52 protein-coding genes, 1 tRNA gene, 2 pseudogenes and 1 riboswitch (1 of these 56 running past the window's edge) are annotated in these 57,671 nt (G+C 41.4%); of the genes and pseudogenes, 31 read left to right on the top strand and 24 right to left on the bottom strand.

The annotated features are described in order from the left end of the window. The 4 genes from leuD to ACE3PQ_RS01460 all read left to right on the top strand — a co-directional run. Nucleotides 1-350, top strand: partial view of a 3-isopropylmalate dehydratase small subunit gene (gene leuD, locus ACE3PQ_RS01475; protein ID WP_374294567.1) — the 3' portion only. 295 nt of this gene lie to the left of the window's left edge; only the last 350 of its 645 coding nucleotides appear in the window; its start codon lies off the left edge, out of view; the stop codon is at nt 348-350. Between the two features lie 126 nt (nt 351-476). After that, nucleotides 477-1,055 (top strand): hypothetical protein, encoded by a 579-nt coding sequence (locus tag ACE3PQ_RS01470; RefSeq protein ID WP_374294565.1) that lies wholly within the window; start codon nt 477-479, stop codon nt 1,053-1,055. Between the two features lie 60 nt (nt 1,056-1,115). Continuing rightward, nucleotides 1,116-2,195: a 3-isopropylmalate dehydrogenase gene (gene leuB, locus ACE3PQ_RS01465; RefSeq protein WP_374294563.1), complete on the top strand. Its 1,080-nt coding sequence runs from the start codon at nt 1,116-1,118 to the stop codon at nt 2,193-2,195. Between the two features lie 215 nt (nt 2,196-2,410). After that, nucleotides 2,411-3,430 (top strand): NAD(P)-dependent alcohol dehydrogenase, encoded by a 1,020-nt coding sequence (locus ACE3PQ_RS01460; RefSeq protein WP_374294561.1) that lies wholly within the window; start codon nt 2,411-2,413, stop codon nt 3,428-3,430. A 23-nt stretch (nt 3,431-3,453) separates the two neighbouring features. Here the strand turns inward: ACE3PQ_RS01460 and ACE3PQ_RS01455 are convergent. Together ACE3PQ_RS01455 and ACE3PQ_RS01450 are read right to left on the bottom strand one after the other, a co-directional pair. Continuing rightward, nucleotides 3,454-3,546: pseudogene (locus tag ACE3PQ_RS01455) on the bottom strand (IS1595 family transposase); the annotation flags it as partial. Between the two features lie 43 nt (nt 3,547-3,589). Beyond that, a pseudogene (locus ACE3PQ_RS01450) lies at nt 3,590-3,694 on the bottom strand (hypothetical protein); the annotation flags it as partial. 216 nt (nt 3,695-3,910) lie between these two features. Between ACE3PQ_RS01450 and ACE3PQ_RS01445 the strand changes: the two are divergent. Together ACE3PQ_RS01445 and metH are read left to right on the top strand one after the other, a co-directional pair. Continuing rightward, a tRNA-Thr gene (locus ACE3PQ_RS01445) sits at nt 3,911-3,986 on the top strand. A 208-nt stretch (nt 3,987-4,194) separates the two neighbouring features. Then, a complete protein-coding gene (metH, locus tag ACE3PQ_RS01440; protein ID WP_374294559.1) occupies nt 4,195-7,905 on the top strand; it encodes a methionine synthase in 3,711 nt (1,236 codons plus the stop codon). A gap of 47 nt (nt 7,906-7,952) precedes the next feature. On the opposite strand, the gene ACE3PQ_RS01435 is transcribed toward metH, so the two are convergent. From ACE3PQ_RS01435 to ACE3PQ_RS01395, 9 genes are all read right to left on the bottom strand, one after another. Beyond that, nucleotides 7,953-10,145: a hypothetical protein gene (locus ACE3PQ_RS01435; protein ID WP_374294557.1), complete on the bottom strand. Its 2,193-nt coding sequence runs from the start codon at nt 10,143-10,145 to the stop codon at nt 7,953-7,955. A 44-nt stretch (nt 10,146-10,189) separates the two neighbouring features. Continuing rightward, the gene (locus tag ACE3PQ_RS01430) at nt 10,190-10,570 is read right to left on the bottom strand and encodes a type II toxin-antitoxin system VapC family toxin (RefSeq protein ID WP_374294555.1); all 381 of its coding nucleotides are present in this window, start codon (nt 10,568-10,570) and stop codon (nt 10,190-10,192) included. Further along, nucleotides 10,567-10,794, bottom strand: a complete 228-nt coding sequence (locus ACE3PQ_RS01425; protein ID WP_374294553.1) for a type II toxin-antitoxin system Phd/YefM family antitoxin — start codon at nt 10,792-10,794, stop codon at nt 10,567-10,569. Before ACE3PQ_RS01425 ends, ACE3PQ_RS01430 begins: the two co-directional genes overlap by 4 nt. 106 nt (nt 10,795-10,900) lie before the next feature. Further along, nucleotides 10,901-11,473: a GTP pyrophosphokinase gene (locus ACE3PQ_RS01420; protein WP_374294551.1), complete on the bottom strand. Its 573-nt coding sequence runs from the start codon at nt 11,471-11,473 to the stop codon at nt 10,901-10,903. A gap of 8 nt (nt 11,474-11,481) precedes the next feature. Beyond that, entirely contained in the window at nt 11,482-11,775 is a 294-nt protein-coding gene (locus tag ACE3PQ_RS01415) for a cold-shock protein (protein ID WP_374294549.1), read from the bottom strand. A 144-nt stretch (nt 11,776-11,919) separates the two neighbouring features. Next, nucleotides 11,920-12,450: a YaeQ family protein gene (locus ACE3PQ_RS01410; RefSeq protein ID WP_374294547.1), complete on the bottom strand. Its 531-nt coding sequence runs from the start codon at nt 12,448-12,450 to the stop codon at nt 11,920-11,922. Between the two features lie 100 nt (nt 12,451-12,550). Next, complete coding sequence (locus ACE3PQ_RS01405; protein WP_374294544.1) at nt 12,551-13,996, bottom strand: glycosyltransferase family 2 protein; 1,446 nt, start codon at nt 13,994-13,996, stop codon at nt 12,551-12,553. Between the two features lie 106 nt (nt 13,997-14,102). Continuing rightward, complete coding sequence (locus tag ACE3PQ_RS01400; RefSeq protein WP_374294542.1) at nt 14,103-15,563, bottom strand: YdiU family protein; 1,461 nt, start codon at nt 15,561-15,563, stop codon at nt 14,103-14,105. Between the two features lie 138 nt (nt 15,564-15,701). Then, a complete protein-coding gene (locus ACE3PQ_RS01395) occupies nt 15,702-16,880 on the bottom strand; it encodes an acyl-CoA desaturase (RefSeq protein ID WP_374294539.1) in 1,179 nt (392 codons plus the stop codon). Between the two features lie 210 nt (nt 16,881-17,090). Here ACE3PQ_RS01395 and ACE3PQ_RS01390 point away from each other — a divergent pair, with 210 nt between their 5' ends. Beyond that, nucleotides 17,091-17,660, top strand: coding sequence for an META domain-containing protein (locus ACE3PQ_RS01390; RefSeq protein WP_374294538.1), 570 nt, complete (start codon nt 17,091-17,093; stop codon nt 17,658-17,660). A gap of 18 nt (nt 17,661-17,678) precedes the next feature. On the opposite strand, the gene ACE3PQ_RS01385 is transcribed toward ACE3PQ_RS01390, so the two are convergent. From ACE3PQ_RS01385 to ACE3PQ_RS01375, 3 genes are all read right to left on the bottom strand, one after another. Beyond that, nucleotides 17,679-18,392 carry a glycerophosphodiester phosphodiesterase gene (locus ACE3PQ_RS01385; protein ID WP_374294536.1) on the bottom strand — a complete coding sequence of 238 codons (714 nt, stop codon included), beginning with the start codon at nt 18,390-18,392 and terminating at the stop codon, nt 17,679-17,681. Nucleotides 18,393-18,465: 73 nt separating this feature from the next. Further along, the gene (locus ACE3PQ_RS01380) at nt 18,466-19,053 is read right to left on the bottom strand and encodes a cob(I)yrinic acid a,c-diamide adenosyltransferase (protein ID WP_374294534.1); all 588 of its coding nucleotides are present in this window, start codon (nt 19,051-19,053) and stop codon (nt 18,466-18,468) included. Between the two features lie 142 nt (nt 19,054-19,195). After that, entirely contained in the window at nt 19,196-21,088 is a 1,893-nt protein-coding gene (locus tag ACE3PQ_RS01375; protein WP_374294532.1) for a TonB-dependent receptor plug domain-containing protein, read from the bottom strand. Nucleotides 21,089-21,122: 34 nt separating this feature from the next. Further along, nucleotides 21,123-21,382: riboswitch (cobalamin riboswitch) on the bottom strand. 187 nt (nt 21,383-21,569) lie between these two features. Between ACE3PQ_RS01375 and ACE3PQ_RS01370 the strand changes: the two genes are divergently transcribed. The 3 genes from ACE3PQ_RS01370 (at nt 21,570) to ACE3PQ_RS01360 (ending at nt 24,594) form a co-directional block, all read left to right on the top strand. Beyond that, nucleotides 21,570-22,235, top strand: coding sequence for a phosphoribosylanthranilate isomerase (locus ACE3PQ_RS01370; RefSeq protein WP_374294529.1), 666 nt, complete (start codon nt 21,570-21,572; stop codon nt 22,233-22,235). Further along, nucleotides 22,222-23,448: a tryptophan synthase subunit beta gene (gene trpB / locus ACE3PQ_RS01365; protein ID WP_374294626.1), complete on the top strand. Its 1,227-nt coding sequence runs from the start codon at nt 22,222-22,224 to the stop codon at nt 23,446-23,448. Before ACE3PQ_RS01370 ends, trpB begins: the two co-directional genes overlap by 14 nt. Nucleotides 23,449-23,613: 165 nt before the next feature. After that, nucleotides 23,614-24,594 carry a DUF2804 domain-containing protein gene (locus ACE3PQ_RS01360; protein WP_374294527.1) on the top strand — a complete coding sequence of 327 codons (981 nt, stop codon included), beginning with the start codon at nt 23,614-23,616 and terminating at the stop codon, nt 24,592-24,594. A 114-nt stretch (nt 24,595-24,708) separates the two neighbouring features. On the opposite strand, the gene ACE3PQ_RS01355 is transcribed toward ACE3PQ_RS01360, so the two are convergent. Continuing rightward, nucleotides 24,709-25,587 carry a metal-dependent hydrolase gene (locus ACE3PQ_RS01355; RefSeq protein WP_374294525.1) on the bottom strand — a complete coding sequence of 293 codons (879 nt, stop codon included), beginning with the start codon at nt 25,585-25,587 and terminating at the stop codon, nt 24,709-24,711. A gap of 118 nt (nt 25,588-25,705) precedes the next feature. Here ACE3PQ_RS01355 and ACE3PQ_RS01350 point away from each other — a divergent pair, with 118 nt between their 5' ends. Together ACE3PQ_RS01350 and ACE3PQ_RS01345 are read left to right on the top strand one after the other, a co-directional pair. Further along, nucleotides 25,706-26,737, top strand: coding sequence for a helix-turn-helix domain-containing protein (locus ACE3PQ_RS01350; protein WP_374294523.1), 1,032 nt, complete (start codon nt 25,706-25,708; stop codon nt 26,735-26,737). A 135-nt stretch (nt 26,738-26,872) separates the two neighbouring features. After that, a complete protein-coding gene (locus ACE3PQ_RS01345) occupies nt 26,873-27,307 on the top strand; it encodes a PaaI family thioesterase (protein ID WP_374294521.1) in 435 nt (144 codons plus the stop codon). Between the two features lie 67 nt (nt 27,308-27,374). Here the strand turns inward: ACE3PQ_RS01345 and ACE3PQ_RS01340 are convergent, their stop codons facing one another. Next, nucleotides 27,375-28,724: a Na+/H+ antiporter NhaC family protein gene (locus tag ACE3PQ_RS01340; protein ID WP_374294520.1), complete on the bottom strand. Its 1,350-nt coding sequence runs from the start codon at nt 28,722-28,724 to the stop codon at nt 27,375-27,377. A gap of 313 nt (nt 28,725-29,037) precedes the next feature. Between ACE3PQ_RS01340 and trpA the strand changes: the two genes are divergently transcribed. The 8 genes from trpA to ACE3PQ_RS01300 all read left to right on the top strand — a co-directional run bounded on the left by trpA (nt 29,038) and on the right by ACE3PQ_RS01300 (nt 39,344). Next, nucleotides 29,038-29,838, top strand: coding sequence for a tryptophan synthase subunit alpha (gene trpA / locus ACE3PQ_RS01335; RefSeq protein WP_374294518.1), 801 nt, complete (start codon nt 29,038-29,040; stop codon nt 29,836-29,838). 62 nt (nt 29,839-29,900) lie between these two features. Next, entirely contained in the window at nt 29,901-30,809 is a 909-nt protein-coding gene (gene accD / locus ACE3PQ_RS01330) for an acetyl-CoA carboxylase, carboxyltransferase subunit beta (protein WP_374294516.1), read from the top strand. Continuing rightward, nucleotides 30,806-32,140, top strand: a complete 1,335-nt coding sequence (folC, locus tag ACE3PQ_RS01325; RefSeq protein ID WP_374294513.1) for a bifunctional tetrahydrofolate synthase/dihydrofolate synthase — start codon at nt 30,806-30,808, stop codon at nt 32,138-32,140. Before accD ends, folC begins: the two co-directional genes overlap by 4 nt. Further along, nucleotides 32,127-33,170 (top strand): SPOR domain-containing protein, encoded by a 1,044-nt coding sequence (locus ACE3PQ_RS01320; RefSeq protein ID WP_374294511.1) that lies wholly within the window; start codon nt 32,127-32,129, stop codon nt 33,168-33,170. The genes folC and ACE3PQ_RS01320 overlap by 14 nt, the downstream gene beginning before the upstream one ends. A 211-nt stretch (nt 33,171-33,381) precedes the next feature. Beyond that, nucleotides 33,382-35,184, top strand: a complete 1,803-nt coding sequence (locus ACE3PQ_RS01315) for an AAA family ATPase (protein WP_298891321.1) — start codon at nt 33,382-33,384, stop codon at nt 35,182-35,184. Between the two features lie 21 nt (nt 35,185-35,205). After that, the gene (locus ACE3PQ_RS01310) at nt 35,206-36,039 is read left to right on the top strand and encodes a DNA adenine methylase (protein WP_298891319.1); all 834 of its coding nucleotides are present in this window, start codon (nt 35,206-35,208) and stop codon (nt 36,037-36,039) included. Nucleotides 36,040-36,129: 90 nt separating this feature from the next. Next, nucleotides 36,130-38,214 (top strand): methionine--tRNA ligase, encoded by a 2,085-nt coding sequence (gene metG, locus ACE3PQ_RS01305; protein WP_374294624.1) that lies wholly within the window; start codon nt 36,130-36,132, stop codon nt 38,212-38,214. A 158-nt stretch (nt 38,215-38,372) separates the two neighbouring features. After that, complete coding sequence (locus tag ACE3PQ_RS01300) at nt 38,373-39,344, top strand: hypothetical protein (RefSeq protein WP_374294508.1); 972 nt, start codon at nt 38,373-38,375, stop codon at nt 39,342-39,344. 45 nt (nt 39,345-39,389) lie between these two features. On the opposite strand, the gene gatB is transcribed toward ACE3PQ_RS01300, so the two are convergent. The 3 genes from gatB to gatC form a co-directional block, all read right to left on the bottom strand. Beyond that, nucleotides 39,390-40,871 carry an Asp-tRNA(Asn)/Glu-tRNA(Gln) amidotransferase subunit GatB gene (gene gatB, locus ACE3PQ_RS01295; protein ID WP_374294506.1) on the bottom strand — a complete coding sequence of 494 codons (1,482 nt, stop codon included), beginning with the start codon at nt 40,869-40,871 and terminating at the stop codon, nt 39,390-39,392. Next, on the bottom strand, nt 40,871-42,349 hold the full coding sequence (gene gatA, locus ACE3PQ_RS01290) for an Asp-tRNA(Asn)/Glu-tRNA(Gln) amidotransferase subunit GatA (RefSeq protein WP_374294504.1): 1,479 nt from the start codon (nt 42,347-42,349) through the stop codon (nt 40,871-40,873). Before gatA ends, gatB begins: the two co-directional genes overlap by 1 nt. Nucleotides 42,350-42,417: 68 nt before the next feature. Beyond that, complete coding sequence (gene gatC, locus ACE3PQ_RS01285) at nt 42,418-42,732, bottom strand: Asp-tRNA(Asn)/Glu-tRNA(Gln) amidotransferase subunit GatC (protein ID WP_241570853.1); 315 nt, start codon at nt 42,730-42,732, stop codon at nt 42,418-42,420. Nucleotides 42,733-42,872: 140 nt separating this feature from the next. Between gatC and ACE3PQ_RS01280 the strand changes: the two genes are divergently transcribed. The 6 genes from ACE3PQ_RS01280 (at nt 42,873) to ACE3PQ_RS01255 (ending at nt 47,707) form a co-directional block, all read left to right on the top strand. Beyond that, a complete protein-coding gene (locus ACE3PQ_RS01280) occupies nt 42,873-43,907 on the top strand; it encodes a rod shape-determining protein (protein ID WP_363317518.1) in 1,035 nt (344 codons plus the stop codon). Between the two features lie 71 nt (nt 43,908-43,978). Then, complete coding sequence (gene mreC, locus ACE3PQ_RS01275) at nt 43,979-44,833, top strand: rod shape-determining protein MreC (RefSeq protein ID WP_374294500.1); 855 nt, start codon at nt 43,979-43,981, stop codon at nt 44,831-44,833. After that, entirely contained in the window at nt 44,820-45,314 is a 495-nt protein-coding gene (mreD, locus tag ACE3PQ_RS01270) for a rod shape-determining protein MreD (RefSeq protein WP_374294498.1), read from the top strand. The genes mreC and mreD overlap by 14 nt, the downstream gene beginning before the upstream one ends. After that, nucleotides 45,299-45,868, top strand: a complete 570-nt coding sequence (locus ACE3PQ_RS01265; protein ID WP_374294496.1) for a nucleoside triphosphate pyrophosphatase — start codon at nt 45,299-45,301, stop codon at nt 45,866-45,868. Before mreD ends, ACE3PQ_RS01265 begins: the two co-directional genes overlap by 16 nt. 61 nt (nt 45,869-45,929) lie before the next feature. Beyond that, the gene (gene rng, locus ACE3PQ_RS01260) at nt 45,930-47,384 is read left to right on the top strand and encodes a ribonuclease G (protein WP_374294494.1); all 1,455 of its coding nucleotides are present in this window, start codon (nt 45,930-45,932) and stop codon (nt 47,382-47,384) included. 161 nt (nt 47,385-47,545) lie between these two features. After that, nucleotides 47,546-47,707 (top strand): PA1571 family protein, encoded by a 162-nt coding sequence (locus ACE3PQ_RS01255; protein WP_241570859.1) that lies wholly within the window; start codon nt 47,546-47,548, stop codon nt 47,705-47,707. 184 nt (nt 47,708-47,891) lie between these two features. On the opposite strand, the gene ACE3PQ_RS01250 is transcribed toward ACE3PQ_RS01255, so the two are convergent. Together ACE3PQ_RS01250 and ACE3PQ_RS01245 are read right to left on the bottom strand one after the other, a co-directional pair. After that, nucleotides 47,892-49,271 carry a wax ester/triacylglycerol synthase family O-acyltransferase gene (locus tag ACE3PQ_RS01250; protein ID WP_374294491.1) on the bottom strand — a complete coding sequence of 460 codons (1,380 nt, stop codon included), beginning with the start codon at nt 49,269-49,271 and terminating at the stop codon, nt 47,892-47,894. Between the two features lie 205 nt (nt 49,272-49,476). Continuing rightward, nucleotides 49,477-50,103, bottom strand: coding sequence for a phosphoadenosine phosphosulfate reductase family protein (locus ACE3PQ_RS01245; RefSeq protein ID WP_374294489.1), 627 nt, complete (start codon nt 50,101-50,103; stop codon nt 49,477-49,479). A 234-nt stretch (nt 50,104-50,337) separates the two neighbouring features. Between ACE3PQ_RS01245 and thrH the strand changes: the two genes are divergently transcribed. Continuing rightward, nucleotides 50,338-50,955: a bifunctional phosphoserine phosphatase/homoserine phosphotransferase ThrH gene (thrH, locus tag ACE3PQ_RS01240; RefSeq protein WP_374294487.1), complete on the top strand. Its 618-nt coding sequence runs from the start codon at nt 50,338-50,340 to the stop codon at nt 50,953-50,955. Between the two features lie 105 nt (nt 50,956-51,060). On the opposite strand, the gene ACE3PQ_RS01235 is transcribed toward thrH, so the two are convergent. From ACE3PQ_RS01235 to purM, 3 genes are all read right to left on the bottom strand, one after another. Beyond that, nucleotides 51,061-52,350, bottom strand: coding sequence for an outer membrane protein transport protein (locus ACE3PQ_RS01235; RefSeq protein ID WP_374294485.1), 1,290 nt, complete (start codon nt 52,348-52,350; stop codon nt 51,061-51,063). 307 nt (nt 52,351-52,657) lie between these two features. Then, nucleotides 52,658-53,305, bottom strand: coding sequence for a phosphoribosylglycinamide formyltransferase (purN, locus tag ACE3PQ_RS01230; RefSeq protein WP_374294483.1), 648 nt, complete (start codon nt 53,303-53,305; stop codon nt 52,658-52,660). Between the two features lie 26 nt (nt 53,306-53,331). Then, entirely contained in the window at nt 53,332-54,414 is a 1,083-nt protein-coding gene (gene purM, locus ACE3PQ_RS01225) for a phosphoribosylformylglycinamidine cyclo-ligase (RefSeq protein WP_374294481.1), read from the bottom strand. A 153-nt stretch (nt 54,415-54,567) separates the two neighbouring features. Here purM and ACE3PQ_RS01220 point away from each other — a divergent pair, with 153 nt between their 5' ends. From ACE3PQ_RS01220 to ACE3PQ_RS01205, 4 genes are all read left to right on the top strand, one after another. Continuing rightward, the gene (locus tag ACE3PQ_RS01220; protein WP_374294479.1) at nt 54,568-55,818 is read left to right on the top strand and encodes an AI-2E family transporter; all 1,251 of its coding nucleotides are present in this window, start codon (nt 54,568-54,570) and stop codon (nt 55,816-55,818) included. A gap of 32 nt (nt 55,819-55,850) precedes the next feature. Then, the gene (locus ACE3PQ_RS01215; protein ID WP_374294477.1) at nt 55,851-56,558 is read left to right on the top strand and encodes a DnaA ATPase domain-containing protein; all 708 of its coding nucleotides are present in this window, start codon (nt 55,851-55,853) and stop codon (nt 56,556-56,558) included. Nucleotides 56,559-56,929: 371 nt separating this feature from the next. Beyond that, on the top strand, nt 56,930-57,088 hold the full coding sequence (locus ACE3PQ_RS01210) for a hypothetical protein (protein ID WP_374294476.1): 159 nt from the start codon (nt 56,930-56,932) through the stop codon (nt 57,086-57,088). Continuing rightward, nucleotides 57,085-57,534 carry a hypothetical protein gene (locus ACE3PQ_RS01205; RefSeq protein WP_374294474.1) on the top strand — a complete coding sequence of 150 codons (450 nt, stop codon included), beginning with the start codon at nt 57,085-57,087 and terminating at the stop codon, nt 57,532-57,534. The genes ACE3PQ_RS01210 and ACE3PQ_RS01205 overlap by 4 nt, the downstream gene beginning before the upstream one ends. Nucleotides 57,535-57,671: the final 137 nt, after the last annotated feature.

Genomic DNA, 57,671 nt, shown 5'->3' with positions numbered 1-57,671 from the left:
TCAGTGAATATGGTTTTCGTACCGTGATTGCGCCAAGTTTTGCTGATATTTTCTTTAACAATAGTTTTAAAAATGGCATGTTGCCTGTGATTTTGACAGAGCAAGAAGTCGATCAATTGTTTAAAGAATGCGAAGCCAACGAAGGCTACCAGTTAACGGTAGATTTGGATGCGCAAGAAGTCCGTACACCGTCAGGTCAGGCGTTTAAGTTTGAAGTCGATTCATTCCGTAAGCATTGTTTGCTCAATGGGTTGGATGATATTGGTTTGACCTTGCAGGCTGAAGATGACATTCATGCTTTTGAGAATCAGATCAAACAAACTCGACCGTGGATTTTTAAGGAATTGTAACTTTTTTAAAAGAATCAATATGCTTTACAAAGCTGACTTGAAACAGCGTAGCTATCTCCGTCACATCTTGTTAAGATATTACAATTATGATCACTTTATCCATGCTGCAAAATGAATAAATTTAAAATGTCAGCTTTTTGTCGGATTTCCATATTGAGTTTGGTGATGATGGGTTTGGTTGCCTGTCAGAACTCGACGCAAATTTTGGAATCCTACATGGATAGCTATAAAATCTTGCAAAACCGTGATGATTCGAATGATGCGATGTACTTGTCATGTCAAGCAAAGCAAGGCTGTGATTTTGAGCGTGTTGATGATGTCTTAGTGATTGATGAGGAGACAAAACGTCCAACCATGGAAGCCATGGATAAGGGCATGGTTCGGTTGGAGGGTTCGGTTTTTTCAATCAATCACGACTATGCGGTATCACTACCTGCTGGCGATCATGAAGTTGCGGTGCGTTTTTATCCTGTGTCGCTAGAGCGTACCGAGCGTTTTCATTTGATTCACAACTTTCAGGCAGGGCACAACTATCAGCTTCTGATGTACCGCCAGCGAGAAAATACAGGGCAATCTTTGTTGTCTGTGGCAACGCCTGGGAAGCTATGCGTCGACTTGCTTCAAGATCAAATCGCATTACGTCGTTTCTGTCGCGATCATGATGTGATGACTGGTCTCGGTGAGTTTATCGAGCAAGATATTTAATTGATATTTTTAAAATTTTTTTCCTAATTATTTTTTAACTCAATCGTTGTGGACGATAACATGTCTAAACATATTTTAATTCTGGCTGGTGATGGTATCGGTCCAGAGATCGTTGCGTCAGCAGAACAAGTTTTAACTGCGGTCAATCAAAAATTCAATTTAGGATACACTTGGGAGCATGGTTTGCTCGGTGGTTCTGCGATTGATGCACATGGCGAGCCGTATCCTGCGGTGACCAGTGAGCAAGCGAAAAAAGCCGATGCGATTCTACTTGGCGCTGTCGGTGGTCCCAAGTGGGATAGTATTGAGCGTTCGATTCGCCCTGAACGTGGCTTACTTAAAATTCGCAGTGAATTGAATTTATTTGCGAATTTACGTCCTGCGATTTTGTATCCACAACTTGCTGATGCTTCAAGTCTAAAACCTGAAATCGTTGCAGGCTTAGATATACTCATCGTGCGTGAGTTGACTGGTGGTATCTATTTCGGTCAGCCTCGTGGTATTCGTGAACTCGAAAATGGTGAAAAGCAAGGTTACAACACTGACGTTTACGCAGAGTCAGAAATCAAACGTATTGCCAAAGTTGCCTTTGAAATGGCTGGACTGCGTGGCGGTAAAGTCTGTTCAGTAGATAAAGCCAATGTGCTTGAAGTCACAGAGCTGTGGAAGCAGACCGTGACGGATATGCAACAAGCAGACTATCCAAATATTCAGCTGTCGCATATGTATGTTGATAATGCAGCGATGCAATTGGTACGTGCGCCGAAGCAGTTTGATGTGATGGTGACAGGTAACTTATTCGGTGACATTTTGTCCGATGAAGCCGCGATGTTGACAGGTTCAATCGGTATGTTGCCATCAGCGTCGCTCGATGAAAGTGGTAAAGGTATGTACGAGCCATGTCACGGTTCTGCACCTGATATTGCAGGTCAGAATGTGGCAAATCCATTGGCAACGATTCTGTCTGTTGCAATGATGCTTCGCTATACGTTTCGTGAAGAAGCGGCTGCAAAAGCGATTGAAGATGCTGTGGGTACAGTATTGGATCAAGGCTTGCGTACCGCAGATATTATGTCAGAAGGTATGAAAAAAATTGGTACCAAAGAAATGGGCGAAGCGGTTGTAGCGACACTTGCGTGAACGCAACATCACTGATTTGAGCGCTTAAAGAAAGTCACCATTAGGTGACTTTTTTATTTATTCGAAAATATGAAAGTTCAAATCATTTTCACGATCACAACAATTTTATGCCAATTTCTAAGCACAGCATTGTTAATATAAATCTTATGTAAAAAGCATATTTTAAAAATTTGCTAAAAAATAGAATTTAATCAAAATCAATCGGAGCATCATTGATGAGTAATAATACCATTCGTGCCTATGCGGCACAGCAAGTCGGTGCAACACTTGAACGCTATGATTACGATGCAGGCGCACTGAAAAATGATGAAGTGGAAGTCAAAGTGCATTACTGCGGTATCTGCCATTCTGACCTGTCGGTGATTGATAATGAATGGGGCTTTAGTCAATATCCAGTGGTTGCAGGGCATGAAATTATCGGCGAAATCGTTGCACTCGGTGAAGATTGTAAAGGCTTAAGTATTGGGCAAATGGTTGGTGTTGGTTGGACAGCAGAATCTTGTCAACATTGTAATCCATGTATCGGCGGACATGCCAATGTTTGTGCCAAAGCGCAACCGACGATTGCAGGGCATATGGGTGGATTTGCCGACAAAGTCCGTGCGCAGTGGCAATGGGTAATTCCAATGCCAGATGGTGTAGATTTGGCGAAAGCTGGGCCTTTGCTCTGTGGTGGTATTACCGTATTTCAACCTTTGCTACAGCATGGTATTAATGCGTCACATAAAATCGGTGTGGTTGGCGTAGGTGGTCTAGGTCATATGGCATTGAGTTTTTTTAACGCATGGGGTTGTGAAGTCACTGCATTTAGCTCAAACCCTGATAAGTATGATGCGATTAAAGAGATGGGAGCGCATCATATTCTCGATTCCACTGATCCAAAAGCTTTTAAAAAAGCTATTGGTAGTTTAGATTTGATCGTTTCTACTGTGAATGTGCCACTGGATTGGAATGCATATCTTGGCTTGCTGAAACCACAAGGTAAATTGCATGTGGTCGGTGCGGTGCTCAAGCCTTTAGATATTCAGGCTTTTGCTTTGATCTCAGGGGAAAAGGGTGTAGCAGGTTCACCGACAGGCTCGCCAGTACAGCTTCGTACCATGATGGAATTTGCAGCACGTAAAGATATTTCGCCAATCGTGGAGGAGTTTGCCATGTCAGATATTAATGCAGCGATTCAGCATGTACGAGATGGTAAGGCTCGCTATCGTGTGGTACTGAAAAATGATTTTTAATTTTTATAAGGGTCTAGATAACTTTAGAGTGGATTTTCCCTTAATTCTCTAAGTAGTTTAGCATAAAGATTTTCATGTCGATGGTTAAACCTAAACTCACATTCTTTGAGGAGCAGAGTATCACTTATAGGAGTTGTTCAAATTTCCTGATCCATCTCTCACTGACCCTAATCCAATTTTCTTAAAAATTGGTACAGCAATGACAGCCGCAGCAAGCAGGACAACAGGGGAAACTAGGCTAAAAGCATGTGCTTCTGCACTCATAAGGGATTATTTCATTTCACGATTTGGCATTGGATCAAGTGTAATCTGAATAAGATCAATTGCACGATTGAAATCTAAAAATTGTTAAATTAATCACAAAATGGATGAATTTCTAAAAAATCGACTTGACCAAAATCACATAATAGATAAAATGCACGGCACAATAATGAATATATGGCGATGCTTTATTTAGAGCATAAAGACATATTTCACCATGCCGGCATAGCTCAGTTGGTAGAGCAACTGACTTGTAATCAGTAGGTCCACAGTTCGAATCCGTGTGCCGGCACCATTTCTTGATTCTCTCTTATTTTTTTAAGTCATTTTCCCAAAATTTTTTTAAAGCTATTTTTTTAAATTGCTATCCATTTTTTAAATCATTGCTTACATCTATTTTACGTTGTGTTTAGGACTGTTCCGTCAATTGCAAGTCTGCGCAAGCGGGTGATTTTCTGTTAAACTTAACGGTTTGTTACAGTTAATTATAGCGAGCGATTTGCATGTCCAATCCTGCACTACAGGCTTCACCTCAAACTGCGATTTTAAAAGAACTTCTTGCCAAGCGCATTCTGATTATTGATGGTGCAATGGGTACCATGATTCAGCGTCACAAGCTCGAAGAAGAAGACTATCGAGGTGAGCGTTTTGCAGACTGGGCATCCGATCTTAAAGGTAATAATGATTTATTAGTCCTGACCCAACCGCAGATTATCCAAGGCATTCATGAAGCGTACCTCGATGCGGGTGCCGACATTATTGAAACCAACAGCTTTAACGGTACACGTGTGTCGATGTCGGATTATCACATGGAAGATCTCGTCCCTGAGATTAACCGTGAAGCGGCTCGTCTTGCGAAAGCTGCCTGTGAAAAATATTCCACACCTGATAAGCCTCGCTTCGTTGCAGGGGTGCTTGGACCGACATCACGTACCTGTTCGATCTCGCCGAATGTCAATGATCCTGCATTTCGGAATATCACCTTTGATGAATTAAAAGAAAATTATATCGAAGCGGCGCATGCTTTAATCGAAGGCGGTGCGGATATTATCCTGATCGAAACCGTGTTCGATACTTTGAACTGTAAAGCAGCGATCTTTGCGGTCAAAGAAGTGTTTAAGCAAATCGGTCGTGAGCTCCCGATGATGATTTCGGGTACGATCACTGACGCATCTGGGCGTACTTTAACAGGTCAAACGGCGGAAGCCTTTTGGAATTCTGTACGTCATGGCGATTTACTGTCAATTGGTTTTAACTGTGCGCTCGGTGCAGATGCGATGCGTCCACACGTCAAAACCATTGCTGATGTGGCGGATACTTTTGTGTCTGCGCATCCGAATGCAGGCTTGCCGAATGCCTTTGGTGAGTATGATGAAACGCCTGAGCAGACCGCCGCATTTCTGAAAGAATTTGCTGAAAGTGGTTTGATCAATATCACAGGCGGTTGCTGTGGGACAACGCCTGATCATATCCGAGCGATTGCCAATGCGGTCAGCGGCATTGCACCTCGTCAAATCCCTGACATCAAGCCTGCGTGTCGTTTGAGTGGTTTAGAGCCATTTAATATTTATGATGATTCATTATTCGTTAATGTCGGTGAGCGAACCAACGTCACAGGCTCGAAGAAATTTTTACGTTTAATCCGTGAAGGAAATTTCGCTGAAGCACTGGAAGTTGCACAGCAACAAGTCGAAGCAGGTGCGCAGATCATCGACATCAACATGGATGAAGGCATGCTCGATTCAGAAAATGCGATGGTGCATTTTCTCAATTTAGTTGCGTCAGAACCTGAAATATCACGTGTGCCGATCATGATTGACTCCTCGAAATGGGAAATCATCGAAGCAGGTTTGAAGTGCGTACAAGGCAAAGCCGTCGTTAACTCGATCTCGTTAAAAGAAGGTTATGATGAGTTTGTCGAAAAGGCACGTCTATGTCGTCAGTACGGTGCAGCGATTATCGTCATGGCATTTGATGAAGATGGTCAGGCAGACACAGCGCAGCGCAAAAAAGAAATTTGTCAGCGTTCTTATGACGTTTTGGTCAATGAGGTGGGCTTTCCATCGGAAGATATTATCTTTGACCCGAACGTGTTCGCAGTCGCAACAGGGATTGAAGAGCATAATAATTATGCCGTGGATTTTATCGAAGCCACAGGTTGGATTAAGCAGAACCTACCGAATGCCATGATCTCTGGCGGTGTGTCAAACGTCTCGTTCTCGTTCCGTGGTAATGAGCCTGTGCGTGAAGCGATTCACTCGGTGTTTTTGTATTATGCCATTAAACAAGGCATGACCATGGGCATCGTCAATGCGGGGCAAATGGCGATTTATGACGATATTCCTGCCGAGCTGAAAGATGCGGTTGAGGATGTGATTCTCAATCAGAATCAGGGAGAGTCGGGTCAGATTGCTACTGAAAAATTACTCGAAGTTGCGGAAAAATATCGTGGACAGGGTGGTGCGACAAAAGAAGCAGAAAACCTTGAATGGCGTAATCAATCTGTAGAAAAACGTCTTGAATATGCACTGGTCAAAGGCATTACTAGCTTTATTGATGAAGATACTGAAGAAGCACGCCTGAAATCTAAGCGTCCACTCGATGTGATTGAAGGACCACTGATGGATGGCATGAATGTGGTCGGTGACCTGTTTGGCTCGGGCAAAATGTTCCTCCCGCAAGTGGTGAAATCGGCACGTGTGATGAAACAAGCGGTGGCATGGCTGAATCCCTTCATCGAAGCTGAAAAGGAAGAAGGGCAGTCCAAAGGTAAAGTGCTGATGGCGACGGTCAAAGGTGATGTGCACGATATTGGTAAAAATATCGTAGGCGTAGTCTTGGGTTGTAATGGCTATGACATCGTCGATCTTGGTGTGATGGTGCCTGCGGAGAAAATCCTACAAACGGCGATTGAAGAGAAATGTGACATCATCGGCTTGTCAGGGTTGATTACCCCAAGTTTGGATGAAATGGTTTTTGTCGCCAAAGAAATGCAACGTAAAGACTTTCATTTGCCATTACTGATCGGCGGTGCAACCACGTCTAAAGCACATACTGCAGTGAAAATCGAACCACAATATCAAAATGATGCGGTGATTTACGTGGCGGATGCCTCTCGTGCGGTCGGTGTGGCAACCACGTTATTGTCCAAAGAAATGCGTGGTGCATATATCGAGGAGCAACGTCAAGAGTACGCAAAAATCCGTGAACGCCTCGCCAACAAACAACCGAAAGCCGCCAAACTGTCTTATGCGGAATCGGTAGACAATGGCTTGAAAATTGAGTGGGATGCCTATGTACCGCCGAAGCCAAACTTCATCGGGCAGCAGACCATTACCAACTATTCATTAGAAAAATTGGTGCCGTATTTCGATTGGACACCGTTCTTTATCTCGTGGAGTCTTGCAGGAAAATTCCCGAAAATCCTTCAAGATGAAGTGGTTGGTGAAGCGGCGACGGATTTGTACAATCAAGCGCAAACCATGCTCAAAGACATTATCGAGAATCAACGCTTTGATGCACGTGCGGTATTTGGCATTCATCCTTCCAAACGTACTGGTAAAGACACCGTGTCGGTCTATGATGAAGCGGGTAATGTGACGCACAGCTTTGAACATCTGCGTCAGCAGTCGGATAAAGTGACAGGTAAACCGAACTTGTCTTTGGCGGATTTTATCAGTACATCTGACAATCAAACCGATCATTTGGGTGGCTTTACGGTGTCAGTCTTCGGTGTAGAAGAGATGGCAAATGAGTACAAAGCCAAAGGCGATGATTATTCAGCGATTTTGGCACAGTCTTTGGGTGATCGTTTTGCCGAGGCCTTTGCTGAGCATCTGCATGAATTGATTCGTAAAGAATATTGGGGCTATCAAGCGGATGAAAACCTTGATAATGAAGCCTTGATCAAAGAAAAGTATGTTGGGATTCGTCCTGCGCCAGGCTATCCTGCCTGCCCTGAGCATTCGGAAAAAGCGGTGTTGTTCGACTGGCTAGATTCGACTAATCAGATCGGCACGCAATTGACTGAACACTTCGCCATGATTCCGCCGTCGAGCGTGAGTGGATTCTATTACTCACATCCGCAAAGTGAATACTTTAACGTCGGTAAAATCTCTCAAGATCAGCTTGAAGATTATGCCGAGCGTAAAGGTTGGTCACTGGATGAGGCGAAACGGTGGTTAGGTCCGAACTTGGATGATTCTATTGTTTAAACTTAAGCAATAAGGAATCCCTTCAATTGAGGGGATTCTTTATTTTTTTAAATTGTTGGTATTTCTTGTAAGTTGCGTTTACCAAATTCCGCTAAATATAATGCGTTTTCAAATTCATGAAAAATATCCATGCTATCATAAAAAATTCGACTTACATTAAATGCCTGCTTTAAAATGTCCTCTTTTGATAATGTTAATGTATTATTTGCTTTATCCAAGATGTATAAAATATGAAAAAAATTAAAAAAATGGCAATCTGCGAACATTAATCCACGATTTTCATTACTGTAAAAACTACGTCCATCACTAAATTCTTCAGTAAAGTCATCTAATTTTTTGTTAATAGATCGTATGTCATTAGTTTTCGATGGATTATTACTAGAAATTTTTGCATTTAACATAACAGGGAGTACTGCATTCATTACATTAGACGTATGTAGTGATCCATAGTCAAATTGTGCTATAGAAACTTTAATAATTTCACGATCTTTCTTAAATAGCTCTACACCATCATTAAATTTAATATTATTAAAATTATTTAAAACACGTTTGTGACGATTTGCTTGAATCTGTGATGCTATTAAAGAATCACATAAATCTTTTAAAATGGCTATTTCATCACCACTTTTTGCTTTGTTTGTCAGAACTTTTTTCTTTGATTCCAAAAATACAACTCTATCATCAAACTCAATAACAATGTCTGTCTCAAGAGTTTTATTTTCACGTATGCCTAATACTTTAATTTGCTTGTGAGTTAAGTTATATTTACCTTCAGTATTCAAAACGTTAATACTTAACAAGGAAAGCTTATCTGTGATAATCTTCTCTTGTAATAATCCCACATGATTATCAATGTCAAATTTGCTACCATCTTCCAATTTTTTTAAATCTCTCAATATAGTCATTAAAGTTGTGTAGAAACCCATTGCAAAAAAAGTTTTATGTAATAATAGATATTTATTTACATTTTCAATGTTTACTTTAACAAATGGTTTGTGAAAATAATTTATTTTAGAAAAATTAAAAACCTGATCATAGTTTTTATTTGCAGATCCCTCATGACTTAAATCATTTAGAATGTTGTTCAGTATCATTTCGGAGTACTTGTCACACAACTTTTCGTAACTTATTGTTTTGTTAAAAACTATAATATCTTTATCTTTTAATTCTGACATACACAAATCAAAAATTTCAATAATGATATTTACTTTTGTTAGGATGTTGTTGGGAATACCTATATTTTCTATAGATTCTTTTAGCTTTTTAGATAAAAACAATACATGCAAAGGATTATATTGATCAATTTTATAAATCTGATCTAATTGAGAATATCTTCGAAGAATTCTTAAAATATCAGTTTTGTCAGAGAACGTTGTAGAAAAATCATGACCTGTATGTGATAGTTCTAGTAAGTGAGCTAGGTGTAATGAGTAGTCAAAAATATCTTGTATTTCCTTTGGTGTTTTTTTATTATCGTATTCTTTGCTGCATAGATGCTTAACCCCCAATCTAAATAACAGTCCTAAAGGGAATATTTTTTCGCTACTATTATCGTTGTAGTGAGACTTAAAGAAGTATAATCCATAATCTTTTTTATAAGATTTAATAAAATCAAAATAGTAAAATATAAAATTCATCCCTATTTTTGAGATTTTTAGATCGATGAGTTTAAATACATCATTAATCAACTCAATGCTATAAGACCCATCTTTAAATTTAACTTTAAAACCTTTTTTTCTAAAGAAAATAAGAGCTTGGTAGACCTTACTATCCATCGAATTTAGAGAAGTATCATGATCTAAAGATGCTTGAATAGCATACCTATTACTTTTTTCTAACTTTTGATAAAAAATTGTGCAAGCTATAAATTTGATCCATTGATTTTTATTATCAGTAAATTCTTCTCGTTGCTCAAATTTATTATTGTATTGATCAACTAATTTGATTCGCTGGTCAATACAGCAACATAGAACAACTACTTTATTTAAATCATCTTGTCTGCTTCCATTCCACCAATATTGCATCTTAAATCTATTTTTTAGTTCATGTATTTTTTTAATATTAATCCCTTGTCCATCCAACAAATCAAACATATATGTTTTAAATTGTTGATCTAAATTTGTATAAGTTGAATCTTTACCATCAGTTTCTATAAGTAGCTCTTCAGAAAGAAATTCTTCTTTTTTTAAATGTACGGCTTGTTGAAACAATTCTTCGAATTCTTTATATGTCCAACTCATATAGCTTTTTTCCATTAACGGTATGTGTTGAAACCCATAATAGATCATTCGGGCATAAACTTCACCACCTCAATATTAGGAATACATTTATAGTGCTTATCATTTGCGGTGAGTAGCATTTCACCAAACTGTACCGCAGTTGCACCAATCAGTGCATCAGCCATTTGCATCGAATGGCTAAGCCCATATTCTTGAACATAAAACATGGCGCGAGCAGAAATTTCTTGATCGATATGAATGACGTGAACATTCCAATAGTGCATCGCTTTTTGGAATTGAAGGCTTTCTTGCTTATTACGCATGCCTTGGAGCAGTTCCATATACGTCACCGCAGATATACTAAACGGAATATTTTCTTCCACGATGGTTTTTGCAGACTGCTTACCACGTAAATACCAAATCAATACATCGGTATCAATAATCAAAACTGTCTACCTTTACGTAGATTGCGGACGGTATCTTCTACAGATAAATCATTATCTTGATCTTGCCACATCGCAAAAATATCTGAACTTGCATCCTGTTGTTCAATCGGTACAATTTTCGCTAATGCTTTGCCACGATAAGTCACAGTCACTTCTTCTCCACGTTGAACTTGGTGAATAATTTTACCTGATTGAATGCGTAGTTCTTTGGTGGAAACCTGCATGGTATAACTCCTAAAGTGTGCACTTTAAAGTATACACATTGAGCAATGTATTGCCAATATAGATTAGATGAGTTATTGATAAGAGCGCTTATAGATCAAAAAAGGTTTACACAAACGTCCGTTTATATTTTTCATGAGTTTCAATATTACTGAGCTCATCCTTTTCATCCCACACTTGCAACTCCCACGGGAAGTAAAAATTCGATTTGTTCTTAAAGTAAATATGTAGTCCTCGATAGCCGTCTTTATCACGGAAATACCAATTTTTTAAGCCGTACTTTTCTTGCCAGTCATCTAACTGCTCGCTGATGGCATCGACTTCGGCAGTATTGACGATGATTCTTGCACCAAAAATATCGTTGAGCCAATTATTTACAGGATATTGGTCTGTATTTTCTGAAAACCGAGCAATTTTGTCATCAATGCTTTCCAGCGTTTTGACCCGATAATAATACTGTAATAAAAATCCTGTTTTATTTTTGATCAAATAGTCGTTGATACTTTCGTGTAGATTTAAACGGTATTTGGTGATGTGAGGATAAGGAACACGAGCAACAGTTTTAGATAAGTTGACCTTTTCAATACGTCCAGTATCAAAGTAATCTTGAGAGAAGTCAGCATGAATTTTATTAATGGTTTCAATCATTAATTCAACTTTTTCTAAGGTACTTTTGCTCATTCCATTCTCTACTTCTTAAAATTCGACAACAGCGCCGAAGTAATTGAGGTATTGTTTTTCACCACTCTGGTTTTTTTCGCTTTTGCCGATTGGTCTTTGACTCTTTCGATACGGATCGCGCGCAACTTATCTTCATTCTCGATCACGATAAATTTCACCCGTTCATTGCGCTTCGGTTCGCCATCTACCAAAGGAAAATCAGAAATATGAAAGAAAATATCCTGCTCAAGCCCATCAATAAAACCAAAGCCACGATCGGCATTGTATTGTTTGATGCGACCTTGATGAAATTCAGATTTCATAGCGATTTCCTTGATGGTGGGTGATTAAAGTTTAACGACGAGTTTATATGGTCTGAAAAACCGAAAGGCGACGCAAATAAACATTATAAAGCAAAGTGGTTAACTTCAAAATCAGCGGTTAATTATGAGTAGTTATTCAGCAGATTACTGCAACTGTGTCCACTCGACTACCACTTGATCATCACCGCCCATCAGCGTCCATTCACCATCCATGATGTTGAGTTGCAGTTGCATGGTGCGCTCGCAGAGTTTTTGAATCTCTGCTGTGGTATTTTCAGAGAGTTGCCACACTTCGACATTTTTTAATGTTTTCAGTTTGGCGCTGCGCTTATACCATTCTGCGACTGCACTGCCATAAGTAATCACCGCAACTTGATCACAGCGTGCACTGGCTTTTTTCACTTTATCTTCATCAGGACTACCGACTTCAATCCATTTCTGCAACTGACCTGTGAGGTCTTTTTGCCATAGCGCAGGCTCATTGGTTTCAAACAAATCTTTGGTAAATTCTAGTGCCTCGTCCGCATAACGTGCATATGCCAAAATTCGCACCATCAAACGCTCAATGGTTTCAGAGGGATGCAATGCCAATGTGAGCTGAAAATCACTGTAATTATGGATATCCATATCGGCAATGTTTAAATCTGCTTTATAAATGGTTGCTTTTAATGCCATGTGCTTATCCTCAAATTTTCGCATAGCATAGCGAATTACGATAGCGGTTGCAGAATAATTTCAAGTGATTTGTTTTAAATGAATTTTATAGCAATTTGCTTTATAGCTCTCGCTGAGCACGCCAATTTTTTTGATTAATCAGGAATACCCACCAACCCAAAGCTGCGCCCATGAGTTTGACGATTTGAAAGGTGAAAGGCGCAAAAATGGTTGCAAACAGAATTGCAGGAAAATTCTTCCATGACAAAGAAATTCGAGTCCAACGATGATAGAGCCACATGCCCCAACAATGATAAACCAAGTCCAAAGTCATCTTGCCAAGAATGATCAAAAGTATAGCGTAAAGCACAGGATTCGGTTGTGTAAAATCCACTTGAGCAATTAATATTCCAAGAATAATAAATGCACTCAATCCTAAAAATGGCTGAATTGCATCGAACATCTTCATCGGTAGCATCAAGCGTCCGACCGCACCATATTTATGATTTGCCATCATATCGAGATAGGCAAACTGCGTCTGCAAAAAACCACCAAACCAGCGCTTACGTTGATGGAAAAAAGCTTTAAAACCATTCGGTGCATCGGTTACGCCATAGGCTTGTCCTGTGATGCCGACAGTCCAGTCGAAATCGTGCTCCGATGCATAGCGATAGATACGATGATTGAGCTCATAATCTTCCACCATGCTGTCAGGATCAAAGCCACCAACTTGTTTCAATACCTCAGTACGGTAAATCGCAAATGCACCTGAAACCAAAAGTAGGGCATTGGCTTTGTACCACGCACCACGAGAAAGGAAAGAAAAGATGTATTCAAACTGCTGAAAAAATTCAAAAAAGAAATTGAATAATCTTGAAAAACGATTGGGGCGACAGACTGGTTGAAGCACACCACCTGAAGCCACAAGATTCGGATTGTTTTGAAAATCAGTGATGAAAGCTTGCAGTGCATTTGGTGCAATCACGGTATCTGCATCCAGTGTTACCATGAGATCGCTGTCAATATAGGATAACGCACTATTTAGTGCTTTCGCCTTGCCTTGAGAAGCTTGGCGAAGGATATAAAGATTTTCGTGATGAGTTGATTGGATCAAACCTTGCGATGTTACGAGCCCATAATCTTGTTCGAGCAAATGTGCAGAATGATCCGTAGAGCCATCGTCAATGATATAGATTTTCGCTTTCACATCTTGCTGTGCAAAAAGCGCTTCAATACATTTGGGTAAAATTAAACTTTCATTTCGTGCAGGAATCAGCACACTAATGGTTGGGTTATTTATGATTGTGCTGTGAGCTAGGGTTTGAATTGAATTTTGAGTTGTAATTTTAGCGAATGGGAAAATATGACGTTGTGTGGCGAGATGTCGAGTTTGAAATAGAACAAAGAAAATTAACCAAACATCATAAGCCAAATAAAACAAGCCTGCCGACCACGCCCAAATCCCATCAAGAAACCACCATGCACCTGCACTCAATACAAAGAGCATCAAGCAAAGGAGCATGATGAATGTTGAGAGTAGATTTAAGCGAGAGCGATGGAAAGCCATTCAAAGCCTAGAAATAAAATGCGGTGCTGACGTGGTAGCGATTATACACATGGCTTGAGATGAAAAGCGTTAATCTTGGTGAACCACCGTTTGAAAACGCATTAATCTACGATGAACAACTCACCATTACTTCAGGTTGATCACTTGGCAATGGCGCAAGGTCTTCGGCTCGTTCAATCTCAGCTTGCTTTTCAAACGGTTTGCTCAGCAAAGTAAATAAACGCTCAACTTCGGATAAGTCATCTTTTTCCGCCAGTTCGATTGCACGTTGCGCCATATGATTGCGCAAAATATAGATTGGATTGTGTTGTTGCATATTCAATTGCAAACTATCTTGATCGGCATCTTTACGAATCGCTTGATATATGCTCAGAAAGTCATCAAAGGCACGGGTATCAATACAATCATCTCGAAGGACAGTATAAGCGTGATCGGTCAAACGACGGAAACTGGTGGTATAGTCCAACTGCTCAGCTTGTAGAATCCGCAAAAATGCCATGCCACTATCAAAACAGCGTTCATCATCATGTGGCAAGCCCATTTTCTTCGCCAAACCTGAACGGTAATAATTCAGAAATGCAGGTTCGAAATCTTCAAGACAAGTCGCCAAATCCGCTTTGAATTGTTCTTTATCTTGTGCATTTGCTAGTTCTGTATTGGCTAAGCGAATCAAATTATTCAGCCATACCCAAAGATTCCAATGGGCAATACTTGGTTGATTTTGATAGGTATAGCGTCCTTGATTGTCCGAATGATTGTTCATCCAGTTCGGGCGGAATCGTTCCATGAAACCATACGGTCCAAAATCTAAAGTCGAGCCTGTGATATTCAAATTATCCGTGTTCATCACGCCATGCGCAAAGCCGACCAACTGCCAACCTGCGATCATGTAAGCGGTACGATCAATCACTTGTTTTGCCATAGCGAGGATAGGTGATTCAGCGTTTAAACAATCAGGATAATAATTTTCCAAGCAGTGTTGAGCAAATTCTTGCAATAGATCAGGTTGATATTGATTAATCCACTCAAAATGACCAAGACGAATATGACTATCCGAAGTACGTAGTAAAATCGCCGACGGCTCAAATTGCTCACGACGGATTTGTAATTCATGGGAATAAATAAAACCAAGCGCATTGCTTGATGGCACATGCAGATGATGTAGCGCATGTCCTGCAAGGTATTCTCGAATTACTGAGCGTAGTACAGCTCGACCATCACCCATACGAGAGTAGGGCGTAAGCCCAATACCTTTGAGATGTAAATCAGTTAATTTTTGCTGTTGATCTAAGACTTGCCCGATTAACAAGCCACGTCCATCGCCAAGCTGTCCTGCCCATTGACCAAACTGATGCCCTGCGTAGACCATTGCCAATGGGTCAGCTTCATTGGGTAAATTGGTGCCATTGATGATATTGACCCAATCGGCTTGCTCTGCTTCTGTCCATTGCAACTGCTCAGCCAAAGCATGGTTAAAATGTCCTGCCTTTGGTTTTGGTAGACTTTCTACAGGCTGTTTATGAAAAAGTTTTGGGCTGAGCGTGGCGTAGCGATTGTCAAATTGCATGGATAAGTTCCTTGAAGCAAGACGACTACTATAGCAATTTTAAAAAAGTAAGTATTGTGGGAAAGTTTTAATACGACTCGTCAGGAAATAAAAAAAGCTTTCCGAAGAAAGCTTTTAAGTGAATTGGTGGTGAGCTTATTAGATACGTTTTGCTTCTTTACGTAATGAACGAAGCATGAGCTCTACACGTTGACTTTGTTCAATCAAGTTTTGCTCAACAGCGTGGAATTCTTGTTTTAGCTTGATATCCATCTGATGAATACGCTCTGCAACAGCAACTTTTTTCGCTTGTAACTCTTGCTCTTTGAGCTTTGCCCATTCATTGAGTGTGTGCGTAAACGTTTCGTATTCATCAGCAATTTTCAGCTTCATTTGCGCAATGTCTTCATTGACGTTATGACCAAAGATTGCCAAATTTTTCTCTGCATATTTAAACTTCATGGCAAGCTCAGCACGCTTGATATTAAAGCTTGGAATACGACGCAGGTTTTTGGTCAGACCAACGGTAGATAACGACCAAATCAGCCACTTTGTTGGGTCATATTGCCACCATTTCACGCCATTACGATAGTCATATTGGAAGATATGATGGTAGTTGTGATAGCCTTCGCCCCACGTGAAAATCGCCAACCAAAAGTTATCACGTGCTGTATTTTCATCGGTATATGGACGTTTGCCCCACATATGGCACAGCGAATTGATAAAGAAAGTCACATGATGGCTTGCGATCAAACGCAATAAACCGCCAAGCAACATCACACCCCAGAAGTCACCAACAGCCCAACCCACTAACGCAGGAATACCGAGATTGGTCGCAAGCACCAGTGGAATATAGTAGTTGTGTTGGAACATGACTAACTTGTCATTGAGTAGGTCGGGAACATTTTTATAATCAGTTTGACTACTTGGATAATCACGAAGCATCCAACCAATGTGCGAATACCAAAAGCCTTTTTTCGCAGAGTATGGATCACGTTCAATATCATCGACATGACGATGATGGACACGGTGTCCAGATGACCAATACAAGATGCTGTTCTGAATCGCAAAAGTCCCTGCGATCATCAATGCAATACGCACAGGCAATGACGCTTCATAAGTGCGGTGCGCCCAAAGACGGTGATAGCCCGCAGTAATGCCTAGACTACTCATCGCTAAAAGCAACACAAAACTGACCCATGCAGCAACTGAAAAGTCGTGCGAATAGGTATAGAGAGGGATCAAGATCAATGCGGCTAAAGGTGTACCGAGTAAGACAATGGTGCCCGGCCAGTTAATCGGCGCTTTGCCTTTAGGCGTGATGTTTTCAGATGACATCTATTTGGTTTCTCCATTTCCACCAAAAAATCTGTAAAAGCTTTCGATGTCGAGTCGAGCTTTTGGTGCGAGTATCATAGCATTAGCATACAGTTGTACACTAATAAAAAATGATGAATTTGTGTCAAAACTCTACATGAAATCTTCATAATTTGGGTATATGCTGAATTCATTGATTTTTTGTCAAATTGCGAGTTTTTGGAGGATACAATGCAACCATTATCGACACTAAAAGCATCCCGCAAGCAGGGGGCGGAGGCTTCGATAATTCCTTCTACGATGCTATCAACAGTCATTTTGTCGGCAAGTGTATTACTTTTGACTGCCTGTCAGTCCACACCTCAAAAAACACAATATCAAACAAAAAATACCGCACAGAAGACAACAGGTCTAACCCGATTGGAAATCTCAAAACGCACCGTGCCGATCATCAAAAGTAAAGATGGTGTGCAAGATATTCCGTGGACGATCACTCAAGTAAAATATAAAAAAGCACTCTATTTCAACCAAATGCCAAACATTCTATTGCAATCGAATAGTCAGAGATTGGTTGGTAGCACAGGCTGTAATGCGCTGTTTGGAACATATCAAATCAATGTTCCAAATCGGACGCTTTCGATTGATGCTAGCGCAGGATATGAAAATTGCAACAATGCTTTAGCACAAGAAGCAGACTTGATGGACGCATTGAAACGTGTAGAAAAATTCGAAATCACCGCACAGGGCATTCGATTTTATGATGCAAATCGTCAAATTGTAATACAAGCTGAGCAACGCTAAAGATTGCCCTTGAATAAATTAGAGTTGTTCGAGCATCAACTTTGGAAAATCTGTAATCAGCCCATGAATGCCAAAATCTCTCAAAGCTTTGGCACGCTCAACATCATTGACCGTCCATACACTGGTTTTCAGTCCTGCTTGATGGCTTAAATTAATCAACGCTTGGGTGGCAAGCATATCTTTCCAACCGATACGATCGCAGCCAAAATTCACTGCCGTTTCAATTGCATGTATTCCAAATGGAAACTCCACCAAAAAGCCACGATCGAACGTAGATTGACGCTGTTGCAGTGCGGTTAAAATTTTCACATCAAAGCTGGTGATGGTCACATTAAGCGCATCATTCGCCAAAGCCGTTTCTAAATATTCAACCAATTGATCAGCTTGTTCTTGGGTGTCGACGGCTTTGACTTCGACTTCGATATGATTAAAGTCATGACAAATTTGCATCACTTGAGAGAGTAATGGTAAGGCTTCAGGTTGATGCCAATCAGGAATCGTATGGGCAAGGTTTAATGATTGAATCGCTTCATTCGAGGCGTTGGCAAGCATCAAATCGACTCCAGTCGTTCTGAGAAAGTGATCATCATGAATAATCACCAATTCCTGTTGCTTGGAGAGTCGTACATCAAACTCTACCGCACGAATGCCCAAGTCACGTAAATATTGAAAACCACCTAAGGTATTTTCTGGGGCTTCACCACGTGCGCCACGATGTCCAATGATTTGCATAAAGGCTCAATTTAAAGATGAATAGATTTTCAACTTATCTTAGCATTTGCACGAACGATTAATACTGCAGTACCTAGATTTGATCGTTGATATTTTTTTGCCACAGTACCTCAGTACCGCCTGATTGATGCTGTAATGTGCGAGATGCGACAAAAAACCAATCGGATAAACGATTTAGCAATTGCAAAGCAGTGGCTTGAATATTCTGATCACGCTCTGCAAGGCTAATCAACTGGCGCTCGGCACGGCGACACACTGCACGAGCTTGATGTGCATAACTACATGCAAGCGTACCACTCGGTAGGATAAAGTCTTTGAGCATTGGCAAGTTTTCATTCATCTGATCAATGTCATTTTCCAAAAAATCAATACATTTTTGCTGTAACAGTTGATAGTTGGGAATACAGACTTCACCACCAAGATCAAACAACCAGTGTTGAATAAGACTTAATTTTTTGTCCCAATCTTGGATTATTTTCGCATCATCCAATCGGCTACTTTGAATCTGAGCACGCAGTACGCCGACGACTGCATTTAACTCATCAATATCGCCTAAAGCGTGAATGCGTAGATCATCTTTAGCTGTGCGTGAGCCATCACCAAGTCCTGTGGTGCCTGTATCGCCAGTTCGGGTGTAGATTTTGCTGAGTCTGTGTCCCATGATTTTCCTCAATGATTTCGACTTTTAGTTGCTGTCGAAGTCGGTATAAAAAAATGGATAATGCTGGAGTGTCATTATCCATATAAATAGCCCTCTTTTTAGGCTGTTCTGGTTATTCTCTGCCTAAATTTGTAATTGCTGTTTAATAGCGTAGTGTTGCACCAATCGATGCTAAACGTCCGCCATTGATGTAATAACTACCACTGCCATAGGCTGTACGATATTTACTATCACCGACGTTTTGTACATTGGTGAATAGTTTTAAATGATCATTCACATTGGCATATGCATGTAAGTCAATACGTAAATGCCCTGGAATGGATACATCATCGTATTTGGAGTTGTCCGACTTACCATTTGCGGTGAGTGTACTCGAAATACCATACACTTCATCCGCCCAACCTGCGGTAAAGCTCGCACTTTGGCGTGGTCGACGGCTCAGATCATCGCTAGTTTCATCATTCTTAGCCTTAGCACGGACATAATGATAAGCGACATTAGCATAAAGATTTTTTCCTTGCCATTTTGCGTAGACCTCACCACCTTCCATCGTGGCTTGATCTTTATTTTGATTTTGGTATACGCCATAACCATAATCATCACAATCAGAAATACATTCAGAATCGATCAGGTTGTCTATCTCAGTGCGATAGAGTGAGATACCTGTTTGAATCGATGGTGCAAATTGATGGTCTAAACCAATTTCATACGAGACACTTTCTTCAGGCTTTAGCTCTGGATTGCCACCATAAGCATATAAATCATTAATACTTGGTGCACGAAAAGCACTGCCAATATTGCTGTAAATACTGGTTGCAGGTGTGAAGTGATAGCGAATAGCACCTTGCGCAACAGTATGTTCACCATATTTTTCATTATCTTCTACACGGACACCAACTTGGGTATTGAGCTTTTGACCGCTAAACTGATGCTGTAAATAATAGCCTGTGGTATCTACGCTTTCATCAATTGGCGAACCATAGCTGATGACATCTGCTTCACTGTTGCGGTGTGTTGCACCAATAAGAAGGTTTTGTGTCGTGGTGAAATCCCATTTGCCATAAAGCTCTGCTTCTTGGCTAGTACTATGGACAAAATCAGTTGAATCATTTTGATCAATATTATCTTGAAATTGCGATGCGCGAGCATGAATCGCCATGTTTTCATTGAGATTAACTCGACCTTTGAGGTTGACCGCTTCATTGCTAAAATCCTGTGATAGATTTTTAAAGCCGACAAAAGCATAAGTCGTCGGGTCGTAATCGCCTGTGACGTAGGTTGAACTGCCTTGATTTTGGTTATAATCTATGGAAGCTGCATAATTTTGCTGTTCCGTCCCAACTTTAGCGCTCAAGCCCTTTTGGTCGTAGTCCGCAGTTTTTAAATTGCTTTGTTTAAAATCGGTAACTGGTGTACCGTCGGTTTCTAAACGTTGACCACGGACTTGTGCATAAAAACCATTTTCAGCCAAATCTGCACCGATTATGGCTTTATAGGTATTATTTTCACCGTATTCACCCGTTAAGAATCCACCACTTTTTTCAGGTGTTTTACTGACGAGTTGCACCACACCACCGATCGCATCGGTACCATATAAAACCGATGCAGGGCCTTTTAAAATTTCAATTTGTTTGATGTCAGTGGTATCAATAAATCCTAATGAGGCAATACCTGCAGTGGTGCTATTGAGACGCACACCATCACGCAACACTAAAGTTTGATCGGACTCTGCACCACGAGTAAAAATAGACGCTTGTTGACCATAACCACCAAGTTGCACCATATTAATTGCTGATTCAGCTTGTAATAGATCAGGCAAAGAGGCGATTGGTGACTGTGCTAAAGTATTTTCGTCAATCACGTGAACACGTGCTGCAACGGTATTTAGGCTTTGCGCAGAACGTGTTGCGGTAACGACGATCGGATCGAGTTTTACAATGTCTTGTGAATTGCTTTGTTCAGCCAATGTCGTTGTACTTGCACAGGCAATAGTAATCGCACCAACCAATGGCGCAACAGGGAAGTTTTTAAACATATCAAGCTCCAGACATTCACCCCACGTGAATGATGGGTTAAAGGCGGTAGCAAGTAGGTATCCGGACTTCGATATATCAAAATGGTTATGGTTCATCATCTTGATTGCTATACACCTTCCCACAATATGCCAGTTGGGCTTTGCAGTGGTGTCAGTGTATCGTTTTGCATCGTCACACTGAAAAATAACAGTTTCATCGTTACCGTTGCGGGGGCAGTATTGGGCTTTCACCAATTTCCCTAAGACGAATTTCTTTTAAATATTAAAAAAAAACTTCGCAACTTGTTACAAATTGGCAACATTATAGAAGTTTAGGTGGTTTTTCTCAACAAAATTAGCGATAGATTTAAGATTCTGAAAAAATCTATTGAGATTTTGCATTACAATATGATGCGAATTTCTAAATCACTGATTTTAAGTTTCGATTTTCAAGTTGCAGTTTTTAAGTTAGTTTTCCATTTTAAGAAATCACAGGTTAGCCATGAGTATGATGCAACGTGTACGCGCCAAGATTTGCGGATTGACACGTATAGAAGATGTGCAAAGTGCAGTCGATGCAGGTGTAGATGCCGTGGGTTTTGTGTTTTATCCACCCAGCCCTCGTGCAGTGACTGCGAGCCAAGCAAAAAGTCTTGCACCGCATGTGCCTGCGTATGTGCAGATCGTGGGTTTATTTGTGAATGCTACGCTTGAAGATGTACAAACCGTATTGCAAAGTGTTCCGCTAGATGTGATTCAATTTCATGGCGATGAATCACCTGCGGAATGTCAGCGCATTGCCAATAGCGTTGGACGACGTTGGTACAAAGCCCTTCAAGTTAAAGCGGATCTTGATGTGGTGGCTGAGATTGAAAAATATCATCAGGTCGGTGCCAGTGCAGTTTTGCTTGACGCTTGGCATCCAGAACTCAAAGGTGGCACGGGACAGGCATTTGACTGGACGAAATTTCCTAAGCTCGACATTCCTGTGATTTTGGCAGGTGGCTTGACCCCTGAGAATGTTACAGATGCAATAAAAATGACTTGTCCGTATGCCGTAGATGTCAGCGGTGGTGTAGAATCAGCCAAAGGCATCAAAGATCAACAACGCATTTTACAATTTATGCAAGGAGTCCAATGTGGATCAACACAATATGAAGCAAAATAGCCAGATCGATTTTACTCAATTTCCAGATCAAAAAGGGCATTTTGGTATTCATGGTGGTCGATTTGTCTCTGAAACGCTCATGGCGGCATTACAAGATTTGGAACAATTGTATTTGCGCATGAAAGATGATGAACAGTTCCGTGCGGAATTTGACCATGATTTGGCGCATTATGTTGGTCGTCCAAGTCCGCTGTATTATGCCGAGCGTTGGTCGAAAGAATTGGGCGGTGCGCAGATTTATCTCAAGCGTGAAGATTTAAATCATACAGGCTCACACAAGGTCAACAATACCATTGGACAAGCCTTATTGGCGAAATTGTCTGGGAAAAAACGCATCATCGCCGAAACGGGTGCAGGGCAACATGGCGTAGCAACGGCAACGATTGCCGCACGTCTTGGGTTGGAATGTGTGGTGTTCATGGGTGCAGAAGATGTTAAACGCCAAGCGATGAATGTCTATCGCATGCGTTTGCTTGGTGCAACCGTTGTCCCTGTAGAAAGTGGCTCAAAAACCCTGAAAGATGCCATGAATGAAGCGATGCGTGACTGGGTCACCAATGTGGATTCGACTTATTATGTGATCGGTACAGTGGCAGGACCACACCCATATCCACAGTTAGTGCGTGATTTCCAAGCGATCATTGGGCGTGAAGCAAAACAGCAAATCTTAGCGCAAGCAGGTCGTTTGCCTGATGCGTTGGTTGCTTGTGTCGGTGGTGGCTCGAATGCAATGGGATTATTTTATCCATTCTTGAATGATAGCGATGTGTCGATCTATGGTGTCGAAGCGGCGGGTCATGGCGTGGAAACAGGTAAACATTCTGCACCACTCAATGCAGGTCATGTTGGTGTGTTGCATGGCAACCGTACTTATCTCATGTCGGATGCGCAAGGTCAGATTATCGAAACCCATTCGATTTCGGCAGGTTTGGATTATCCAGGGGTTGGTCCAGAACATAGCTTCTTAAAAGATATGCAACGTGTCAATTATGTGCCGATCAATGACTCCGAAGCTTTGCAAGGCTTCCGTGATTTGACCAAGATCGAGGGCATTATCCCTGCATTGGAAAGTGCGCATGCTATGGCATACGTGACGAAGCTTGCGCCAACGATGTCCAAAGATCAAATCATCATTGCCACGGTATCAGGTCGTGGAGATAAAGACTTGATGACTGTTGCCAAGATTGATGGCATTCCGATGGTTGATCTGTAATTGATCAGCTAGACGTTAGCCTTAGATGGTAATCATGATGCACGTCATCGTGATTGCCTTTTAAAGACAATGGATTGCCACGGATTTGGCAATGATTAATACAATAATGATTTAAAATGTAGACGATCAGCATGCTTGATCAATTTGCGACAACAGGATGTTTTTATGCAACTTATCCAAGACAATGCACAGCCACATTTCGGACGTTTTGAGCAAGCACCAACGTCATTTAATATCCAAGAGTATGACAATCCTTTTTTAAGTCAAGCATGGCGTCGCAAGTTACGCTTTAAAAAGTTTAGTTTTGTCGGGATTCAGCATCAGCATTACACCATCGGCTTAGCAATAGTTGATTTGGCTTGGGTAGGGCATGGTTTTTATTATTGCTACGATCGAAAGAATGATCGTTTTATCGACCTGCATGGCTTACAGCCCTTCGCACGGAAAACCCAATTGCAAACCCTTGATCGTATGCAAAATGCGAGCTTTTTTAAGCATCACGATTTACAGATTGAGCTGAAAGAACAAGGCGATCAACGTCAGATTCAAGTCACTCGACAAGGCGCAACATTATGTCAGGCAAATATTAAAAGAGTGCAGACTGAACCGTTATATATGTGTAGCCCGACAGGCATTCGAGGTTGGACATTTACTCATAAATCGATGGCGCTCAACGTATCTGGGCACTTCTATGATGCAGAGGGTTCGCAGATTTATTTTGATGATAAAAGTTTGGCGAGTCTTGATGATAGCTGTGGTTTCTTACGTCCTGAAACGGAATGGTTTTGGCTCTCTAGTCAAGCGCTGATTAATGGTCAGAAAATTGGCATCAACCTCGCCAGTGGCGTCAATGAAAGCTGTGGTAATGAAAACTGCCTATGGGTGGATGGCAAAATTTATCCTTTAAACGATGCGATTTTTCAGCAACAAGGCAACAATCTATGGAAAATTTATAGCTTAGATGGTGCAATTGATCTGCGTGTCACAACAGCGTGGCGACGTTATGAAAATACCAATCTGATCGTTGCAGCGAGTCAATTTAGCCAGTGGATTGCCAGCATCGATGGGCGACTTAAAACAGCTGATCAGTCGGTGACTTTTCATCATGTGCATGCTGTGCTCGAACAGCACTATGCCAAGTGGTGATTTGCTTAATTCATCAATCTGAGAAATGACCATAAAAAAAGCGCTTGATGATCAAGCGCTATACTCTAGGAAAAGACTAAACTCTAGATAAGTAATAAAAAGTTCAAATATGGATCAATAGCCTGCCTGCCAAAACGCATGCCCAGCTTTGATCGGGTCGCCAGTTTCTTCATAAACTTTTAGCCATACATCATATTGATGAATCACAGGATGTTGGTTCGGGTGGAAGTCTTTCTTAAACCAATCCAAATATTCGCTTCTCATACGTGTCATGATGCCCTGTTTTCCAAAGAACCACGGCAAACCCTTGCGGAACATATTGAAGCGTTCACGGCGACTAAAGCCATCATGATCGAGCATGATATTGGCACGGTACATAGTGAAGCCAAACATCAACACTGTTGTTAAAGCAAGCGCAAACTTACGTGTTGCTTCAGGCACTTCACCGACTTGCTTCATCACATCGAATGCAACGTCACGATGTTCCATCTCTTCGATCGAATGCCATGCAAACAATGCGCGTGCATAAGGGTGTGCATCTCCAAGCGTTTCTTTATAGTTATAAAATGTGTGTGCCATCAATGCGGTGAGATGCTCGGCTGCTGCGGTCATAGCAATATTGTATTGTGGCGAGCGTTTGGTCAGTTCAAACTTAAAAATCTTTTTAAGCATTGTCGTAAACTGATCAAGTGGCATGCCTTGTTCTTTCATTAAGTCATTCATTTTGTCATGGGCAATGCCGTGCTGTGCTTCTTGACGGATAAAGTCTTTGACCTTTTGTTGTAGCTCAGGATCTTCAATCTTGTCTCGGAATAGTCGAACAGATTCGATAAAGTAACGCTCGCCCTCAGGAAACGTTAGGCTCAGCGCATCAAAAATGCGAGTGCGGAAAGGATCGTCGCCAAACCAAAAGCGTGGGATGTCGTCCAGTTTAAAATCCAAGTTGGTACGAACCACTGGATCAACCTTTTGATGCTGTACGAGTGCATTCATTTTTATTTTCCTGCTGTCTTGATGATGTCATTATGGACGAGATTGTTCAAAAATGTTTTGACAGATCAAGTCAAATTTTATACAAATGACGACATTGTACAATCTCGAGTGTCAAGTTATGACTGTAAAACTCATCGTCGGATATTTACGCTTGATGCAACGTGTGATGAATCACTATGAGCTGACTTGGGAGAAGTTATCAGTTCAAGATGTTCTGGTACGTGCCTTTCAACAGAGTTTGCACGATGACCAACGCCACGAATTTGATGCCGATCAATATACCCAAATCATGCAAGCCATGCAGGTACATTTTGAGCGACCTATTGGCTTGGTCATGGCAGAGCATTTGGCACTTCAAGATATTGGGCTCATGGGTTATTTGGCATCGACCAGCATAGATCTAAAACAAGCGTTTGAGTTGTTTCAGAAATATTATTCATTGCTTTATAAAATGACTAATATCGAAGACATGACGGTCTTTGATGATCGAGAGTGTTTTTCAATTCAATGGCATGGTGGCTTTGTACGTTGGCAAAGTTTTTATGAATTAAATTTGGCGATTTTATTTCAATATATTCAGCTGATTGTGCAAAAAGAAGAATTGATTCCACCGAAAAAAGTTGCATTGGGTTATAAGCCTCAATTTGCACTGATTCATTATGAAAAGTTTTTTGAAACGAAGATTGAAATTATTCCAGCGCATTATCTGATCACTGTACCTAAAAGTAATTTAGAAGTTAAAAGCAACGCATCGGATCAAGCTTTGAATGAAATGTTGTCCATCCAAGCACAGCAGTCGATTGAGCAAAGTAGTCAAAACCTCAGCGCCAAGCAATTTCGGCATAAAGTGGTGACAATGATCGAGCAAGGTTTACAACAAGATCTGCAAACCATCCAAGCCTTTGTCGCAGAACAAATGTTTTGCTCTGAACGAACATTACAACGGCAACTTTTACAGTTTGATTTGCATTTCCAAACCTTATTGGATGAGTTTCGCTTTGAGCGTGCGAAGTCGTTACTCATTACAGGAAAGCACCTTTCTGAAATCGCTCAGCAACTGGGTTATTCTGATCAAAGTGCTTTTGGACGTGCATTCAAACGCTGGTCAGATATGACACCGAAGCAGTTTATTCAGTCGAAAAGAAGCTAGTATTGCTCAAGATTTTACGATCAATATATTAAGTCACTATCAAAATAAAGCTAACTGGTCACATTCAGTTTCACGACACTAAAATAATCTGTGCTATATGTGATGATTTAAAACGAATTCGATAAGGATTGAACGATGAATATTCAAGAAATGACAGGTTTGGAAATCATGCAAGCGTTTGCACGTGGCGAGATTCCTGCGCCAAGTATCTGTGAAACGATACCGATGCAACCTGTCGAGGTCGAATATGGTCGTGCGGTATTTTCTGCACAAGCGGATAAACGCCACACCAATCCTTTAGGTGGTGTGCATGGTGGCTTTGCAGCAACGGTTTTGGATTCGGTGACGGGTTGTGCTTCGCATACTGTTGTAGGTGCAGGTGAGGGTTACGGCACAACAGATTTGAACATCAAAATGTGTCGTCCAATCCCGTTTGACACCAAGATGATTGCTGAAGGGAAGGTCATCAATGTCGGACGAAATTTGATTATTGCGGAAGGTTATATCCGTGATGAAGTAGGGAAAATCTATGCGCATGCAACAGCAACCAATATGATTATTCGCCGTTAAGCGAAACAGATTCCAATTTCAATAAAAAAAGCACCGATGACAAGGTGCTTTTTTATGAGCAGTGAAACTAGACCGTAGCAGATGCCGTGGTTTTTGGTTTCCCTAATCCTGTGAAAATCGCCAAGATGGCAAAGATTGCGAGCAACCAGCAGTAGTAGACATTGCCAATCAATGCCAGTGGAGAAATGCTTGCAATCGAGCTTGCGAGTAAGATTTGTGCGCCATAAGGAATGACACCTTGTACCACACACGAGAAGATATCCAGTAAGCTTGCACTACGCTTCGGATCGACGCCATACTCAGCGGCAACTTCACGTGCAACATCACCTGAAAGTAGAATCGCAATGGTGTTGTTTGCCACGAACAAGTTAGAGAAAACCACCAAGAAGGCAATACTGACTTCACCTGCACGTTGACGAGCTAGACGAAGCTTTCCTGAAAAGGAATAGATGCGTTGTAATAACCATGCTAAACCGCCTTGCTTTTGAAGCATCGCAGACAAACCGCCTAAGAATACGGAAAGCAAAGTCACTTCAAACAAATTCACAAAGCCGTCATAGATCGAGTTGCTGAATTTCACCAAGCTATATTCAGGAGTAAAGAATGTGCCGAATAAACCTGAAACTAGAATCCCGACCATCAATACGGCAAGTACGTGCAAGCGGGTAAATGCTAAGAAAAACACCACCAAATAGGGAATAATTAACCATGCGTTAAAGTCTTTCACTTCGATTGCATTGTGGTGTGAAAAGCCAATCACGGTATAGATCACGATCGCTAGGATACTCGCAGGTAAGGCAATCCAAATGTTGCTTTTAAACTTATCTCGAAGTGTCACATTCTGACTTCGTGTCGCAGCAATCGTCGTGTCTGAGATCATCGACAAATTGTCCCCAAACATCGCACCGCCGATGACCGCACCAATGGTCAGTGGTACTGCCAAATCTGTCGCCTGAGTAAAGCCGAAGGCAATCGGTGCACAGGCAGCAATCGTACCCATCGACGTGCCCATTGCCGTAGCAATAAATGCTGAAATGATAAACAGCATCGGCAAGACGAACTGTACAGGAATTAGAGATAAACCAAACTGAACCGTGGCATCGACACTACCAATCACGCTACTGACATTGGCAAATGCCCCTGCAAGCATGAACACCATCAACATCAAGATTAGATTTGGATGGCTTGCGCCTTCCAAGAAGTCATTGATGGCTTGATTGATTGGTTTACGTGCTAAAAAAACAGCCAAAATTAATGCAGGTAAAACAGCAACAGGTGCTTTAAGTTGATAAAAGGCGAAGTCTGTACCGAGATAAGTATGATAAATCCCACTACCCAAGAATAATGCTAAAAACAGTAGCAAAGGTAACAGTGCCAATGCACTTGGGCGGATTTTTTGAATTTCTGTGGCGGTCATGTGTCGCTAAACTTTAGAAAATAGCCCTCTAGTATAAAAAAATTACAGATTTGTACAAATAACAAAAAGCAAAATTCATATCAATTAACGGATAAAAGGTGCTTTTACAGCAAGCTATGTATTGAAAGTGCGTTGAGCATTTATAAAAATCACGTGCAAATTTTGATACAAAGTATCATTGAGTGATTGGATTTAAATTTTTCAAATGCTTTCCAAGTTTTAAAGATAAAAAACATTCACCAAAAACTGCACTTTCTGCCGAATTTTCTTTATGATGGCAACAACACGATGTAATGGTAGGAAATACAATCTCATGTCACGTTTGGCACAGCGTTTTGCACAGTTACAAGCAGAAAATAAAAAAGCATTGGTGAGTTATGTGATGGCAGGTGATCCAACGCCGTCAGTTACTGTACCTTTGTTGCATGACATGGTTGCAGCAGGTGTGGATATTTTGGAAGTGGGTTTGCCATTTTCTGACCCGATGGCAGATGGTCCGGTGATTGCAGTGGCTGCTGAGCGTGCGATCGCAGGCGGTACCAATACTTTAGATGCGATCCAAATGGTCAAAGAGTTCCGTCAGAAAGATCAAGATACACCAGTGATTTTGATGGGTTATCTCAACCCTGTAGAAGTGATTGGCTATGAAAAATTTGTGGAAATCGCCAATGATGCAGGTGTCGATGGTTTAATTTTGGTGGATTTACCACCTGAAGAAGCAGAAAGCTTTGATGCGATCTTGGCAAAGCATGATATGGATCAAGTGTTTCTCCTCGCACCGACCTCGACTGATGAGCGTATTGCCCATGTGGTGAAACAAGCGCGTGGCTTTATTTATTATGTATCGCTCAAAGGCGTGACAGGTGCAGCGACATTGGATATCAAGTCGGCGGCAGAACGTATTGCCAAGATCAAGCAAGTGACCGATTTACCTGTTGGTGTCGGTTTTGGTATTAGCGATGCAGCATCAGCCAAAGCAATGGGTCAGGTTGCTGATGCAGTGATTGTTGGCAGTGCATTTGTGAAGCCATTTGCAACACTTTCACCGAGTGAGGCAAGTGCCAAAGCGGTGGAAAAAGTCAAAGAATTACGTGCTGCTTTAGATGAGTTATAAGCGCAACTTCTAAAAATAGCGCAGTGAAATGAATCGGTTGGACAAAACTTGGATGTGTAGACATGAGTGAAGTGAAGCAAGAGCAAAAGCAAGACGAGAAGCAGAGCTTGTTACAAGGTAGCTCATGGTTTGAACGTGAAGTGCCGAGCGTACAAGTTCCTGAAGAAAATAAAAATAAGCCACTGTTTACAGAGCCGACTATTGAATGTCCAGAATGTCATGCCTTGGTTACACGTACGGCGATGTCATTTAACTCCTATGTGTGTCCGCAGTGCGATGAACATTTGCGTATGAAAGCACGTGACCGTTTGAATTGGTTTTTTGATCAAGTCAATCAAGAGCTCGGGCAGGAGTTTTCTGCTGGCGATCCGTTGACTTTTGTTGATAGTCGCCCTTATCCACAGCGTATGGAAGAGGCACAGCAAAAGACTGGTGAAACCGAAGCTTTGATCAGTATGCAAGGTCAAGTCAATGGCGTGCCGATGATTGCGGTGGCTTTTGAGTTTGAATTTATGGGTGGGTCAATGGGCACAGTGGTCGGTGATCGCTTCGTCCAAGCTGCTGAATTGGCTTTGAAACTCAAACAACCAATGATCTGCTTTGCTGCATCAGGTGGTGCACGTATGCAAGAGGGCATGTTGTCTTTGATGCAAATGGCACGGACTTCGGCAGCCATCGAACGTCTGCATAATGCAAGTATTCCCTATATCGTGGTGATGACCAATCCTGTCTATGGTGGCGTAACTGCATCGTTAGCCATGCTTGGTGATGTGCATCTCGCTGAGCCAAAAGCTATGATCGGCTTTGCGGGCAAGCGTGTTATCGAACAAACGGTACGTGAGAAACTCGATGAGCCATTCCAACGTGCAGAGTATTTACTTGAGCACGGCGCGATTGATCAAATTGTGCATCGTCACGCATTACGAGATACAATCTACCGTATCGTAAGTAAACTGATGAATCTCCCTTGAGCCAGCCCAATTCTGATCAAACATTAAATATTCCAACAGCGCACGATCCATTACAGACATGGCTTGACTATTGGACTTCGGTTCATGTCACAGCTATTGATCTTGGTTTAGAAAGAGTGCTTCCAGTCGCTGAAGCTTTGGCGATTCTCAAGCCGAATCTTCAAAACAATGTCAAAGTCATCACGGTAGCAGGGACGAATGGTAAGGGCTCAACCACAACGACCATTGCCAGTATCCTCAAAGCCAGTGGCTATAACGTCGGTTTATATCAATCGCCACATATTTTCCAGTTTAATGAACGTGTCCGTTTAAATGGTCAGCCTGTCGATGATGCCTTACTCATTGAAGCTTTCGTCGCTGTGGAAAAAGTCCGCCAACAATGCAATCTCACCTTATCTTTTTTTGAAGCGACCACGCTTGCGGCGTTTTATATTTTTAAACAACAAGCCTGTGATGTTTGGGTGCTTGAAGTCGGTCTAGGCGGTCGGCTTGATGTGGTCAATATCATTGATGCAGATGTGGCAGTGATCACCAATATTGGCTTGGATCACGTCGATTGGCTCGGTGATACCATTGAAAAGATCGCTTTTGAAAAAGCAGGTATCATTCGTCCAAATATTCCAGTGATTTTTGCAAGTAGCCAAGATTTACCTCAAGCGATTGCCGTTAAAGTCGCAGAATGTGATGCCAAGCTGATTCAATTCAATCAAGATTATTTTATCAATGAAGATCAAAGTAACGATGCAGATAGTTGGTATTTAGCAACTTCAGCCATGACGCTGCGCTTGCCACATGGACATTTGGCACAGATCAATCAAGCTGCTGCCATCATGGCGGTATTGCAATCGGGCTTAAACATTTCCCAAGATGCGATTGCACAGGGTTTAGTGCAAGCAAAGCTCGCAGGACGTTTCGAACTGCGACAATTTCAAGGGCAACAACTCATCTTAGATGTGGCGCACAATCCACATGGCGCAGAATTTTTAACACAACAATTAACACGATATTTACAATTACATCCTGAAATCCGCCATGTAAATGCGGTATTTTCTATGCTCGATGATAAAGACATTATCGGTGTGATCAAATTATTATCAAATCATGTGCATCAATGGTATATTGCGCCATTAGATGTGGCTCGTGCAGCACCGATTGCAAGGCTACAACAGGATTTGGCGCAGTTTGATCAGTCCGTTGTCGTGGCGGACACTGTGCGAGAGAGCTTTTTGCAGGCGATCGCACAGCCTACATCGGATCAATTGATCTTGGTATTTGGCTCGTTTCACACTTTAGAAGCCGTTTGGGAGTGTCTGGTGGATGACAATGAATAATAAGCAACGTCTATTTGGTGGCGTTGTGCTGCTTGGTGGTGGCGTGTTATTGGCAGCAATTTTATTGAAAGGTCAACATCAAGACGACACTCGTTCACCATTGGCACAGCCTGTCGAACAGACTGCTGAGCAAAATCAAAATGGTGAAGCGAGCGCAACAGGTGAGCAATTCGACTTGCAACCTTTAGCTGTCGATGTGGAAACCGAACGTCGTCTACTCGAAGAACAGCGTAAAGCCCGTGAAAAAGCCGTTGCAGAACAAGAGCAACTGGCAGCGCAATATCTTGCTATGCAACAACAAGCCGAAGCCGATGCCGCGCGAAAAGCCGCAGAAGAACACGCCGCCTTACTTGCATCGCGTCAGGCACAGATGCAAAGCTCAGACAATATTCCACCTGAATTGGTCGAAAGCGAACAATCAAAACTGGCTGCAGCGCAAAAAACTGCCGATGAAAAAACCAAGATCGCTGAGCAAAAAGCCAAAGAGGTCGAAAAGCTGAAACAAGATGCCGAAGCAAAACGCAAAGCCAATGAAGTAGAAAAAGCCAAGAAAGCTGACGCTGAGAAAAAGGCAAAGCAAGAAGCTGACGAAAAAGCTAAAAAGGAAGCAGAAGCAAAACGCAAAGCTGACGCTGAGAAAAAGGCAAAGCAAGAAGCAGAGGAAAAACGTAAAGCTGAAGCAGATGCTAAAGCTAAAAAAGAAGCCGAAGCCAAACGTAAAGCCGAAGATGAGAAAAAAGCCAAAGAGGCTGAAAAAGCTCGTCAGCTCTTGGAGGAAGGCGATAAAAACTGGATGGTACAAGTGGCACTGGCTGCCAACCAAGCCAATGCCGATGCTGTGACTGCCAAGCTCCAAGCTAAGGGTTATAAAGTCACCCAAAGCAAAACCACTAAAGGCGTGCGCATCATGGTTGGTCCAGCCAAGAGCCGTGAAGCTGCCGATACTACACGCAAGAAAATCGCAGCGGATAGTAGTCTCAATTTGAAATCTGCATGGGTGATCGACTGGGTGCCGCTGGATCAGCGTTAAGTGGATGGTTTAAAGAAGTGATGTAAAAGAACAGCCGTAAGGCTGTTTCTTGTTTTAACCTATTACTAATGTTAAATTATTTCTATAGCATAAGTGATCACTAAAGAATTAAAGCTATACGGTAAGATTTAGTATTAGTATAGTTAAACTCAACTAGTTTAAATCATAAAGTTATTAAGGGTTGGGCTGATACTATTTTTAAGGATGATAAATGAAGCTTAAAAAAGTTAAATTTGATGAATGTGGCTTTCGTAACTTGTTTGAAATTGAGTTGGATATTGCATCAAGGCTTACAGTTATTGCAGGACATAATGGAATAGGTAAATCTACAATATTGGGATTAATTGCAAATGGTTCTGAACTAAAAGAGCCCAAGACCTTATTTAATAAAGCATTTCGCTCTGACTTCAATGAAGTTTTCTTTTTGGACTATCATTCAGATTTCTTTTCAAGATTTGGGGGAGCCTCAAGGGCTATATTGGTTTATGAGCAAGATAATGTGGAGGTTATAAAAGAATGTACAGTTTCAGGTGCTCAAAGAGCCCCAATTAAAAAGGTAAATTTTCAAAAGTTCATGGTAAAGGTTGATAATTCACTTTTAACAGAAAAACAGCAAGAGCAATTGACTGATGATAATATTTTTATACAACGTATGAGGGTCATTCCCAGAACAAAGAATAAACTAGATAGAGAGTTTGTTGAGAGAAATGATCTTGGCGTAGCTGCTAAAATAAAAATACCGACTTTATATTTAGGAATGAGTAGAATTAGTCCAATAGGCGAATTTAATTGGGAGCAGATTGAGCAGAAAAAATTTTCTAAAATTTCAGAACGTAGTTCTAGGTTTATATATGATTTTTTTAATGCAGTAATCCCGTTTAAAGCAAACTCTCAAGACTTATATTCACATACATTTGCAAATAACAATAAGCAATCATTAGTTCCTGAGTTCGATCATTCTTCATTGTCGATTTCTCTAGGTCAAGATTCATTAAGTTCGATAGCTACAGCCGTAGCATCTTTCTATAACTTAAAAGATGTTATGGGCGATTCCTATCGAGGCGGTATTTTGGTTATTGATGAGGTGGAAGCAGGGCTTCATCCGATTGCGCAAAGAAAATTAATTGATCAGTTAAAAAAATATGCAGAACAGTTAAGCTTGCAAATCATTGTTACATCCCACTCCTTAACTGTGATTAAAGAGTCATTTACGAACGGTGATAAAGATACAGTAATTTATCTTACAGATATAAGCATTCCTAGAGTTATGTCAGAGCCAACATACTTAAAAATAAAAAATGATATGCTATTAATACCATTTAATGAAAGAAACGCTCAACAAAAGCCCATTCCGGAAATTTATGTATATTTTGAAGATGAGGAGGCTCATGACTTATTGATAGGGATTTTATCATCTTTAGATATTACAGATACATATAATACTTTTGGTAAAAAATTTATTTATGTCCCAGCAGAGCTTGGGTGCTCAAACCTATTGAAATTAAGCTCTAAATCAGATCATTTCAAGGAATCTTTAATAATTTTAGATTCAGATGTTTTTGAGGGGGCAAATAATTCGATAAAAGAAGAACTGAAAAAAAACAAAAATGTAATATTGTTGCCAGTCAATAGTGAAGAATCTTTATTCAATGGGTTGCCACCGGATAAAATTGCTTATTATTTTTTACATCAAAAGTCAGAAAATGCAAAAGATAATATGGGATTTTGGAAAAATAAAGTTCCTGACTTTTATACAAATGACTATTATCGTAACTATGTAGAACCGTTAGAGAATTCCGGACAAAAACCATCAATTAGTACGTTAGATGACTTGCAAAAAATGAACCGAAAAATTATAAAAAGATGGTATAAAAAAAATAAAGAGTGTTTAAATGAAATAGGTGTTTTTAAACTTTGGGCTTTAGAAAATGTTGATGTGTGTAAAGAGTTTGTGGAAAATTTAGCAAAAGTTATTGATGAAATTTCCATGAATAGAGTTTCTGGCCAAATGTAATTTAATATGATTTAATACGCTATGGCTAAAATACATTCTGCGCTCCGGTATCCAGGTGGAAAAGCAAAATTTGCTCCATTTGTGAAAAAATTAATTCAAGAAAACAATCTTTATGGCGATTACTTTGAGCCTTATGCAGGAGGAGCAGGGGTTGCCTTAGAGCTTTTATTTAGTGGACATTGTAAAAGAATTCATATTAATGATTATGATATTGCAATCTATAATTTTTGGAAATCAATAGTTGATGACACAGAAAATTTTTTAAGACTACTTTGTGATGTTGATGTAACAATTGAGGAGTGGTATAGGCAAAAAGATGTTTTAAATAATCCATTATTATATTCACCACTTGAACATGGCTTTGCAACATTTTTTTTAAATCGAACAAATCGTTCTGGCATTTTAAAAGGAGGAGTTATTGGTGGAAAGTTACAAAATGGAAGTTATCGGCTTGATGCTAGGTTTAACAAGATTAACTTAATGAATCGGATTGAAAAAATTGGATGTTTTAGTGGTAAAATACATGTTTATAACGAAAATACTGTATCTTTACTTGATAGAATTGATTCATTGTTGCCGAAAGGCTCGCTGATATATTTAGATCCTCCTTATTATCGTAAAGGACAAGATTTATATAGAAATTATTATCAACATCAAGATCATGTAGACATCAAGGAAAAATTAGATTCAGTATCTACACCATGGATAGTGTCCTATGATAATTGTTCTGAAATCAAAAAAATTTACAAAGGGTGCTATGGATTAGAATACCAACTTAATTACAGTGCTTATAATAAAGTTAAGGGTTCTGAAATTATGTTTTTTAGTAAGAATATAATACCCACAGCTATCTAAAAGACTTACTCCTGTTTAACTGAACAATTGCTTTGCACCCCATAGCTCAGTAGAATGGACGACTCCAAAATTCTGCCAACAGAGTGGTCTATGTCAGCACGTAAAATCCTCGTCACCAATGCCTTACCCTATGCCAACGGTCCGATTCATATGGGACATTTGCTAGGTTATATCCAAGCGGATATTTGGGTGCGTGCGATGCGTGCGATGGGGCATGATGTGACCTATGTCTGCGCTGATGATGCACACGGTACAGCGATCATGCTTCGTGCCGAAGCCAACGGCATCACACCCGAAGCGCAGATCGCCAATGTACAACGTGAGCATATCCGTGACTTTGATGGTTTTGGTGTGCATTTTGATCATTACGACTCGACCCATAGCGACACCAATCGTGCTCGTTCCCAAGAGATTTATCTGAAAAACCGTGAAGCAGGCAATATTGCGGTGCGTCCAGTCAGCCAGTTATTCGATCCTGAAAAAGGCATGTTCCTCTCAGATCGTTTTATCAAAGGCACTTGCCCAAAATGTAAATCTGAAGATCAATACGGCGATGCTTGCGAAGTCTGCGGAACAACTTATAACGCCACTGAATTACTCAATCCGCACTCGACTTTAAGCGGTGCAACACCAGTCGAGAAATCATCAGATCATTACTTCTTTAAATTGCCAAACTTTGCAAACTACTTGCAGAAATGGACACGTGACGAAGGGCGTTTACCGCTATCCATCGCCAATAAACTGGATGAATGGTTTGAAAATGGTCTGAACGATTGGGATATTTCTCGTGATGCGCCGTATTTTGGCTTTGAAATTCCTGATGCGCCAAACAAATATTTCTATGTGTGGGTGGATGCGCCTATCGGTTATATGTCGAGCTTCGAGAACTATGTAAAACAGAAGCGTCCTGAGCTGAATTTTGATGACTACTGGAAAAAAGATTCACAAAACGAAGTCTATCATTTCATCGGTAAAGACATTGTCTATTTCCATGCGCTGTTTTGGCCTGCAATGCTGGACGGTGCAGGCTATCGCACGCCAACTGGTTTATTTGTGAATGGATTCCTTACCGTCAATGGTCAGAAGATGTCAAAATCTCGTGGCACATTTATCAAGGCAGAAACCTATTTACAGCATTTAAATCCTGAATATTTACGTTATTACTTTGCCTCAAAACTGTCTGATAAAGTTGAAGATTCTGACTTGAATTTGGATGATTTTGTGCAAAAAGTGAACTCGGATTTGGTTGGTAAAGTGGTCAATATCGCCAGTCGCTGTGCCAAATTTATCAACACCAAATTTGACAATACATTATCTGCCAACTGCGCCGAACCTGAATTAGTCCAGAGTTTCATTAATGCAGGTGACTCGATTGCCAAGTGTTATGAAGACCGTGAATTTTCTGCGGCAATCCGTGAAATCATGGCGCTTGCCGATCGTGCCAATCAATATATTGATGAGAAAAAGCCGTGGGCATTGGCGAAGATCGAAGGCGAAGAGCAGCAAGTGCATGAAGTCTGCTCAGTCGGGATTAACTTGTTCCGTCAGCTTGCAGTTTATCTTGCGCCCGTGTTGCCGACTTTGGCAAAGCAAGTACAAGATTTCTTAAAATTGGACAGTTTTGATTTTGCTTCACGTACTACGATTTTGACCAATCATGAGATTGCGCAATTCCAACCGTTGATGCAACGTGTCGATGCCAAAGCTGTGACGGCAATGGTTGATGATTCTAAAGATTCTTTAGCGGCAGCCGAACCTGCAAAGGCAGAAAAGAATGCCGACAAGAAAAAAACCAAAACTGCTGAAAAGACTGAAGCTAAAAAGGCTGAGCCTGCTGTGGGTGATGCTGAACAGATCAAAATTGATGATTTCCTCAAAGTTGATCTACGTGTTGCAGAAGTCATTGATGCAAATATCGTTGAAGGTTCGGACAAGCTATTACAACTGACCCTCAATGTCGGCGAAGCTGAACCACGCAATGTATTTAGTGGCATTCGTAGTCAATACGCACCTGAAGATTTGAAAGGAAAACTGGTGGTGATGGTCGCCAACCTTGCACCTCGTAAGATGCGTTTTGGTGTATCGAATGGCATGGTGCTCGCTGCGGGAAATGGCGAAGGGATCTTTATCGTGTCACCTGATAGTGGTGCAAAAGCAGGCGATAAGGTGTCTTAAGTTGCTTATTGATTATCACCTTATTCCTTCATAAGTGGTTATTCCTTTAATAGCTGTGTTCTGCGAATCAGCTTTAAAGTTTTACTTATTATTTTCAATTTCGTTAAGCAGTATAATCCTAAAATAAATAATGGCGTTCCGATATATATGGAAAAACAATGAGTAGAAAGCTTCTGATTTTTGGTAATGGTTTAGGAATGGCAATTGATGCAAACCATTATTCGTTACCTAATGCATTAAATGTTGTTTGGAACAATGATGCCCTATGGAATGATACGGAACATCGTGATCTCATCCAAAATTGCATTCCATCGGGTACGTGTCCAATCTCTGAAGAGGAATTAGATAAATTATATCTAGTTTCAACATCTTGTGATTATCTGAATGATTATCCAAATACTGTAAATGATCATCATTGGTTATCAAACTATGGTCAAGAATTTACGCAGGCTACTCAGGAGTACTTTCATACGGTAGCATCGCATTTATTTGATTCTACAAATACAATGCCAACAACATTCAAGACAGCATTGATTGATTTTGTGCGTACTACGAAATCTCATGTTGCAACGTTAAATTATGATAAGTTACTTTATGAAGAGTTTATTAATGCTGGTATCTGCAGTGGATTTACGGGTCAGCTAGTTGATGGGTTTACGAGCAGTGGCTTTGATAGTTCTAATTTAGTTCGTCTTTATGATCGAAATTTTGGGTACTATATGCATCTTCATGGATGCCCCTTATTTCGTGATTCAAATGGAATAACTTATAAATTATCGACTTCTGAGATTTCATCTGGAAATATTTTTGGTAGTAAGCACATTGTTCTAACACATATTCCGCATAAACCAAGTGTAATTACTGCATCGGAGGTTTTATCAACTTATTGGGGTTATTTGATTTTCTCTTTAAGTGAAGTAGATGAGGTTGTTTTATTTGGTTACTCGGGCTGTGATACTCATTTAAATAAAATTTTAAAAGTTCATGCTAGTGCAAAGAATAAAAAAATTATTGAATGGGATGGTGACGGACAAACAACTCAACAACGTCAACAGTTTTGGGATGATGAGTTGGGTAGTAAGGTAAACTTGCAAAGAATGACTGATATTACTCAATTTACATCATGGTAATAAAAAAACCCGCTTTCGCGGGTTTTCTTTAATAAAAAGATCAGTTTAACCAATCAATTTCTTCATCAGTTCATTGACCTGTGCAGGGTTGGCTTTGCCTTTAGAGGCTTTCATCACCTGACCGACTAGACCGTTAAAAGCTTTCTCTTTACCAGATTTATACTCTTCAACCATCTTTTCATTGGCAGCCAAGACTTCTTTGATGATCGCTTCGATCGCACCTGTGTCGGTTTCTTGCTTCAAGCCTTTTTCCGCAATGATCACATCGGCAGTCTTGCCTTCGTCCCACATATAGCCAAAGACTTGCTTGGCGATCTTACCGCTAATGGTGTTATCGACAATGCGTGCGATCATGCCACCGAGTTGTTCGGCAGATACAGGCGATTCGTTGAGCTCTAAACCTGCTTTGTTGAGCGCACCTGAGAATTCGCCCATGACCCAGTTGGCAGCGACTTTACCTTGTTTCGCACCGCCTGATGGGGCAACTACCGCTTCATAGAAGTCCGCCATTTCACGTGATAGCGTCAAGACGTGCGCATCGTATTCCGTCACACCAAATTCACTGACAAAACGCTCACGACGTGCCGCAGGTAGTTCAGGCATTTCCGATTTGATCGCTTCGATTTGTACATCTGCGATCACCACAGGTAACAAGTCTGGATCAGGGAAGTAGCGATAGTCGTTGGCTTCCTCTTTGGAGCGCATTGAGCGAGTTTCCATCTTGTTTGGATCGAACAAACGGGTTTCTTGGTCGATGCTACCGCCGTATTCCAAGATTTCCATTTGACGTTCGATTTCCACGTTGATGGCTTGTTCAATGAAACGGAACGAGTTGATATTTTTTAATTCACAACGTGTCCCAAATGGTTCATTTGGACGACGTAGCGACACGTTACAGTCGGCACGGAATGAGCCTTCTGCCATGTTGCCGTCTGAGATTCCAAGCCAACGCACAAGGGTGTGAATCGCTTTGACATAGGCAACCGCTTCTTCCACCGAGCGCATATCAGGTTCTGATACGATCTCGAGTAGCGGTGTGCCTGCACGGTTAAGGTCAATGCCCGACATACCATCAATCGCATCGTGAATCGACTTGCCTGCATCTTCTTCTAAGTGAGCACGAGTGACGCCAATGCGCTTCACTGTGCCATCTTCAAGCTGAATGTCGATGTGACCTTTGCCGACGATTGGATTGTCCATCTGGCTGATTTGGTAGCCTTTTGGTGAGTCAGGGTAGAAGTAATTTTTGCGGGCAAATACAGAGGCTTGGTCGATATAAGCATCAATGCCCAAACCAAAACGGATCGCTAAATTCACCACTTCTTTATTTAAAACTGGGAGCACACCTGGCATCGCCAAATCAACGAGGCTGGCTTGTGTGTTTGGATCTTGACCAAACTCAGTTGATGAGCCAGAAAAGATTTTAGAATTGGTCGCCAGTTGCGTGTGGATCTCAATCCCGATCACCACTTCCCAGCCGTCAATGAGATTTGATTTCGGCTTGTTTGCTTTAGCATTGTTCGCCATTATGCATTCTCCTCAGCAATCGCCGCACGTTGGGTGTGGAAGTCGGTGTGTTGTTGATATTGATGAACGATGGAAAGCAGTTGTGACTCTGACCAATAATTCCCAATCAACTGTAAACCAACAGGTAGTTGATCTTGATCAAAACCAACAGGTGCATTGATCGCAGGTAAGCCCGCCAAGTTCACTGCAATGGTATAAATATCACCGAGATACATTTCCACTGGAGTTAAATCCGCACCGATTTTATAAGCTGTGGTTGGCGCAGATGGCGCTGCGATCACATCGACACTTTCAAAGGCTTTTAAGAAATCTTGTTGAATTAAGCGACGGACTTTTTGCGCTTTGACATAGTACGCATCGTAGTAGCCTGCTGATAGGGCATAGGTACCAATCAAAATACGGCGTTGTACTTCTGCACCAAAACCTTGAGAACGAGAGCGCTTGTATAGATCGAGAATGTCTTTAGGCGCATCACAGCGATAGCCATAGCGCACACCGTCATAGCGTGACAGATTCGATGAGGCTTCCGCAGGGGCGATCAGGTAATAAGTCGGTACATAAGCTTCGGTCATGTTGAGGTCGATCTCAACCAAGATTGCGCCAAGTTCTTCCAATTTTTTTAAAGATTCTTCGACACGTGCTTTGACATCACTCGCCAAACCTTGCACATTAAAGTATTGCTTTGGAATACCGATGCGTAAGCCTTTTAAAGCTGTATCATTGAGATTTGCGACGTAATCATCGACTGATTTTTCCATCGACGTAGAATCTTTGGCGTCGTGTCCTGCCATGACATTCATCAAATAAGCACAGTCTTCGGCTGAGCGAGCCATTGGACCGCCTTGATCAAGCGATGAGGCATAAGCGATCATACCAAAACGAGAAACACGACCATAAGTTGGTTTGAGACCAGTCAGTCCACAGAATGATGCAGGCTGACGAATCGAACCTCCTGTATCTGTACCCGTAGCAAATGGTGCAAGATCGGCAGCAATCACCGCCGCAGAGCCACCTGATGAGCCACCCGGTACACGATCAAGCGCCCACGGATTTTTGGTTGCGCCAAAATATGAAGATTCACTGGTCGAGCCCATAGCGAACTCATCCATATTGACTTTGCCCAGTGTGACTAAGCCAGCATCTTTGCCTTTGGCAACGACGGTTGCATCATACGGCGAGATGAAGTTATCCAGTATCTTTGAGCCTGCAGTGGTTTTGATACCTTGCGTACAAAAGATGTCTTTATGTGCGATCGGAATACCAGTGAGTGTGGTGGCATTACCTTCTTGACGCAGTGCGTCGGCTGCATCGGCTTGTGCTAAAGCTTGCTCGGCGGTCACGGTGACATAAGATTGCACTTGGCTGTCGATTTTTGCGATGCGGTTGAGGTAATGTTGCGTGAGCTCACGAGATGAGAACTTCGCTTGAGCGAGTCCTTCTGAAAGTTCTCGAATAGATAAACGATGTAAGTCAGTCATAACATATTCAATCTGTAATTCAGTAAAAATATTAAAAATGGATTTAATTGGTGATTATTTGTTCGATTTTATTCAATCACACGAGGTACAACATATAAACCATCTTGTGTTTCAGGTGCAACAGCCTGATATTGGTCACGATGATTACTTTCGCTTACAACATCGTCACGTAATGGTTGAGGATGGTCGAATGGGCTTTTCAGTGGCTCGACACCCTCAGTATCGATCCCTTTCATGGTTTCCATCATATCCAAGATTTTATTTAAACTTTGTGCATAATCAACGCATTGCGAGTCATCTAGCGAAAGGCGAGCAAGGTTTGCAATCGCAGAAACTGTTTCGGCATTGAGCTCTTGAGCATGTTTTGCATTGTCAGCAGACATGAGTTCACCTGATCCGTTATCAAAAAATTTCAAAATATCGTGCGTTATAATAAGCGATTGACTTGTTCAAATCATCACATTTCGTTAAAGTTGCCACTTTGAATCTTCACTGAATATACTGAGAATTACCTGTGATTTTTATGAGACGCATTTTTGGCTGGTTTTCACCGAACCTCGCCATTGATCTTGGGACTGCCAATACACTGATCTATGCACCAGATCGTGGCATTATCTTAAATGAACCGACTGTGGTGGCAATCCGTCAAAGTGGCTCACAAAAGCTCGTGGCGGCTGTGGGTGAAGATGCAAAGCAGATGCTTGGTCGTACACCTGCCAATATTTCTGCAATTCGTCCGATGAAAGACGGTGTGATTGCAGATATTGAAGTGACTGAAACCATGTTGCATCAGTTTATCAATAAAGTAAACGAGCGTGGTTTGTTGCCAAATAACCCAAAAGTCGTGGTGTGCGTACCGTGCAAATCGACTTTGGTTGAGCGTCGTGTAATCCGTGAAGCGGTCTATAACGCAGGTGCGCAAGAAGTGCGCTTGATCGAAGAGCCAATGGCTGCGGCGATCGGTGCAGGTATGCCTGTAGAGCAAGCTTGTGGTTCGATGGTGGTCGATATTGGTGGTGGTACAACTGAAATCGCAATTATTTCACTGCAAGGCTGTGTCTATGCCGATTCATTGCGTGTCGGTGGCGATATGTTTGATGAACACATTATTAACTATGCCCGTAAAGCGCATGGTTGTGTGATCGGTGAAACCACTGCGGAGAAGATCAAAAAAGAAGTGGGTATGGCGTTTAATGACGGTAATGCGGTTGAGATCGAAGTGCGTGGTCGTAACCTTGCAGAGGGTGTGCCTCGTTCGTTCATTATGAGTTCGGATGAGGTTTTGTCGGCGATCGCTGATCCGTTACAAAGTATTGTCAGTGCAGTGAAAACAGCGCTTGAGCAGACACCTCCCGAGTTGTCATCAGACATTGCTGAGCGTGGAATTGTCTTAACAGGTGGCGGTGCATTACTACGTAACTTGGATAAATTGCTTGCACAAGAAACAGGCTTGCCTGTGATGGTCGCAGAAGATCCGCTGACCTGTGTTGCTCGTGGTGGTGGTAAGGTATTGGAATACTTCGATAATCCAAACCATGAAATGCTATTTGTAGAATAATTGTAGAGTAAACTGAAACTTTGAATCTATGGATTCAAATTCTTAAAGAAGGCAAGTAAAAGGAATAGACGGTGCAAACGATAATTACTAGACAACCACCGTCTTTTCGCTCACTGATACTTGCTTTAATTGTCTGTTTTGTTGCTATTTTTGTCAATTGGCGCTTCCCACAAGTGATTCAGCCTGTTCGTGATGTGCTGCAAGTTGGCTATTATCCAATTTATGCCTTTGCCAATTATCCTGTGTTGTCGCAAGAGTGGATGAAGCTTCAGCTTAAATCTGAGCAAAGCTTACGCCGTGAAAATATTGCACTTCGTGCAGAGCTCGATCAAGCCAAAGTTCGCTTACAAAAACTCTCTGAACTTTCTGCTGAAAATACGCGACTTCGAGGCTTGGTTGATACCCCTTTGATCATTGATGGACGCATGTTGATTACCGAAATTATCGGTGTCGATCCCAATCCATTGAATCACATTATTATCATCAACAAGGGTAGCCGTGATCAATTGCAAGAAGGTCAAACTGTACTTGATGATCAAGGTATTATGGGGCAGATTATTGCAGTTTATCCGCACAGCGCACGAGTGATGCTGCTTTCTGATAAAGATAGTTCTCTGTCTGTGCGTTTGGATCGTACTGGAATGCGTTCGATTGTGTCAGGCAAAGGCGATTATAGTGAACTCGTCATGCAATATGTGCCAAGTAGTGCAGATGTCAAAGTCGGCGACCTTGTCTACAGTTCAGGTCTAGGGGAGCGATATCCAGCAGGATATTTGGTTGGTAAAGTGAAACATATTGAAGTGCCGTCTTCGAGTGAGTTTGCAGATATTACCATTCAACCTTCGGCGCAGCTTTCGAGCGGTCATAATGTTGTGGTGCTCTTTTCACAAGCATTGTCGAAGGAGCAGCCAAATGGCACTCGCTAAGAAAGAAAATTTTCAAAGTCGTGATCCTCTGATTGCCATTGTCATTTCTGTGATCCTTGCATCTGTGTTCATGGTTTATCCAGTTTCTTATTTTTTAAGTGGCTGGCGCCCGATGTTTATGCTTTTGGTCATGTTTTTTTGGGTGATGTGCCAACCTGCGTGGTGTGGTGTGTGGTTTGCTTTTTTAGTTGGTATTTTTACAGACTTGTTAATGGAGTATCCATTGGGTTTAAATGCCATGACTTTTGTGATGATTGCATTTTTTGCCCGATTTTTTACACGCGAACGTCGTGTCATGACAGAAACAAACCTATGGGCAATTATCGTCATAGCCGCTACATTCCATCTACTTTTGATGTGGTTACTGTTGGTAATGACAGGTAATGAAATGAGCTTAGTTCGGCACTGGCAGACGTTGCTGAGTAGCTCATTGTTGTGGCCAGTAGTGTATTGGGGATTAAAGAAATGGCGAGCCGTGTGATACTCGCTTCGGCATCGCCAAGACGTAAAGAATTATTAGAACAAGTTAATGTCGAGTTTGAAGTTTATCCTGCAAATATTGATGAATCACAACACCCAAACGAACACATTGATCAATATGTACAGCGTGTTGCGATTGCCAAAGCACAAAATATTTTAAACCAATTTCCAAATGCGACTGTGATTGCAGCAGATACCACGGTTGGTATTGATCAGCATATTTTGAACAAGCCGAACGACGAAGATGATGCACTGCGCATGTGGCGATTGCTTTCAGGGCGAAGTCATCAAGTCAAAACAACCGTAGTGATTGCGAATAAATACAAAATTTTCCATGACACGGTAAGCACCTTAGTTTACTTTAAAGTATTAGATGAAACTGAAATGCGCCAATATTGGCAAACTGGTGAGCCACAAGATAAAGCGGCTGGTTATGCGATTCAGGGACGTGCAGGCGCTTGGGTGACTCGTATAGAAGGCAGTTATAGCAATGTGGTCGGTTTACCCTTGTATGAAACCTTGGCGTTATTGGTAAAGGTACAACAAGATATTTAACTGATATTTATAGATTTGCCAGTTTTAATTTTTATTCTTTATTTTTGGTTTTAGGTCGGGTATGGCGGAAGAGTTATTAATTAATATCACGCCGATGGAGTGTCGTGTGGCACTCATCGAAAATGGTACGGTGAATGAGCTATTTGTTGAGCGTACAGCCAAGCGTGGTTTAGTCGGCAATATTTATAATGGGAAAATTGTCCGTGTACTACCGGGTATGCAGGCTGCATTTGTCGATATTGGACAGTCACGTACAGCCTTTTTGCATATTAATGATATGGTATGGCCTCGAACACAGACAGCGCCGAATATTTTTGAAATGTTGCATCCCGGGCAGATTGTATTAGTGCAAGTGATGAAAGACATGCTCGGGACAAAGGGTGCTCGCCTGACTACCGACCTCTCTATTCCGTCGCGTTATCTTGTATTTATGCCTTTTGGCAACCATACAGGTGTATCACAAAAAATCGAACAGGAAGCTGAGCGTGATCGCTTGAGGGAAATGATTGATCGTCTGCAAGCCGAACATCAGCTACCGGGTAGTGTGATTGTGCGTACCGCCGCAGAAGGCGTCACCGAGCAAGCACTCAGCCAAGACATGGCCTATTTGGCCAAGCTTTGGAAGTTCATTCAGAAGAATCAAAAAGAAGTCGATGCCACAGCGTTGATTTTTGAAGAGTTGCCTTTGCCTGAACGGGTCATCCGTGATCTTGCCAACGGCGAAACACATAAGATTTATGTGGATTCACGAGAAATTTTTACCAAACTTCAAAGCTTTGTCGAAAAGTTCGTACCGACCATGCAAGGTCGCTTAAATCATTATCCTGGTGAAAAGCCACTTTTTGAGCTCTATAACGTCGAAGAGGATATTCAAAAAGCCCTGCGCACTCGTGTTGATCTTAAGTCTGGTGGTTATCTGATGATTGATCAGACTGAAGCGATGACCACGATTGATGTCAATACAGGCTCCTATGTGGGTGGACGTACGCTCGAAGATACGGTATTTAAAACCAATCTTGAGGCGACACAGGTCATTGTACGTCAGCTGAGATTGCGTAATCTTGGCGGGATTATCATCATTGACTTTATCGACATGCAAGAACAGGCGCATCGTGATGAAGTCATGCGTCTCCTTGAAAAGATGCTTGAGCGTGATCATGCCAAGACTAAGATTACACAAGTATCCGAGCTTGGTTTGGTCGAAATGACTCGTAAACGTACACGAGAGTCCTTGGAACATCTGCTTTGCGAGTCGTGTCCGACTTGTCAGGGGCGTGGTTACGTCAAAACTGCAGAGACAGTGTGTTACGAAATCTTTCGAGAAATTATGCGATTTGCAAGAGCTTACCAATCACAACATGCCTATACGATTGTGGCGCACCCAATGGTCATAGATCGCTTGTTGACCTCAGAGGCTTCTGCTGTGGCGGATTTGGAGCATTTTATTGATCGTGTGATTAAGTTCCAAGTTGAAAATCTGTACACGCAAGAGCAGTACGATATCATTTTGAGTTAGCATAATCTACCAAGCTGTAACAAATTGCGATAATTGTTTGTTACAACTCAAGTTTTACTTTTTTTAGCACCTCCTTAATACTGTAATCATCGTCAATATAGCCAACAAACGAGCTTTTATTTTTTTAAAAGTTGAGTTTGAAAGCCAAAGAGGTAAATACTATGGGTGCAACGAAAACGCTATTAAAAACAGGTGCAACGGCGATTGAGCTTACTCGTGTAAATCGTTGTTATATGGTGTCTGAGTCAGGCGAAGAAGTGCGTGTGACTAAAGAAATGATTCAAATGGCGTGTTCTCAACTGTTATCACGTTGCCGTAAATAATTATTTTGATTTTTGTTGACTCTATTTTTAATCATAATCTCCTTAAATAGAATGCTCCCACAAATAACAATCAAAATATAGTGTAGCAATTGAGTAATATACTGATTCCACAGATAAAAACGCCAGTGATATCACTGGCGTTTTTGCATGGAGGTTATATCAACTCAACAGTTTGATATTTTCCTTAAGCTGTGGTTCTTAAATTATCTTGATAGGTAATCTGACACATTTGCTCGAAAGTTTGGATTTCATCTTCAAGCAAAGTAAGCAAGTTTTGCATACTTGGTAAAGCTTGTCGACATGCGGTTAAACCGACTTCGAGCTTATCTAAGTAACTGGTCATGGTAATGTTGAGTGCTTGACCATCCATGACAATCGAGACGGGATAGAGCGCATCAAGTTGAGCGCCATTACAATATAAAGGCTCTTTTGGCCCCGGAACGTTAGAAATCACCAAGTTGAATGCTTGATTCTTAGGCATAAGGCCTGACAACATGTTAACACCTGCAGGACCGTAAACCAACGCACTATAATTAAATATCTGCTGTGTGGTCATACGCTTAAAGCGATCTTTGGTGTTTTGCATACTACGTTGAATGATGGCAATACGATCAAGCGGACTGGCTTTGTGTGTCGCTAAATTTGCCAAAATCATGGTGATGCTGTTGCCTGTATTCGAATCATCAGAACGAAGCGATGCAGGTACCATTGCGATTAATGGGCGTTTTGGTAGTTGATTAATGGACAATAAATAAGATCGAATCGCACCCGAGCAAACGGCAAGTACCACATCATTAATCGTTACATGGAGACAAGTGGCGATATTGCGAAAACGCTGTAACTCAAAAGATTGTGCGGCGAAACGACGTGATGAACTGACACGTTGATTTAAAATCGAAGCAGGCGCTTGAGAAGTCGAAACATAATCAGGGTTTTTACCACGCTCTTTGGTGAATGCTTGGTAAAGTTCTTTCGATACAATCGGTGCTGCTTGGAACTGTGAACGTGCAAATTTCACAATCGATTTTAGTGTATTGACAGGTTTTGGCTCAGGACGTTTCATTTTATTGTTACGCACCTGCCATGGTGGAACCATCGCTTCATTTGGAGTGCTTGAAAAAGATTTCTCGATCAAACGCATTCCTGCCACACCATCAACCATTGCGTGATGGATTTTGATGTACATGGCAAAGCGATTGTCTTCGATCCCTTCGATAATATGGCAGGTCCAAAGTGGTTTTGCACGATCGATAAGCGCACTATGTTCTTGAGAAATATAGGTGAGTAATTCACGAATACGACCTGGTGCAGGTAAGGAAATATGGCGAAAGTGATGATCTAGATCGAACTCTTGATCGACATCCCAAAATATACCGCTGAGAACTTGATTAAATGGTGCAACAGGTGGTGCTTTCGAGCGACGGATGTCTTGGACAAGATCATGAATGAAGCTACTAGGCGCATTCTCAGGTAATTTAAACAAAAATAATCCACCGACATGCATCGGCTGTTGTCTTTTCTCTAAAGACAAAAAAATAAAATCAATAGGATTGAGTGGTCTCATACTTATGCGCCTTATGTCCTGAAAAAGCTATCCCTAAGAATTATCAGTAAATTCCATTTTACCTGTCTATACTAGCATAGGCAGTGTCAAAGTGAATAGCAATAAAGCTTGATAGACCAACCATTCACCATAAAAAAAGCCACTTGGAGTGGCTTTTAATGTAAGAAAATTCATCAAACAAAATTTGTGACATATTTCACGGTACTTAGTGGCTTAGATGTAAGCCACATTCACGGTGTTCTTCACCTTTGGTTGGGTCAAAATAATCTTCGTTATCAGGCAAATTGTGTTTTTGCATATATTCCCAAAGGTCTTTTGATGTCCATTTGAGCAGTGGCGCAACTTTGATTAAACCATCTGAATTGATACTGACAGCGTCCATCTCGGCACGAACAGCGGTATCGGTTGCACGTAATGCGGTAAACCAAACCTGAGGTGCAAGCTCAGATAATGCACGCTCGAATGGCTCTAGCTTTACTTCAGCCGTAAATGCTTCATGTTTTGGATCATCAAGTGCAGGGACTTCGCCATCAATTGCTTCACGATGAGCACGTGAGCGCTTTGGTAGATATGTGGTGAGATTTAAGTTTAATAATTTACTGATTTCATCGACATATTTATAGGTGGTTTCGGTGTTATAACCATTATCCATCCACACCACTTGAATGTCAGGTTTACGTTGCGTGATCATGTGTAAGATCACCGCTTCGAAAGGACGAAAGTTCGTGGTGATAATTGCTTTTTGATCAAGGCTTAGTGACCATTCAACGATTTTTTCAGCATCATTATTCAGGTCGCTATTAATCTGTGCGATGTCTAAATCTAAACTCATGGCAAATTTCTCTAAAATAATTGCAATAATCAATAGGATGTTATTGAGGCTTAGTATAGGAGTATTCAAGGCAATACACTAGAAAAATGCGAAAACCATACAATGCTAAGTCAACATCAAGCTAAGCATACACAACACGAAGGGGCTAGAAAAGCGCCGAAATGACATCTTATTTTTGCAGACTAGTGTTAAACTAACGCCAAATTTTTAATCATCGTATACGTTGGAGCATACATGGAAATCGTTTGTTTAGACCTTGAAGGCGTTTTGGTGCCAGAGATTTGGATCAACTTTGCAAAAAAAACAGGCATTAAAGAATTAGAAGCCACCACACGTGATATTCCTGACTATGATGTGTTGATGACACAACGTCTAAATATTTTAAAAGAACATAATCTCGGTATTCATGATATTCAGGAAGTGATTGCTGAGATGGGACCATTCGAAGGCGCAAAAGAGTTCGTAGAATGGGTGCGTACCCATTTTCAATTGATTATTTTGTCAGATACTTTTTATGAATTTGCACATCCATTGATGAAACAGCTTGGTTGGCCAACGATCTTTTGTCATAAGCTTGAAGTCAACGATCAAGGCATGATTACAGATTACAAACTGCGTCAAGCTGATCCAAAGCGTCAATCTGTCAAAGCATTGCATACGCTGAATTATAAAATTATCGCAGCAGGGGATTCGTATAACGATACGACCATGCTTGGTGAAGCTGATCACGGATTCTTGTTCGATGCACCTGATAATGTGATTGCAGAATTTCCGCAGTTCCCAGCACTCAATGGTTATGAAGCATTAAAACAAGCGATTCGTTCTGTATCAGATCGTGACATTCCAAATTAAAACGATTTTTTTGGTATGGGACACACAGTATAAAGAAAAAGGAGCAATTGAATTGCTCCTTTTTTATGGCTTGATTTTTACGAAATGGTTTTCTAAATCAAGTGATTAGAAACGGTAACCAAGTTTTAAACCATACGCAATTGCAGTGTTGTCTTCAAACTCAGCAACAGAATCATCAGTTCCGAATTGTGAACCAGTTTGTGCTTCAGCATCGCCTAGCCAGAAGTATTTTACACCGCCTTGAACGAAGTAGTTTGCAGCTGGGCTATATTGGATACCAATACCAGTATTGATATAACCTTCTGTTGGACCAAGTGTAGAAACAGGGTTGCCTGCACCGCTATCCCAACCTACAGAAACACTACCAGACCATTTGTCGTTTAACTTACGTCCAACACCTGCATTTACAGACCATTGGTCATCAGAGTATGCAATCAAATCAAATCCATTAGGTGCTCCAACAGCTGCACCAACAGCATCAGCTACTGCACCAAATTGGTGTGGTTTGATAGAAAAGTCTTTCCAATTTACCCAACGTACATTAGCAAATGCTACAGTGTTCGCCATAATACCTGATTGAAGATCAAGGTTAACTGATTGTGGTGTAGTGATGTCAGTAATGCCAGGACCTGCTGCTGCAACAATAGCATTAATGGTAGGTGATGCACCTGCTCCGATGCTTTCTTCAACTACAGATTCGTGTTCTACTTCTGAGCGATAAGTTAATGATGCTTTCAATGCGATATCAGGAATTTGGAATGCGACACCTGCTAACCAACCAAATTCGCCGTCTTGATCAATTTTAGCATCATAACCGCCGAATAAACCAGGACCACCATAAGCTAAGCCACGAAGTTTTACTTCACCTTCGATGGTTTGGTATACAGGACCACCATAGATATTCCAGTTTACATTTGGCTGAAAACCAAAGATCGCAGATAGGCTGTGAGTATCAAAGCTCACTTCAGTGCCTTCAGAACCATTATGGAATGCACCTTGTCCTGCATTAGCACCTAGTGCAGCAACATTTGGGAGAGCAGCTGTTTCAGCTGAATAAGAAGCAGAAGCACCAAATGGTTGGTCATATAACAAACCAAATGAAAAATGCTCAGTCGGTTGTACTTTGATGGCAGCTGAGCCAAAAGCATAATCATCAGCCATTTCGCCAACTGATTGACCGCCTACGAATGGTTGTGCAGCAGGGGATCTTGATGGGTAGTCACTGTGAGTTTTTCCTGATACATCAGGATCCAAAACGGACATGCTGATTTCAGCGTAGTTACCAGGTTGTAGGAATGCAGAAATTGATTGTCCTGAACGGTCTAGAGCGGCAGCGAAAGCACCAGTTACAGGAAGTGCACATGCAAGTGCGGCGGTAAGAGTCTTGATTTTCATTATCATCAATCCGTGAGGCTAAGTTAAAACTTTATAGCTTATAAAAACCAATATTCATGAGGAGTTTATAAGTTATGTATTCGTGATGTTTCACTCATGTAATTACTATAACTGAACTTTTGCAAAATACTAAGGAAAATATAGAAAAAGCCAATGTTTTTTTATAGTGGTTTGTTTTTTATGCATATTTATTGAGAACTGATTAGTGCAAAAAAATGTCTTGATTGTTAAAAAGATATAAAACGGGCAAAAAGTAGCTGATTAAACCATATTTTTGATTAAAAAATAATCGATATAGCAAGTGGATTCAGTCAAAGTAGTAAACTTTTAGACTTTCTTGTAACGGTTTGTTTTGGAAATAAGCTTGATTCTCACACCAAATGAGTTGTTCGTTACAAAACCATTGTACGGCTTGCGGATAGATTTGATGTTCTAAAGGATGAATACGAGTAGTAAGTGATTCTACGGTGTCGGAATGTCGAACCTCCAAGACTGCTTGGATGATGGCTTGACCTTCATCTAGTTCTGCTGTGACAAAATGCACAGTGCAACCGTGAAAACGGTCACCAGTGTTGAGTACACGTTTATGGGTGTGCATTCCTTTATAGTGCGGCAGGAGGGACGGATGAATATTGAGCATACGACCTTGCCATTGACTAACAAAGTCGCTGGACAAGATTCTCATAAATCCAGCAAGAACCACGAGATCAACATCCCAATCGAGCAGTTGCTGGTGCATCTGTTGATCAAAACTTTCTCTTGTCGGAAAGTTTTTGTGAGAAATGATTGCAGTATCAATATTGGCGTGTTTGGCACGTGTTAGCGCATAGGCATCCGCTTTGTTGCTCAGTACGCCAACGATTTGACCGTTGCCGAGTTGATTTTGATGCTCGGCATCAATTAAGGCTTGCAGGTTGCTACCGCTTCCTGAAACCAATACTGCAATACGTTTCATCTTAAAACGAATACCAATTTTTTATTTTATTGAAAGACCACACGGATTTTTTCATCGGCATCTTTAACTGATGCAGCGTCGGCTTCAATTGTACCAATTTTCCATGCAGATTCGCCTTGCGCATTGAGAATCTTAATGGTTTTATCAGCATCAGTCGCATCCACGGCAATGACCATACCTACGCCACAGTTAAAGGTGCGGTACATTTCAAACTGTTCAACTTGACCTTCAGCTTGTAAAAGTTTGAATAAGGTAGGCCATTGCCAAGAGCTTTCATCAATCGTTGCACGTAGGCCATCAGGTAAAACACGTGGCACGTTGCCTGGTAGACCACCGCCTGTGATATGCGCCATAGCATGTACATCAACTTGCTTGCACAGTTCAAGCACGGGCTTAACATAAATACGAGTTGGTTCCATCACCACTTCACTGAGTAACTTGCCGTCTACTTGGGTGTTTAAGTCAATATTTTTCACATCAATGATTTTGCGAAGCAATGAATAGCCGTTTGAATGCGCACCACTTGAAGCTAGACCGATAAGCACATCGCCTGCTTTCACTTTGGTTCCATCAATAATCTTGCTGTGTTCAACCACACCGACCGAAAATCCTGCAAGGTCGTAATCTTCACCTTCGTACATGCCCGGCATTTCAGCAGTTTCACCGCCAACCAGTGCACATCCTGCAAGTTCACAACCTTTACCAATACCTGTCACGACATTTGCCGCAACGTCAACATTGAGGTGACCTGTTGCATAGTAGTCGAGGAAGAATAAAGGCTCCGCACCAGTTACCAGTAGATCGTTGACGCACATTGCGACCAAATCTTGTCCGATGGTGTCATGTTTGTTGAGTTGTAGCGCAAGGCGTAGTTTAGTTCCTACACCATCTGTACCTGAAACAAGTACAGGCTCTTCATAACCTTTTGGAATTTTACACAATGCGCCAAAACCACCGAGTCCACCCATCACTTCTGGGCGAGTTGTGCGTTTTGCGACAGATTTGATTCGCTCGACGAGTAGGTCGCCAGCTTCGATGTCTACACCAGCATCTTTATAGCTTAAGCCTGTGCTTGAATTGGTGCTTGAATTTGAAGTTGAGTTGCTCATAAGTGAAGTCTCCGCATTGGCGGCTGATTATACCTGAATATACGAAATTCTTATGATTTTTCTTGCATAAAATGCTATCTTTTTCTTAAAAATTGGTTTCGTTAAAAGAAAATAACTACCGATGCCACCCCGATATTTTAGGAAATGTGAATAATGCATGATTTGGTCTTAAAAAGAGTATTTATTCTTGCCGCCGTGGTTTTCTTTGTGTGGCTGCTTTACTTGCTTCTCCCAGTTGTTATTCCATTTTTGATTGCATTTTTAGTGGCATATCTATTTAGTCCACTTGTAGATCGTATGCTTCGTTTGGGTTTTCCAAGATGGCTAGCGATTACCTCGGTATTTTTAATTATCATCGTGGGCTTGGTCTTGGTAGGCTGGTTCTTAGTGCCCATGATTTGGGCACAGTTGATCTATGCTCGGGATCACATTCCAGAGTCAATTGCTTGGATTAATGGCACATTTTTGCCGTGGCTTTCAGATACCTTTAATTTGGTCGAAATGGAGCTCAATACCGATGAAATGACAGCGGTGGCGATGGAGTATATTCAAACCAATTACAGCGTCGATAATCTGCAAGATGTGGCGCTGCGATTGGCACAATCAGGGCTAAATTTTATTCAAATCGGTGGCATGTTTGTTTTAATCCCGATCATTACTTTTTACTTCCTGCTTGATTGGGACAAGATGCTTAAACATATGCAACGTGCAATTCCTCGTCCATTTGAAAGCAGTGTCATCGGAATCGCCAAAGAGTGTAATCAAGTGCTTGGTGCCTTTGTGAAAGGGCAGTTTTTGGTGATGATTTTACTTGGGATTGTTTATGCTGTTGGATTGCAGTTGATTGGCATTGAAGTGGGCTTGATCATCGGTATTGTTGCAGGGCTTGCCAGTATTATTCCTTATCTTGGTTTTGCTGTGGGAATTATCGCGGCTGTAGTGGCTTCCTTGTTGCAGTTTGGTGTCGATTGGATGCAGTTATTCCTTGTTCTTGTGGTCTTTATGATCGGTCAGGCGATTGAAGGTTATGTGTTACAGCCTTTCTTATTGGGCGATAAAATAGGCTTATCACCTGTTGCTGTTGTTTTTGCGGTGTTGGCGGGTGCCCAGTTGCTTGGATTTGCAGGAATGTTAATTGCCTTACCAGTCGCAGCCGTGATCGTGGTCTTGCTTAGACATCTGCGTGATAGCTATGAGCAAAGCGTGTGGTATGGGGCGCATCAGATCAGGCTATCTGAGCAATTCAGTGACATGGAATTATTGTCATCACAAGAACCTCAGCTGGGCGAGCAGTTGGAAAATCATATATCGAAGCAACAAGCGAAGAGTGGCGTGGAGAATAATGCTGAATCAATAGTAGACTCAGATGCTAACTCGACAAAAGCTGATGATTCAAAAGCATAAGGCTAAATAATGCGAAATGAGTGTGCTTGCCTATGCGCCAATTAAAGCTAGATATCGAACCACACTTGGATGCACAAATCAGTGATTTTGCAGGGCCAAGTTGGGGCTCGACCATTGATAGTGTGCGTCAATTTCACGCAGGTTTAATTCGGCAGCTATTTATCTATGGTGATGCAGGTTCAGGCAAATCACATTTGCTGAGTGCAATCTGTGACTCGTACTCAGATGTTGGTAAACGAGCGATTCGAGTGCCTTTATTGGGATTGTTAGATGCACCAGTAGAGGCGATACAAGCATTAGAGTACTACGATGTTGTAGCACTCGATGATATCGAAGCAACGCATGGGGTGATGGCTTGGCAACGTGCTATTTTTCACCTAATCAACCAAAGTTATGAAAGCCAGACTCAGTTGGTCTTTTCTTCACGCTTGGCACCAATGTCATTGCGGTTACAGTTTCCTGATCTGCAATCTCGTTTGAATCAGTCGGTAAGCATTCGTGTGCCTGATGGTAGTTCATATGAAGACCGATACGCTTTACTTGTTGCAGTTACGCAACGACGGAGTTGGCAATTTCAGGCGCCGATTATCGACTATCTTTTGCAATATGGTCCGAAACAAACAAATAGCCTACTTGCAACTTTGGATCGCATCGAACAGGTGTTACAAGGTGAAAAAACTAAATTATCAAATCTGCGCCTAAAACAAATATTTGCGCTCATAGATCAGTATTCAGACTAAAAGCACTTACAAATTGGGCTTGTCACATGCGTCAAGCTGTGAGAAAGTATGTGGGTTCAAGGATTGGCAAAATATTACGCCAAAAACAACAAAAAAAGCGGGTTCAAAGGAGTGCGATAATGCTTGAACAAAGCATTGCTGTGGGGTTACTATGCTTAAGTGGGCATACCTTAGCAAATATTGATGTGACGATTACCGAAGATGTTGTTTAAGATGACGATGAATGTTCAATTCGTGAAGCCGTCACGTACATCAACGAGTATTACACTGCAAAAGCTGGTGAATCAGAAACAGACAAAACCGCACGAGAAGAAATCAAAAAAGCAGGCTATAACGGTTGTGGTGGTGGGGCTGCCTCTACGGTTATCTTGTTGAAAGCAGAAGAAACTTACACCTTAGATAAAGAAATCGCCATTAAAACTGCGATGACCATTCAAACTGAAAGTACAGCCTTTAATACTGACTCGACTGAAATGGGGCTAAAAATGCCACCATCAAAGCTAGTGGGACTCATCGCTTATTTAATGTGAATGATCAGAAGCCTGAAGTTAGTCAAACTGTTGTTAAGTTTAATCAAGTCAATCTACAAGGTTGTGGCGCAGAAGCAATTTGCGAAGTGCAAGGTGGCATTTTCTTTAATCGTGAAAACTTGACGCTTGAATATGTAAAGCTTTTTGATGGAAATGCGACTGAAGGTGGGGCGATCTATAGCGAAGGTATTTTGTCGGGTACAAATGCAAACTCAGCAAACTACGTGTCGATTTCGAACTCGCTAGTACAAAATAATACAGCTGAACGTGGCGCAGTATTGCATGTGGCGAACCCGTTATTTGTTATTAAAAATAGTGTCATTAGAGATAATAGTGCGACGGCATCTGGTGCAACTGTAATCTATAGTGCAGTTCCTTTTGGTGATGAAACTACTACTCAGGGCGCTTTTAGTCGACTGTCTTATTTATCAAATACAACATTATAGGACTTACGCATTGACGGATTCAAAAAAGTATTAAAATAGTTTATAAAGTATCTGTGATCAGACGAACTAAACATGCTTCTACAGCAACTTGTACATTACCCATTTATATGGGCTTTCTCATGACAGAACCGAACTCT

It is taken from the genome of Acinetobacter sp. (genome assembly GCF_041911495.1).
Lineage (GTDB): Bacteria > Pseudomonadota > Gammaproteobacteria > Pseudomonadales > Moraxellaceae > Acinetobacter.
The sequence above is the reverse complement of the archived record's forward strand: the minus strand, read 5'-3'. Positions and strand labels throughout refer to the sequence as shown.

Excerpts from the sequence above, each read along its gene's own strand:
- gatC (WP_241570853.1), bottom strand. The coding sequence starts at position 42,732 with ATGTCTGCTGACAATGCAAAACATGCTCAAGAGCTCAATGCCGAAACA.
- ACE3PQ_RS01340 (WP_374294520.1), bottom strand. The coding sequence starts at position 28,724 with ATGACCGCCACAGAAATTCAAAAAATCCGCCCAAGTGCATTGGCACTG.
- gatA (WP_374294504.1), bottom strand. The coding sequence starts at position 42,349 with ATGACTGACTTACATCGTTTATCTATTCGAGAACTTTCAGAAGGACTC.
- mreD (WP_374294498.1), top strand. The coding sequence starts at position 44,820 with ATGGCACTCGCTAAGAAAGAAAATTTTCAAAGTCGTGATCCTCTGATT.
- metH (WP_374294559.1), top strand. The coding sequence starts at position 4,195 with ATGTCCAATCCTGCACTACAGGCTTCACCTCAAACTGCGATTTTAAAA.
- ACE3PQ_RS01310 (WP_298891319.1), top strand. The coding sequence starts at position 35,206 with ATGGCTAAAATACATTCTGCGCTCCGGTATCCAGGTGGAAAAGCAAAA.
- ACE3PQ_RS01235 (WP_374294485.1), bottom strand. The coding sequence starts at position 52,350 with ATGAAAATCAAGACTCTTACCGCCGCACTTGCATGTGCACTTCCTGTA.
- thrH (WP_374294487.1), top strand. The coding sequence starts at position 50,338 with ATGGAAATCGTTTGTTTAGACCTTGAAGGCGTTTTGGTGCCAGAGATT.
- accD (WP_374294516.1), top strand. The coding sequence starts at position 29,901 with ATGAGTGAAGTGAAGCAAGAGCAAAAGCAAGACGAGAAGCAGAGCTTG.
- ACE3PQ_RS01375 (WP_374294532.1), bottom strand. The coding sequence starts at position 21,088 with ATGTTTAAAAACTTCCCTGTTGCGCCATTGGTTGGTGCGATTACTATT.
- ACE3PQ_RS01350 (WP_374294523.1), top strand. The coding sequence starts at position 25,706 with ATGACTGTAAAACTCATCGTCGGATATTTACGCTTGATGCAACGTGTG.
- metG (WP_374294624.1), top strand. The coding sequence starts at position 36,130 with ATGTCAGCACGTAAAATCCTCGTCACCAATGCCTTACCCTATGCCAAC.
- ACE3PQ_RS01220 (WP_374294479.1), top strand. The coding sequence starts at position 54,568 with ATGCATGATTTGGTCTTAAAAAGAGTATTTATTCTTGCCGCCGTGGTT.
- leuB (WP_374294563.1), top strand. The coding sequence starts at position 1,116 with ATGTCTAAACATATTTTAATTCTGGCTGGTGATGGTATCGGTCCAGAG.
- ACE3PQ_RS01395 (WP_374294539.1), bottom strand. The coding sequence starts at position 16,880 with ATGTCATCTGAAAACATCACGCCTAAAGGCAAAGCGCCGATTAACTGG.
- ACE3PQ_RS01265 (WP_374294496.1), top strand. The coding sequence starts at position 45,299 with ATGGCGAGCCGTGTGATACTCGCTTCGGCATCGCCAAGACGTAAAGAA.
- ACE3PQ_RS01300 (WP_374294508.1), top strand. The coding sequence starts at position 38,373 with ATGAGTAGAAAGCTTCTGATTTTTGGTAATGGTTTAGGAATGGCAATT.
- ACE3PQ_RS01320 (WP_374294511.1), top strand. The coding sequence starts at position 32,127 with ATGACAATGAATAATAAGCAACGTCTATTTGGTGGCGTTGTGCTGCTT.
- purN (WP_374294483.1), bottom strand. The coding sequence starts at position 53,305 with ATGAAACGTATTGCAGTATTGGTTTCAGGAAGCGGTAGCAACCTGCAA.
- ACE3PQ_RS01370 (WP_374294529.1), top strand. The coding sequence starts at position 21,570 with ATGAGTATGATGCAACGTGTACGCGCCAAGATTTGCGGATTGACACGT.
- ACE3PQ_RS01400 (WP_374294542.1), bottom strand. The coding sequence starts at position 15,563 with ATGCAATTTGACAATCGCTACGCCACGCTCAGCCCAAAACTTTTTCAT.
- ACE3PQ_RS01405 (WP_374294544.1), bottom strand. The coding sequence starts at position 13,996 with ATGGCTTTCCATCGCTCTCGCTTAAATCTACTCTCAACATTCATCATG.
- trpA (WP_374294518.1), top strand. The coding sequence starts at position 29,038 with ATGTCACGTTTGGCACAGCGTTTTGCACAGTTACAAGCAGAAAATAAA.
- gatB (WP_374294506.1), bottom strand. The coding sequence starts at position 40,871 with ATGGCGAACAATGCTAAAGCAAACAAGCCGAAATCAAATCTCATTGAC.
- rng (WP_374294494.1), top strand. The coding sequence starts at position 45,930 with ATGGCGGAAGAGTTATTAATTAATATCACGCCGATGGAGTGTCGTGTG.
- ACE3PQ_RS01415 (WP_374294549.1), bottom strand. The coding sequence starts at position 11,775 with ATGAAATCTGAATTTCATCAAGGTCGCATCAAACAATACAATGCCGAT.
- ACE3PQ_RS01390 (WP_374294538.1), top strand. The coding sequence starts at position 17,091 with ATGCAACCATTATCGACACTAAAAGCATCCCGCAAGCAGGGGGCGGAG.
- ACE3PQ_RS01425 (WP_374294553.1), bottom strand. The coding sequence starts at position 10,794 with ATGCAGGTTTCCACCAAAGAACTACGCATTCAATCAGGTAAAATTATT.
- ACE3PQ_RS01380 (WP_374294534.1), bottom strand. The coding sequence starts at position 19,053 with ATGGGACACAGACTCAGCAAAATCTACACCCGAACTGGCGATACAGGC.
- ACE3PQ_RS01215 (WP_374294477.1), top strand. The coding sequence starts at position 55,851 with ATGCGCCAATTAAAGCTAGATATCGAACCACACTTGGATGCACAAATC.
- ACE3PQ_RS01250 (WP_374294491.1), bottom strand. The coding sequence starts at position 49,271 with ATGAGACCACTCAATCCTATTGATTTTATTTTTTTGTCTTTAGAGAAA.
- ACE3PQ_RS01420 (WP_374294551.1), bottom strand. The coding sequence starts at position 11,473 with ATGAGCAAAAGTACCTTAGAAAAAGTTGAATTAATGATTGAAACCATT.
- ACE3PQ_RS01355 (WP_374294525.1), bottom strand. The coding sequence starts at position 25,587 with ATGAATGCACTCGTACAGCATCAAAAGGTTGATCCAGTGGTTCGTACC.
- ACE3PQ_RS01435 (WP_374294557.1), bottom strand. The coding sequence starts at position 10,145 with ATGAGTTGGACATATAAAGAATTCGAAGAATTGTTTCAACAAGCCGTA.
- ACE3PQ_RS01245 (WP_374294489.1), bottom strand. The coding sequence starts at position 50,103 with ATGAGTTTAGATTTAGACATCGCACAGATTAATAGCGACCTGAATAAT.
- ACE3PQ_RS01385 (WP_374294536.1), bottom strand. The coding sequence starts at position 18,392 with ATGCAAATCATTGGACATCGTGGCGCACGTGGTGAAGCCCCAGAAAAT.
- ACE3PQ_RS01280 (WP_363317518.1), top strand. The coding sequence starts at position 42,873 with ATGAGACGCATTTTTGGCTGGTTTTCACCGAACCTCGCCATTGATCTT.
- ACE3PQ_RS01360 (WP_374294527.1), top strand. The coding sequence starts at position 23,614 with ATGCAACTTATCCAAGACAATGCACAGCCACATTTCGGACGTTTTGAG.
- trpB (WP_374294626.1), top strand. The coding sequence starts at position 22,222 with ATGAAGCAAAATAGCCAGATCGATTTTACTCAATTTCCAGATCAAAAA.
- ACE3PQ_RS01470 (WP_374294565.1), top strand. The coding sequence starts at position 477 with ATGTCAGCTTTTTGTCGGATTTCCATATTGAGTTTGGTGATGATGGGT.
- ACE3PQ_RS01410 (WP_374294547.1), bottom strand. The coding sequence starts at position 12,450 with ATGGCATTAAAAGCAACCATTTATAAAGCAGATTTAAACATTGCCGAT.
- ACE3PQ_RS01460 (WP_374294561.1), top strand. The coding sequence starts at position 2,411 with ATGAGTAATAATACCATTCGTGCCTATGCGGCACAGCAAGTCGGTGCA.
- ACE3PQ_RS01315 (WP_298891321.1), top strand. The coding sequence starts at position 33,382 with ATGAAGCTTAAAAAAGTTAAATTTGATGAATGTGGCTTTCGTAACTTG.
- ACE3PQ_RS01255 (WP_241570859.1), top strand. The coding sequence starts at position 47,546 with ATGGGTGCAACGAAAACGCTATTAAAAACAGGTGCAACGGCGATTGAG.
- ACE3PQ_RS01345 (WP_374294521.1), top strand. The coding sequence starts at position 26,873 with ATGAATATTCAAGAAATGACAGGTTTGGAAATCATGCAAGCGTTTGCA.
- purM (WP_374294481.1), bottom strand. The coding sequence starts at position 54,414 with ATGAGCAACTCAACTTCAAATTCAAGCACCAATTCAAGCACAGGCTTA.